The 57,671-nt window shown below is 45.2% G+C and carries 50 protein-coding genes, 5 tRNA genes and 1 rRNA gene (1 of these 56 running past the window's edge); 38 read left to right on the top strand and 18 right to left on the bottom strand.

Annotated elements, in window-relative coordinates; genetic code table 11:
- Window positions 1–792 carry the 5' portion of an SLC13 family permease gene (locus CIK98_RS16855; RefSeq protein ID WP_094386317.1) on the bottom strand. 618 nt of this gene lie to the left of the window's left edge, so only the first 792 of its 1,410 coding nucleotides appear in the window; the start codon lies at window positions 790–792; the stop codon falls past the left edge of the window.
- A 158-nt stretch (window positions 793–950) separates the two neighbouring features.
- On the opposite strand from CIK98_RS16855, the gene CIK98_RS18990 reads away from it, so the two are divergent.
- The 3 genes from CIK98_RS18990 (at window position 951) to CIK98_RS16840 (ending at window position 4,213) form a co-directional block, all read left to right on the top strand.
- Window positions 951–1,133, top strand: a complete 183-nt coding sequence (locus tag CIK98_RS18990) for a lipocalin-like domain-containing protein (RefSeq protein WP_094386315.1) — start codon at window positions 951–953, stop codon at window positions 1,131–1,133.
- A 133-nt stretch (window positions 1,134–1,266) separates the two neighbouring features.
- Window positions 1,267–1,794, top strand: coding sequence for a 30S ribosomal protein S16 (locus CIK98_RS16845; RefSeq protein ID WP_094386313.1), 528 nt, complete (start codon window positions 1,267–1,269; stop codon window positions 1,792–1,794).
- A gap of 538 nt (window positions 1,795–2,332) precedes the next feature.
- Complete coding sequence (locus tag CIK98_RS16840) at window positions 2,333–4,213, top strand: IS1634 family transposase (protein ID WP_253249773.1); 1,881 nt, start codon at window positions 2,333–2,335, stop codon at window positions 4,211–4,213.
- A 269-nt stretch (window positions 4,214–4,482) separates the two neighbouring features.
- Here CIK98_RS16840 and CIK98_RS16835 read toward each other — a convergent pair whose 3' ends face one another.
- From CIK98_RS16835 to CIK98_RS18435, 3 genes are all read right to left on the bottom strand, one after another.
- A complete protein-coding gene (locus CIK98_RS16835; RefSeq protein WP_094386309.1) occupies window positions 4,483–4,683 on the bottom strand; it encodes a hypothetical protein in 201 nt (66 codons plus the stop codon).
- A 13-nt stretch (window positions 4,684–4,696) separates the two neighbouring features.
- Window positions 4,697–5,401: a response regulator transcription factor gene (locus CIK98_RS16830; RefSeq protein WP_094386352.1), complete on the bottom strand. Its 705-nt coding sequence runs from the start codon at window positions 5,399–5,401 to the stop codon at window positions 4,697–4,699.
- Between the two features lie 92 nt (window positions 5,402–5,493).
- The gene (locus CIK98_RS18435) at window positions 5,494–6,273 is read right to left on the bottom strand and encodes a sensor histidine kinase KdpD (RefSeq protein WP_172410010.1); all 780 of its coding nucleotides are present in this window, start codon (window positions 6,271–6,273) and stop codon (window positions 5,494–5,496) included.
- 1,170 nt (window positions 6,274–7,443) lie between these two features.
- Here CIK98_RS18435 and CIK98_RS18430 point away from each other — a divergent pair.
- The 8 genes from CIK98_RS18430 to CIK98_RS18425 all read left to right on the top strand — a co-directional run bounded on the left by CIK98_RS18430 (window position 7,444) and on the right by CIK98_RS18425 (window position 14,431).
- On the top strand, window positions 7,444–7,605 hold the full coding sequence (locus CIK98_RS18430) for a hypothetical protein (RefSeq protein ID WP_172410009.1): 162 nt from the start codon (window positions 7,444–7,446) through the stop codon (window positions 7,603–7,605).
- An 88-nt stretch (window positions 7,606–7,693) separates the two neighbouring features.
- Entirely contained in the window at window positions 7,694–7,885 is a 192-nt protein-coding gene (locus tag CIK98_RS17765) for a hypothetical protein (protein WP_141210583.1), read from the top strand.
- Window positions 7,886–8,004: 119 nt separating this feature from the next.
- Window positions 8,005–8,667, top strand: coding sequence for a CPBP family intramembrane glutamic endopeptidase (locus CIK98_RS16820; RefSeq protein WP_094386306.1), 663 nt, complete (start codon window positions 8,005–8,007; stop codon window positions 8,665–8,667).
- A 29-nt stretch (window positions 8,668–8,696) separates the two neighbouring features.
- A complete protein-coding gene (locus tag CIK98_RS16815; protein WP_172410008.1) occupies window positions 8,697–10,013 on the top strand; it encodes a radical SAM/SPASM domain-containing protein in 1,317 nt (438 codons plus the stop codon).
- 88 nt (window positions 10,014–10,101) lie between these two features.
- Window positions 10,102–10,413 (top strand): hypothetical protein, encoded by a 312-nt coding sequence (locus tag CIK98_RS16810; protein ID WP_094386302.1) that lies wholly within the window; start codon window positions 10,102–10,104, stop codon window positions 10,411–10,413.
- 47 nt (window positions 10,414–10,460) lie between these two features.
- Entirely contained in the window at window positions 10,461–11,624 is a 1,164-nt protein-coding gene (locus CIK98_RS16805; protein WP_094386300.1) for an HlyD family secretion protein, read from the top strand.
- A gap of 8 nt (window positions 11,625–11,632) precedes the next feature.
- Window positions 11,633–13,798 carry a peptidase domain-containing ABC transporter gene (locus CIK98_RS16800; protein WP_094386298.1) on the top strand — a complete coding sequence of 722 codons (2,166 nt, stop codon included), beginning with the start codon at window positions 11,633–11,635 and terminating at the stop codon, window positions 13,796–13,798.
- Between the two features lie 483 nt (window positions 13,799–14,281).
- Window positions 14,282–14,431, top strand: coding sequence for a hypothetical protein (locus CIK98_RS18425; protein WP_172410007.1), 150 nt, complete (start codon window positions 14,282–14,284; stop codon window positions 14,429–14,431).
- A 53-nt stretch (window positions 14,432–14,484) separates the two neighbouring features.
- On the opposite strand, the gene CIK98_RS16795 is transcribed toward CIK98_RS18425, so the two are convergent.
- The 3 genes from CIK98_RS16795 to CIK98_RS16785 are packed head-to-tail and all read right to left on the bottom strand — an operon-like array spanning window position 14,485 to window position 15,321.
- Window positions 14,485–14,742 (bottom strand): hypothetical protein, encoded by a 258-nt coding sequence (locus tag CIK98_RS16795; protein ID WP_141210582.1) that lies wholly within the window; start codon window positions 14,740–14,742, stop codon window positions 14,485–14,487.
- Window positions 14,743–14,747: 5 nt separating this feature from the next.
- Window positions 14,748–15,095 (bottom strand): phage holin family protein, encoded by a 348-nt coding sequence (locus CIK98_RS16790; RefSeq protein WP_094386294.1) that lies wholly within the window; start codon window positions 15,093–15,095, stop codon window positions 14,748–14,750.
- Between the two features lie 13 nt (window positions 15,096–15,108).
- A complete protein-coding gene (locus CIK98_RS16785; protein WP_094386292.1) occupies window positions 15,109–15,321 on the bottom strand; it encodes a YtxH domain-containing protein in 213 nt (70 codons plus the stop codon).
- Window positions 15,322–15,566: 245 nt separating this feature from the next.
- On the opposite strand from CIK98_RS16785, the gene CIK98_RS16780 reads away from it, so the two are divergent.
- From CIK98_RS16780 to CIK98_RS16765, 4 genes are read left to right on the top strand one after another with little or no spacing between them, the layout of a single operon-like run.
- Window positions 15,567–16,052, top strand: coding sequence for an SPOR domain-containing protein (locus tag CIK98_RS16780; protein WP_094386290.1), 486 nt, complete (start codon window positions 15,567–15,569; stop codon window positions 16,050–16,052).
- Between the two features lie 6 nt (window positions 16,053–16,058).
- A complete protein-coding gene (gene ruvX / locus CIK98_RS16775) occupies window positions 16,059–16,484 on the top strand; it encodes a Holliday junction resolvase RuvX (protein ID WP_094386288.1) in 426 nt (141 codons plus the stop codon).
- Between the two features lies 1 nt (window position 16,485).
- Entirely contained in the window at window positions 16,486–17,049 is a 564-nt protein-coding gene (gene def, locus CIK98_RS16770; RefSeq protein ID WP_094386286.1) for a peptide deformylase, read from the top strand.
- 7 nt (window positions 17,050–17,056) lie between these two features.
- Entirely contained in the window at window positions 17,057–19,036 is a 1,980-nt protein-coding gene (locus CIK98_RS16765; RefSeq protein WP_172410006.1) for a tetratricopeptide repeat protein, read from the top strand.
- An 18-nt stretch (window positions 19,037–19,054) separates the two neighbouring features.
- Here CIK98_RS16765 and CIK98_RS16760 read toward each other — a convergent pair whose 3' ends face one another.
- A complete protein-coding gene (locus CIK98_RS16760) occupies window positions 19,055–20,332 on the bottom strand; it encodes a DUF3078 domain-containing protein (protein WP_094386284.1) in 1,278 nt (425 codons plus the stop codon).
- A gap of 181 nt (window positions 20,333–20,513) precedes the next feature.
- Here CIK98_RS16760 and CIK98_RS16755 point away from each other — a divergent pair, with 181 nt between their 5' ends.
- The 5 genes from CIK98_RS16755 (at window position 20,514) to CIK98_RS16735 (ending at window position 29,860) form a co-directional block, all read left to right on the top strand.
- Window positions 20,514–22,118, top strand: coding sequence for a CTP synthase (locus tag CIK98_RS16755; protein WP_094386348.1), 1,605 nt, complete (start codon window positions 20,514–20,516; stop codon window positions 22,116–22,118).
- A gap of 9 nt (window positions 22,119–22,127) precedes the next feature.
- Window positions 22,128–24,011 carry a membrane protein insertase YidC gene (gene yidC, locus CIK98_RS16750; RefSeq protein WP_094386283.1) on the top strand — a complete coding sequence of 628 codons (1,884 nt, stop codon included), beginning with the start codon at window positions 22,128–22,130 and terminating at the stop codon, window positions 24,009–24,011.
- A gap of 4 nt (window positions 24,012–24,015) precedes the next feature.
- The gene (locus tag CIK98_RS16745) at window positions 24,016–26,184 is read left to right on the top strand and encodes a S9 family peptidase (RefSeq protein ID WP_094386346.1); all 2,169 of its coding nucleotides are present in this window, start codon (window positions 24,016–24,018) and stop codon (window positions 26,182–26,184) included.
- A gap of 69 nt (window positions 26,185–26,253) precedes the next feature.
- Window positions 26,254–27,669: an MFS transporter gene (locus tag CIK98_RS16740; protein WP_172410005.1), complete on the top strand. Its 1,416-nt coding sequence runs from the start codon at window positions 26,254–26,256 to the stop codon at window positions 27,667–27,669.
- A gap of 595 nt (window positions 27,670–28,264) precedes the next feature.
- Window positions 28,265–29,860, top strand: a complete 1,596-nt coding sequence (locus tag CIK98_RS16735; RefSeq protein ID WP_094386281.1) for an ATP-binding protein — start codon at window positions 28,265–28,267, stop codon at window positions 29,858–29,860.
- A gap of 249 nt (window positions 29,861–30,109) precedes the next feature.
- Here CIK98_RS16735 and CIK98_RS18825 read toward each other — a convergent pair whose 3' ends face one another.
- Window positions 30,110–31,579 (bottom strand): MATE family efflux transporter, encoded by a 1,470-nt coding sequence (locus tag CIK98_RS18825; RefSeq protein WP_253249772.1) that lies wholly within the window; start codon window positions 31,577–31,579, stop codon window positions 30,110–30,112.
- Window positions 31,580–31,703: 124 nt separating this feature from the next.
- Window positions 31,704–32,969, bottom strand: a complete 1,266-nt coding sequence (locus CIK98_RS16725; RefSeq protein WP_094386341.1) for a DUF2264 domain-containing protein — start codon at window positions 32,967–32,969, stop codon at window positions 31,704–31,706.
- A gap of 325 nt (window positions 32,970–33,294) precedes the next feature.
- Here CIK98_RS16725 and CIK98_RS16720 point away from each other — a divergent pair, with 325 nt between their 5' ends.
- Complete coding sequence (locus CIK98_RS16720; RefSeq protein WP_094386279.1) at window positions 33,295–34,335, top strand: porin; 1,041 nt, start codon at window positions 33,295–33,297, stop codon at window positions 34,333–34,335.
- A gap of 102 nt (window positions 34,336–34,437) precedes the next feature.
- Here CIK98_RS16720 and CIK98_RS16715 read toward each other — a convergent pair.
- Both CIK98_RS16715 and hemW read right to left on the bottom strand, forming a co-directional pair.
- Window positions 34,438–34,510, bottom strand: a tRNA-Gly gene (locus CIK98_RS16715).
- Window positions 34,511–34,596: 86 nt separating this feature from the next.
- Complete coding sequence (gene hemW, locus CIK98_RS16710; RefSeq protein WP_094386277.1) at window positions 34,597–35,709, bottom strand: radical SAM family heme chaperone HemW; 1,113 nt, start codon at window positions 35,707–35,709, stop codon at window positions 34,597–34,599.
- Window positions 35,710–35,867: 158 nt separating this feature from the next.
- On the opposite strand from hemW, the gene CIK98_RS16705 reads away from it, so the two are divergent.
- From CIK98_RS16705 to CIK98_RS16665, 8 genes are all read left to right on the top strand, one after another.
- Window positions 35,868–38,024 carry a translation factor GTPase family protein gene (locus tag CIK98_RS16705; RefSeq protein WP_094386275.1) on the top strand — a complete coding sequence of 719 codons (2,157 nt, stop codon included), beginning with the start codon at window positions 35,868–35,870 and terminating at the stop codon, window positions 38,022–38,024.
- A 160-nt stretch (window positions 38,025–38,184) separates the two neighbouring features.
- A complete protein-coding gene (locus CIK98_RS16700; RefSeq protein WP_094386274.1) occupies window positions 38,185–39,648 on the top strand; it encodes a ComEC/Rec2 family competence protein in 1,464 nt (487 codons plus the stop codon).
- Window positions 39,649–39,721: 73 nt separating this feature from the next.
- Entirely contained in the window at window positions 39,722–41,287 is a 1,566-nt protein-coding gene (locus tag CIK98_RS16695; RefSeq protein WP_094386272.1) for a HAMP domain-containing sensor histidine kinase, read from the top strand.
- A gap of 61 nt (window positions 41,288–41,348) precedes the next feature.
- Window positions 41,349–42,050: a response regulator transcription factor gene (locus tag CIK98_RS16690; RefSeq protein ID WP_094386270.1), complete on the top strand. Its 702-nt coding sequence runs from the start codon at window positions 41,349–41,351 to the stop codon at window positions 42,048–42,050.
- 291 nt (window positions 42,051–42,341) lie between these two features.
- On the top strand, window positions 42,342–42,686 hold the full coding sequence (gene rpsF, locus CIK98_RS16680) for a 30S ribosomal protein S6 (RefSeq protein ID WP_094386266.1): 345 nt from the start codon (window positions 42,342–42,344) through the stop codon (window positions 42,684–42,686).
- On the top strand, window positions 42,687–42,956 hold the full coding sequence (gene rpsR / locus CIK98_RS16675; protein WP_172410014.1) for a 30S ribosomal protein S18: 270 nt from the start codon (window positions 42,687–42,689) through the stop codon (window positions 42,954–42,956).
- 20 nt (window positions 42,957–42,976) lie between these two features.
- Window positions 42,977–43,501 (top strand): 50S ribosomal protein L9, encoded by a 525-nt coding sequence (gene rplI / locus CIK98_RS16670; protein WP_094386262.1) that lies wholly within the window; start codon window positions 42,977–42,979, stop codon window positions 43,499–43,501.
- A gap of 170 nt (window positions 43,502–43,671) precedes the next feature.
- Complete coding sequence (locus CIK98_RS16665; RefSeq protein ID WP_094386260.1) at window positions 43,672–46,182, top strand: hypothetical protein; 2,511 nt, start codon at window positions 43,672–43,674, stop codon at window positions 46,180–46,182.
- A 47-nt stretch (window positions 46,183–46,229) separates the two neighbouring features.
- On the opposite strand, the gene CIK98_RS16660 is transcribed toward CIK98_RS16665, so the two are convergent.
- The 3 genes from CIK98_RS16660 to CIK98_RS16650 form a co-directional block, all read right to left on the bottom strand.
- On the bottom strand, window positions 46,230–46,784 hold the full coding sequence (locus CIK98_RS16660; RefSeq protein WP_094386258.1) for a TlpA disulfide reductase family protein: 555 nt from the start codon (window positions 46,782–46,784) through the stop codon (window positions 46,230–46,232).
- A 63-nt stretch (window positions 46,785–46,847) separates the two neighbouring features.
- Window positions 46,848–47,786, bottom strand: a complete 939-nt coding sequence (locus CIK98_RS16655; RefSeq protein WP_094386256.1) for a ribose-phosphate pyrophosphokinase — start codon at window positions 47,784–47,786, stop codon at window positions 46,848–46,850.
- 30 nt (window positions 47,787–47,816) lie between these two features.
- Window positions 47,817–48,422: a thiamine phosphate pyrophosphorylase gene (locus tag CIK98_RS16650; protein ID WP_094386254.1), complete on the bottom strand. Its 606-nt coding sequence runs from the start codon at window positions 48,420–48,422 to the stop codon at window positions 47,817–47,819.
- Between the two features lie 144 nt (window positions 48,423–48,566).
- Between CIK98_RS16650 and nspC the strand changes: the two genes are divergently transcribed.
- From nspC to gldE, 8 genes are all read left to right on the top strand, one after another.
- Entirely contained in the window at window positions 48,567–49,700 is a 1,134-nt protein-coding gene (gene nspC, locus CIK98_RS16645) for a carboxynorspermidine decarboxylase (protein ID WP_094386339.1), read from the top strand.
- Window positions 49,701–49,813: 113 nt separating this feature from the next.
- Window positions 49,814–49,886, top strand: a tRNA-Gly gene (locus tag CIK98_RS16640).
- A 51-nt stretch (window positions 49,887–49,937) separates the two neighbouring features.
- A tRNA-Leu gene (locus CIK98_RS16635) sits at window positions 49,938–50,019 on the top strand.
- Between the two features lie 17 nt (window positions 50,020–50,036).
- Window positions 50,037–50,120 (top strand) — tRNA-Leu (locus CIK98_RS16630).
- Window positions 50,121–50,149: 29 nt separating this feature from the next.
- A tRNA-Gly gene (locus tag CIK98_RS16625) sits at window positions 50,150–50,222 on the top strand.
- A gap of 41 nt (window positions 50,223–50,263) precedes the next feature.
- Window positions 50,264–50,818, top strand: coding sequence for a hypothetical protein (locus CIK98_RS16620; RefSeq protein WP_094386252.1), 555 nt, complete (start codon window positions 50,264–50,266; stop codon window positions 50,816–50,818).
- Between the two features lie 12 nt (window positions 50,819–50,830).
- Window positions 50,831–51,196, top strand: a complete 366-nt coding sequence (locus CIK98_RS16615; protein WP_094386250.1) for a single-stranded DNA-binding protein — start codon at window positions 50,831–50,833, stop codon at window positions 51,194–51,196.
- Window positions 51,197–51,236: 40 nt separating this feature from the next.
- Entirely contained in the window at window positions 51,237–52,568 is a 1,332-nt protein-coding gene (gene gldE / locus CIK98_RS16610) for a gliding motility-associated protein GldE (protein WP_094386248.1), read from the top strand.
- 80 nt (window positions 52,569–52,648) lie between these two features.
- Here the strand turns inward: gldE and glgP are convergent, their stop codons facing one another.
- Both glgP and CIK98_RS16600 read right to left on the bottom strand, forming a co-directional pair.
- Window positions 52,649–55,219 carry an alpha-glucan family phosphorylase gene (gene glgP / locus CIK98_RS16605; protein WP_094386247.1) on the bottom strand — a complete coding sequence of 857 codons (2,571 nt, stop codon included), beginning with the start codon at window positions 55,217–55,219 and terminating at the stop codon, window positions 52,649–52,651.
- A 12-nt stretch (window positions 55,220–55,231) separates the two neighbouring features.
- Window positions 55,232–56,908: a glycosyltransferase gene (locus CIK98_RS16600; protein WP_094386245.1), complete on the bottom strand. Its 1,677-nt coding sequence runs from the start codon at window positions 56,906–56,908 to the stop codon at window positions 55,232–55,234.
- A 133-nt stretch (window positions 56,909–57,041) separates the two neighbouring features.
- Between CIK98_RS16600 and CIK98_RS16595 the strand changes: the two genes are divergently transcribed.
- Window positions 57,042–57,467, top strand: a complete 426-nt coding sequence (locus tag CIK98_RS16595) for a hypothetical protein (protein ID WP_094386243.1) — start codon at window positions 57,042–57,044, stop codon at window positions 57,465–57,467.
- 121 nt (window positions 57,468–57,588) lie between these two features.
- Here CIK98_RS16595 and rrf read toward each other — a convergent pair.
- Window positions 57,589–57,671: ribosomal RNA gene (rrf, locus tag CIK98_RS16590) — 5S ribosomal RNA — on the bottom strand; the annotation flags it as partial.

Raw genomic sequence — 57,671 nt, 5'->3', positions numbered from 1 at the left:
TATAAACCACAATCCGCCAATTCCCACGAATAGCATCGACAGACGCTGCAAACGATTAAGGTTTGTGTCGTCTCCACGATATGGTATCGCGGGCCATTCCACGTCAAGCCTTGCGGGAAGGCAACGTCCGATAAGGTATGTTGGCAAAGCCCATGCCGTCAATGCCGGCAATGCGAGATATGCAGAGAAGTTGGTGGCCGTTACGGTTTCTTCTCCCCACAATATTACTCCTGCCGGATCGCCAATCACGGTCATGCATCCTCCAGTGTTTGCAGCGAGCACGATGGCCGAGCCGATGAGCATTCTCTGTCTCCTGTTCTGCACTATTCCATGCATGATGACAAGCATCATGGCAGTTGTAGTAAGGTTGTCGAGATTTGCCGAAATGATGAATGTAGCGACAGTGATGGACCATAACAGACGCTTGCTGTTTCGCGTTCTGATCCATTCTGAAATGAAGTCAAAGCACCCATTGTTGTTTAGTATCTCCACGATAGTCATTGTGGCAAGCAAGAACAACACTATTGCCGCAGCCTTTCCCACATACTTCAGGAAGATATTGTCGTAGATGAAATATTTCACAGCATCACTGTTTGGCGCCTCTCCGGCCAAGAAGTCAAAATACTCTCTTGGATGCTGACTCATAACGAAATCTGTACCATAGCATATATACAAGACCCATCCCACAGTGCCCATAAACATGGCGATTGCAGCCTTGTTTACGTTGGTAAGATGTGTAGTAGCCAAAAGCACATATCCCAAAATGAATATCAACACTATCAACAATGTCATACTTCTCAATTATTTTAAATTTCGGCACAAAGATAACAATCTTTTGCGACATACGTGTCTGTTTTCAAAAAAAAATGCTTAAGTTTAATCATTTTTTCACAACGACATAGTCTGTAAGGATGTAAAAGAGTTCAAAATGACATATTTTCATATACTAATTGCGATGTTTTGAAGATTTTGTTTGCATATTTGTAATACAGTTTGTTACCGACGCCAGCAAACTACTGTCACTTTTGAAGACACTTGGCAGCAACTCCACAAGCACCACCATCTCTACAGTCACATCGCTCATGAAGAAAGTAAACGGCATGCAATGTGGCATAGCATTGGTAAAGAAATAGTTAAATAACATTAACTTTTTAAAAAAGCGTCCTTATACATTCTTAAGATTTATATTTTCTTCGTACCTTTGCACCCGCTGTCACGAGTTGGCAGCATTAATTCAAACTTACAATTAAATATTTTAAACAAAAAATGGCAACAAAAATCAGATTACAGCGCGGCGGCCGTAAAGGCTATGCTTTCTATAGCATCGTTATCGCCGACGCACGTGCACCACGCGATGGTAGATTTACTGAGAAAATTGGTACTTACAACCCTAACACCAATCCAGCCACAGTAGATTTGAATTTCGACCGTGCCCTTTATTGGGTAGAGTGCGGAGCTCAGCCCACTGACACCGTACGCAACATCCTCGGTCATGAAGGCGTTTACCTGATGAAGCACCTCCGTGGAGGCGTTAAGAAGGGCGCATTTGACGAAGCTACAGCACAGAAGCGTTTCGACGCTTGGAAGGCTGACAAGCAGAAGGGTCTTGACGCTGTTCGCGAGAGCGAGGCTAAGGCTAAGAAGGAAGCTATCGCCAAGGAGCTTGAGGCAGAGAAGAAGATCAATGCCGAAATCGCTAAGAAAGTAGCTGAGAAGAAGGCTGCCGCTGAAGCTGCAAAGGCTGAGGCTGCCGCTGCAGAGGCTGCTACCGAGGAAGCTCCCGCAGAGGCATAATCCCCATCAGGTTTTCAGAAAACTTAAAAGTACAGACGCGAATCTTTCGCGTCTGTACTTTTTTTATGGCGGTAATTATCGAGGTTGAAAGACTATAGAGTAGTGCCATCTGTCACATGATGACAGTCGGCTATCATAACTATGCCAGACGGCTGCCATAAAGGTGGCAGTAAGAGACGTTTGTCGAAACAAAGTGTCTCGTTGCGTATTCATATATTATATGAGCAAGGTCGGCCAGCACTCTACACTCTACATTATTTTGCAAATAATAGCTGATAATCAGTATGTTGCAGAATGTAGAGTACACCTCAACTCTTCATTCACTCTTCATTCACTCTTCATAATTTACACGTGAGCTTGACGAATATTCCCATCCGCCTTTAACCCAAGTTTGATGGCTCATATTTTTTTTCGGCCTTTTTGGGGGTATTAAAAACAGTCAACCCGCTGTGTTTCATCCAAAGTGTCCACATTATTTGAATTGTAGTACACAGAAGTCTCGCGGAAAATTTGTACCTTTGCACCCGCTATGCATTTTATGTCTCAACCAAGATATAATCCGAGGACCCAGTGCGATGACTGGTACTACCGCATCAAGGAGTCTTTCCGTGACCTGTCAGGCCGCGTGCGTTGCCGTGTCATGCTAAACGTTGGATTCATCGACGAGCCTCACCGCCCCGAGGACATCCGCGACATAGGCAAGTGCCTCACATATCTTTCTAAGCACCAGGGCCAGCAGGATTTGTTCTCAAGTCCGTTGTCTCGATACAACGAGTTCGTGCGCCGCAAGGCGGAGGAGTTCTGGCGTGAGATGGTGAACAACGGCAGCATTGATGCCGTCAATGCAGCCCTTGAGGAGTCCCGCGGACAGGCGGAGCGCCTTGTTGACGTGAACACCGTCAAGCATACAGACGCGAGGGATGTCGGTGCGGAGTGGATATGCCTCCAGGCCATCCGCGAGCTTGGGATAGACAAGTTCCTGGCGAAGGAAGGCTGGAGCGAGATACGCATAAACACCGCGCTTGCCCACCTCATAACCCGTACCGTGTATTCCCCATCGGAGCTGAAGAGCTTGCGCATAATGGACGAGAACTCTGCCGTATGCGAACTCATAAGCGGCAGCACTGACTGGCGTCCTGGATTCCAGTCCATTTATAAGGTTGCTCCGTCACTGTACGAGCTGAAGGACAAGCTCGAGGATCATCTGTGCCGAAGAACTGACGACCTGTTCAACATAACCAACAGGATTGCCATCTTCGACCTCACCAATTTCTACTTCGAGGGCAGGAAGGACAGCAGCGTCAAGGCCAGGTTCGGCCGTTCCAAGGAGAAGCGGTCTGACTGCAAGCTGCTTGTGTTGGCACTGTGCATAAACAGGGAGGGTTTCATACGCTACTCGTCAATACTTGCCGGCAATACGGCCGACCCGAACTCGCTTCCGGACATGGTGGACACGCTCAACTCCAAGACACGCGTCCCGAATGACCCTAAGGACAAGGTGTTAGTCTGCCTTGATGCAGGCATAGCCACCGAGGAGAACCTCAGGAAAATCAAGGGCAAGGGATATAACTACCTGTGCGTCAGTCGCAGAAGACTTGCCGACTACGAGCTTGCGCCTGATGCCAAGACCGTCACCGTGCAGGACAGCAAGCGGCAGCCCATCAGTCTCACGCAGGTAAGGCATGAAGAAGGCGGCGACTATTATCTGGAGATAAAGTCACCCGCCAAGGAACTCAAGGAGACCTCAATGAACCGAAAGTTCAAGGAGCGCTTCGAGGAGGAACTCCAGAAGGCAAGGGAGTCACTCACGAAGAAGAACGGGACGAAAGCATACGAGAAGGTCATAGAGCGTGTGGGAAGGGCCAGACAGAAATACCCGTCCATATCGAAATACTATGTCATTGACTACATCGCTGACAATCCGAAGAATCCCAAGAACATGGCTGACATACAGTGGCGCATCGCCGTGCCGGAGAACGTGGACAAGGACAGCGGAGTGTATTTCCTCAGGACGAATGTCGCGACGTTTGACGAGAAGACCACATGGGACTATTACAACCTTACGCGTGAAATAGAATGTACCAACAGGCAGCTGAAGACCGACCTCAACCTGCGGCCGATACACCACAAGAAAGATGACCGCTCGGATGCCCACCTCTTCCTCGGACAGCTCTCATACTGGATAGTCAACACAATCAGATACAGACTCAAGCAGGCGGGTGAGAACTGCTACTGGACAGAAATAGTCAGACGGATGTCAACACAGAAGGCCGTCACGACGGAAGCTACGAACGCTCTTGGAGAGAAGGTGCATATGAGGATGTGCAGTGAACCGACAGAGGCAGCCAACAATATTTACGAACTATTGAAGTACAAGAAAATGCCATTCAGAAAAATCAAAATCCAAAAAAGTTTGTAGTACACAGCGATGCAAATTGAAATCGAAAGTCGCTGAACAGCAAAGGAAATGGCTTATAAGGCATCAAACTTGGGTTAAAGTCGTCACAGCACCGGGAGGGTCGATGTAGGGCAGATGTAGAGTGAATGAAGAGGCGAGAGGCACTCTACATTCTATAACCAGTTATAAACAAGCTACTTACCTCAATCTGATGTAGAGTGTAGAGTCGTGGCGGCATTCAGATAGTTCATGCGAAATAGAATATGCTACTTTCATTGTTTGATAATAATTCACGCATTTTCCGTTTCCTCTATCTTGCGGAGAATCTTCATAGCCTGCTCCTCCACTATCTGTAGGTATTTCGCCTTCATCTCCGGATTGTATTCGAGCTTGCCGCTCCGCAAATACTTCACTCCCATCAGTATGGCGGTGAGGTCCGATTTGAAATCAATGAGCAGACTCTTATAGTCAGTCTCTTTCTTCTCATCCATAGTGCTTCCTCCTTTAGTCTTTAGTCAGCAATGTCAGTCCCACGCCGCGTATCGTCTTCAGTTCTAATGAGGGGTCGTCCTCGATGTCGTTCCTAATCTTTTTTATAAACACATCCAAGCTGCGCGATGCGAAATAGTCCTTGTTTTCTATTCCCCAGAATCGGCTGAGCAGTGCCTCACGTCTCACCACCTCGTTCTTGTTAACGGCAAGCAATTCCAACACTTGCGCCTCCCTTTGCGTCAGCATTTTCTTTACTCTTGTGCTACGGTTGATGAGGCAGGCATGGTCGGCATCGAGTATATACTGTCCAAGCACGATGTGCCCCGACTCATTGTTGCTCCGCCTGCCTTCTTTCAGTTTAACAAGACTTTCTACATGAGCGTTAATTTCATCAGGCATAAATGGCTTTTTTATATAATTGTTGGCTCCAGCAAGATAACCTGTCTTCAGGTCTGCCGACGATGTAAGGGCAGTGGTGAAGAGAATAATCGTGTCACCGTCAATCTCACGAATACGTTTCACCATCTCCAGACCGTCCATCTCCGGCATCTTGATATCCGACACAATCACATCGGGCTTGAATTCAAAATACGCCTCCAGTCCCTCCCTTCCGTTGCAGGCTGTTCTCACCTCATAACCACCTACGATGTCCTCTAAGCTCGACTTCTCCATGTAAGCCAAGTTTGCATCGTCCTCCACAAGTAATAGCTTTATCATAACTTCTTCTATTTTATTGTTGACGGCACAAAGGTAATAAAAATAAACCATAATCCAATGCCGCAAAGCATACGTTAACCTAAAGATAACATTCAGGCGGTCTCTTCTACGTTCTCATTCGGCAGCAATATCGTGAACTCGGTGTATTGTCCCACCTCGCTGTCAACACCCACAATGCCCCCGTGAGCCTCGATAACCTGCATCACGTAGCTCAGCCCTAAGCCGAAGCCGGCAGGGCCGTTGTGCTTGAATGTGCGCCCCAATGCTGATGCACGTTCAAACTTATCGAAGATTACCTTCTGGTCCTTCTTCGATATTCCCATACCGTTGTCGCGAACCCTTATCTCCACTCCGCTTCCAGTATCTCGGCTGCTAATTTCTATCTCGATTGTCACGTCTTTACGTGAATATTTCACGGCATTGTCCACAAGGTTGCTCAGTGCCTCGCTGAGATATTCCGCATCGGCATACACCGTCTCTGCTGCAAAATTGTTTGTGAAGTGTATATCCTTTCCCGGATATGTAGAGAATTTCTCCTCTATGCTCTCCACCATTGGCGCAATATCTACATTCACCTTGTTCATTTCTAATTTTCCTTCCTCAAGTTTAGATATTGTCAGGACCTTATTCACAAGAGCAAAGAGATGCTGAGCCTCATCCTTCATTATCCTGGTGTACTTCTCCCTCATATCGGCATTGCTCGCCACTTTCTCATATCCTAAGGCGTTAGCGCCTATTGTTATCGTGCTCAATGGAGATTTCATGTCGTGTACCATAGCGTATGTAAAGTCCTTGCGTAATTGCATTGTTTTGCGCTGGATTCGGATGTTGTTCAGCTGCTTCACTATGCACGAAATTGTAATTACCAACATAATAATGTTTATAAACATTATCAATCCCATTTTTTCAAAAAATACACTATATGGATTAGCCAACTCAAGATACACTCCTTCACTTTTGTCTCGGCGTGTATAAATTGTATCTGTTGTTATAGGGAATAAAAAAGTCCTGTTAGAGGAATTCGAAATTATTTTTCCATTCTTTATATAATGTATATTATAATTAAACGTATTTCCAGTACATAAAATGGAGTCTATTATATTTAAATTTGGACGTGTTTTTGTTCTTTTATAAAGTTCATCATTAAAAACTGTTATATTAGGTGTTTCTTCATTAACATCTGAAATCGTTATAGACGTTAAAGCAGAACATGCCCGTATTTCGGCTTCTTTGAACAAAGCCACATTAAACTCTTCGTTTATTTGTATTCTCAATTCGCTTGCAGTAAATGTAAAACTCTGGAATAACCATATTCCTTGCGAAACAAAAGTAGCAAGCAATCCAAATATGGAAATAATAATGAACGTATTTTTTCCTTTTCTAAACATATTAATTAAAGCAATTTTTTGCAAAGATACCACAAATGAAACAAAAAGACGCATTATTTTGTGTTTTTTTGTTATTATTATATGTTTTATTAAATTAATAAAGTGCAATTTGTTCAACACCTAATTATAATAAGATACAGAATACGGGTGACATGAAACAATAACCTAAAGATAACCGCCTATTAACATATTGTTTCTTATAATCAATGTACCTTTGCCCCCTGAATTTAAAAAACAATATAAAAATGGAAAAAGAAGGATTCAAAACGTTATCAAATCAAGAAGCTGAAATGATTTTTGGCGGAAAACTTGTATGGGTAGTTATTTCGAAAAACCAGGGTTACTGGAAAATGGTATTTTGACTATAACTAAATAGGAAAACATTAACCTAAAGATAACCGAGCGTTAACACAGGTTGTGGAAAACAAACCTTACCTTTGCACCCAGAAATAAAACAAGACAAAAAAAACGAGAATTATGGACAAAGAGTACTTAACAACAAAATCAATGCGCCGACATCAGCAGATGCTAAAGTGTATAACGGCACATGCAAGAGACAAGCCATTGTAAGTATGTTATCATACACCTTATGGCTAAGATATAATGCAAACGTGAATCAATAATATTAACAAAGTTTAAATCAAAAAAAAAAAAATGAAAAAGTTAGAAAAGATGGGGCTTGTTCCCTTGACTAAAAAAGAAACCACAGAAGAAAATGGTGGAGGCGTAGAAAACGAGAAGCAAATACCTGATATAAAGGATATGATAAAGGTTTGCTGTATCAACATTCCGCCGATGCCGGTGTTAAATATGTAATATTGAATTGAAAAGAAGATTCGCAACCACGGCGGATGCACGTTCTTCTAAACCAAATAATGTTTAATTAAATAAATAAGTAAAAATTATGAAAAAACTTAATGTTATTGAAATGTCTGTGGAAGACATGCAGTGTGTAAATGGCGGTCATACTGGAGACGCAACAACATGCCCTGAATGCAAGAATCTCCTTCCAGGAACAGAAGCTTGTAAAAATCATGGTATATTGGCTGCTGTTCAGACTTATGCAGTGATGGCATATTGTTGGATTAACTCATAAATGGCATAAGAAATCTATCAAGAAATGAGAATTGGTGACACATAATAACAATTTTCTAAATTGTTTTTTGTTTTCACCAATTCTTTATACTCTTATCCCAATATTGTAAAGTATCAATTATGAATGAAGTAAAAGAAAAAACTTGGGTGTTGCTAAAAGTCACAGCATGTATTTATCTGCCATTGGTGTTTTTTGCATTGCTGTATTTGGTAATAGTGTTCGGTATAAAATTAGATATCAATTTTAATGGCTTAACAAGTAGTGCTTATAATGACATACTTTGGGCACCTTTTGTATACTACTATTATAAAAAACATTGTCCGAGACCGATAATTCCCGCAAAACGTTTGTCTGCAAAATACTCAATTATAGCTATTGCGATAGGAGGTGCATGGTATGGGTTAGCATTGTTGTGTTCATATATTATAACTGGTGAAATTATATTTGCGACAATCAAATGCTCGCTTTTTGAGCATATATTCCAGTTTATTGGCGTAGTGATGGTTGCTCCTATTATTGAAGAGTTATTCTTCAGACAGTGGATACCTTCATATATGTCGAAACATGGATTCTCCAATATGACAACTATAGCAGTTTCAGCATTATTATTCTATTCCATTCATTTAGATGCAGTTACAATACCTTATTGGTATAGCAACATTGATACATTCTTTATGGGTGTGGTACTGTCACTTTGCTATGCGTACACCAAAGATATTAGGTATTGCATCATTGCACATATGTTATCAAATATTGTTGCTTTGTTTATTGCTATCTTATGATGTGTTTTATAATAGTTCAAATCATGAATATGATTAAGAGGAATAATTTTAAGTTGTTCGATGTCGGCGAATCACTATATGTGTTTCTTACTGGCAGTCAGCAGGTGATGAAGGTAACAAATTCACAGATGAGCAGGTATTTCAATGCCGCGATGAAAGGCATGGATAGTGTACCCGATATGGATGAAAACATAGCTGCTGAGTTGACAAAAGAACTGATAGAGTTGCGTGACTCTGTGGTGATTAAGGATACGCCATCGTCGGAATTTGAACAAGTGATGCTCACGCTAAACACCACACACGGCTGTAATATGGCTTGCCGTTATTGTTTTGCATCTACAGACAACGACCGACGGAAAGTGATGCCGGCAAAGGTGGCAAGGAAAAGTGTGGAGAATCTACTGATGCAATATCCTGAAGCCAAGCGCTATATGATATATTTCTTTGGAGGTGAGCCGCTGTTGCACAAACTGTTTATAAAGGACACGGTGGCGATGGTGAAGGAAGTGTTCAAGGACAAACAGGATAAGAGTTTCGGGTTTCTGATTAACACCAACGGTCTGCTGATTAACAATGATGACCTGTTGGAGTTTTTCAAAAAAAACAACTTCAACGTGACCGTAAGCATTGACGGTCCGGAGGAAATAAACGACAGCAACCGTGTGTTGCTTAACGGAAGCGGTAGTTTCAAGATGATAATGAGGGGCATTGAGGCTCTGAAAAAAGCCAAGGTGAACTTCAACCTTAGGGCGACAATAAGCCCCATGGTGAAAAACCTGCTGGAAGTGTTCCGCTTTTTTGAGAGTTTGGAAGCACCATACGCATACTCCTTCACCATTATCACCGACAAAAAGAACAAAAAGGAAACAAAATTTACGGAAGAGGAATTGCGGGCACTTGGCAAACAATATGCCGAGGTAACAGACTTTCTTGCAGACAAAGTAATCAATGGCGAAAAGGTGTATTGTACCGACTTTATCGAGAGACTTTCGATATTAGAGCACAGATGGTTGAGAACCCATGGATGTGAGGCAGGCAGAAGCGCGCTGATTGTAGACGAAAACGGAGACTATTATCCCTGTCAGAACATGCTTCCGATGAACGTGTGGATTGGAAATGTGGAAATTGGAGTGGATAAGGAACTGGCGGAAGGCTACAGGTCGCAGTTTATTGATGACCTTTGGGAGTGTCGTAAATGTTGGGCACGTTATCTTTGCGGAGGCGGCTGCCAAGCTGACCGTAGGATGTATAAATGGGACTTCCCCGATGATACTCCGCAGCATTGCGTAATATCTTTGTTCGAATGGGAACAGACATTGAAAGCATTTGTGAAAATAAAACGTTAACCTAAAGATAACAGTGCGTTAACATATTGCTAAGATAAAATATAATACCTTGCACTGAATTTGAAAATAACAAATAAATTTAATAATTATGATTGAAAAAACATTTTCTGTGTTAGGAGCTTACGCCATACTCGCAACCTTTGTATTAGTATTTACAGAGGGATTTACTCCAATGCTGTTAAAAATTGGAATATATCTTTTACTTATGACAACGGTTATGTCATTGTGGAAAAGCTGCCGCAACTGGGTGACCGTGATACGAAACTATTCGTTCTTTCTCACATTTGCCATTTTCATGACTTATAGTCTTGTTACTGCTTTTCTTTATATGTTGCTTCCTGCAATGGTTGGAGCTTTATTAATTAGCAAGACATACGACTATTTGAAAAAAAATAATTGACGTTTAAATGTTCCTTGTTATATACTCTCGTTAACAAAATATAATATATGATTTTACCAGACGGATGGATTGAGAATAGCATTGAGACCTATATCTATCATTACACAACAAAGTCTCAAATAATTTACTGGGTGGTATTGGCTGTCCTCTCACTGATGTTCTTGGCTCTGCCTATGGTCTATGTTGACATATCGGTGCAAAGCAGTGGTATGGTGAGACCTGCTGCCGAGAAGTCGGAGATAAGAGCCACCATGTCGGAAATAGTGGATCAGGTATATGCCCGTGAAGGGCAGAAGGTGAAGCGTGGTGACACGATTCTGAGTTTCCGCAGTAGCACTCCTGAGATGAAAATCGATTATCAGGCAGGCAGACTCCACGATTTTAGCAGTCAGTTGAGTGATTTGGAATATCTTGCAAAAGGAAAGTGTCCGTCTGTGTTCCAGTCGGCGGTACGGCTGCAGGAGTATAATTCTTTTCGGGAAAAAAAGCGTGAGCTGGAAGTCATTCTGGAACATGTGTGTAAAGAATATGAGCGTAATAAGAAACTTTTCGACATAAACATTATCTCAGAAGAGGAGTATGAAAAATATCTATATGAATACAAGGGCAAGAAGCAGGAACTGGCATCACTCGTTGAAAGCCAAACAAGCGCATGGCAAACAGAGCTTAACACATTCAGAAATCAGTATAGAGAAATGAGTTCTGACATGCGGCAGGAAAGGACAGACATGAACGACAGATACGTGGTGCGCAGTCCAATAAACGGTACAATCGACCAGTTTGCAGGCATATATAAAGGCAGCTCGCTTCAGAGCGGACAGACCATAGCCATTGTCAGCCCTGACTCCACTGTGTATGTAGAGGCATACGTGTCGCCCAATGACATAGGATTTATCCGTGCCGGCATGAAAGTGAAGGTGCAGGTGGCGTCATTCAACTATAATGAATGGGGGACACTTGCAGGTATTGTGTCTGATGTCTCGTCTGATTATATGGCAGAAGAACAGGGGAACCCTTATTACAAGGTGAAATGTCGCTTGAACAATAATTACCTGGAAATGAAAAAGACAGGGATAAGAGGATATCTGAAGAAGGGAATGACAGTTAGCGTGCATTTTATGATTACACGCCGCTCTCTATTTGATCTTCTTGTGCACAACATCAATGAATGGATGAATCCCACACAATACAGTATGAGACATAACAAATAAAAAAAGCAATGACAAGGAAGAACTACAAGATAAAACAGCACGATATAACCGACTGTGGTGCAGCCTGTCTGGCATCAGTTTGCGCATGGTACGGATTGAGTTTCCCGGTTGCAAGAATACGCCAGTATGCCTATACCGACCAAAAAGGCACAAATATATTAGGAATGATTGAAGCCGCCGCAAAACTGGGACTGTCGGCAAAGGGAGTGCGTGCACAATTTGAGGCGTTGGATATTGTGCCAAAACCTACCATAGCGCATATTGTTGTGAAAGAAGTTTTACACCACTTTGTCGTAATCTATAAGGTCAGCAAAAGTCATGTGACATATATGGATCCTGCCGATGGGAAAATGCATAAAGTTGCTAATGAGGAATTCAAGAAAAAGTGGACTGGAATACTTGTAATGCTGGAGCCTGATGAGAAATTCCATGTAGGCAATGAGAAAACAAGTATGGCAATGAAGTTTCTCAAATTATTATTGCCACATAAAGGTATGCTGCTTCAAGCCTTGTTTGGAGCGTTTGTATATAGCATTCTTGGTCTGTCCACTTCCGTGTATGTAGGCAAGATTACCGATTATGTTCTGGTTGACGAGAATGTGAATCTCTTGAATCTTATGGGGGTGGTAATGATTATATTGCTTGTGCTCAGGACGTTTGTAGGCTCAATGAAAAGCATTCTGGCTCTGAGGACGGGGCAGCGCATAGATGCCGCCCTTATATTGGGATATTACAAACATCTGCTCACACTTCCACAGCAATTCTTTGACACGATGCGTGTAGGCGAGATTATTTCACGAGTGAATGATGCCGTAAAAATCAGGAATTTCATAAATAATGTGTCGCTTGACTTGGTGGTTAATTCCATGATTCTTGTGTTTTCGGTATGTCTTATGTTTGTATTTTCATGGCAGCTGGCAATTGTGTCACTTGTCTCTGCTCCATTGTTCTTTGCTGTGTTTTGGACATTCAACCGTTTGAACCGTAAATACCAACGACGCATAATGGAGAGCAGCGCAGACCTTGAGGCGCAACTTGTAGAGTCAGTAAACGCAATCTCTACAATCAAGCGTTTTGGAATAGAGGATTTTGCAAATATGAAAACCGAAAGCCGTTTTGTGCAGCTGCTGAAAAACACATTTAGGAGTATATACGGGTCAGTGATTGCTGGTAACGGGGTGCAGTTTATATCTACAGGTATCACGGTGGCGGTACTGTGGATTGGCAGTCTGCTGGTGATTGACAAGGAAATGACCCCAGGCACGCTTATGCTTTTCTATTCATTGGTGGGATATGTCGTGTCGCCTGTAGGTACACTGATCACCTCAAACCAGACAATACAGGACGCACTCATTGCCGCCGACCGCCTGTTCCAAATTATGGACTTGGAGTGTGAGCAGGATGATACGGAAAAAGTTACGCTTACTTCTGAAATGATAGGAGACATAACTTTCCATGATGTGGCCTTCCGCTATGGGTCAAGGAAACAGGTGTTTGAGTCGCTCAACCTTACTATACCAAAGGGAAAGACTACTGCTGTGATAGGCGAGAGTGGTTCTGGTAAGACGACACTCATATCTTTGCTGCAGCATATATATAATGTACAGGAGGGCGAGATTCGTATTGGTGGCTATGATATTGCGCAGATAAGCAATGAAAGTCTGCGCCGACGCGTTGGAACAGTACCCCAACAGATAGAATTGTTTGCCGGAACCGTGATAGAAAATATTGCCCTTGGTGATTTTAATCCGGACATGAAACGAATCGTGGACATAATAGACAGACTTGGATTGAAAGCTTTCATCGACGGGCTGCCAAATGGATATACAACCCATATCGGTGAACATGGAGCCTCTCTCTCCGGCGGTGAGCGCCAGAGACTGGCTATAGCAAGGGCATTATATAGACAGCCTGATATTCTTATTCTTGATGAGGCAACATCGTCTCTTGACTCCATATCGGAAAAATATGTAAAAGCAACGCTTTCTTTTTTTGCCTCGCAGGGGAAAACTGTCATTGTCATAGCCCATAGGCTCTGTACAGTGAAAAACGCAGACAGCATAATCGTTATAGACAAAGGTAAGGTGGCTGAGATAGGGGACCATAGTTCGCTTGTTGCTTCTGATGGCATATACAGCCGTCTGTGGAAAGAGCAGTTTAATGAAATTGACTGATTTGGAGAATCAACTAAAAACAAGGCACAGTTGCATAAGTCCGTGGCTTAAATTTGTAGTATAGGTATATATTAGAACAGCAGAAATTCCGTAGAGGAGTACATGCATCGTCAATGCATTACATAAAAGTGATGAAGTCAGTAAATATGTGTTTATCGTTCAGCCAAGGCTGAACGGTCGTTGAAGGCACTGTACTTGTCTCATGAAGATAACTTCAAGCACCGTTCAGCCTTGGCTGAACGATAAATCAAGCTAAACAACATGGTCTTTGGATAACAAGATGATATTGCCACGGACTTATGTAACTGTGCCAATAAGCCCCATGGTGAAAAGCCTGTGAAAGTATGTGTTGCAACAAGTTGGAAAATATTTGCGTAACTAGTTGAGCTATGAGTTTAAATACGACAGTGATAAGTCCTAACACTGCTGAACGACAAAAAACACACTGGGGATTTTACGCCTGCAGAACGATATTCGTACACAATGCTGGACACTCATGTGATGGCTGTTGACTTGCAACGATGGGACAGCAATAAGTATGATATGATAAGTTTTGACAAAGCACTGTGGATTGGCAACATTGACAAAATAACAAAAGACATTGCGCTCCAGGATAGTTATTATTGGCAATAATCTGGGCATACAATAAATATAAAGGTACGCGCGTAAGTTCAAGAAAATTTCCCTTATCTCCTTTTCTTACGCTTAAACAACGAGCCGTACCTCCGGTAGAGTTTGGTAATCATCAAAACAACGTCAAAAGCCATTACCCCCTTGCTCAGAAGCCCCGACAACATCTCACCCCGGTCGTTGGTCTGCTTCACCGTGACGAGGTCGTGCCAAAGGGCCGCCACCTTCTCCCCTTGTTTCCCGATGGTCTCATGCAACTGCGCTTTTCTGGCCTGGATGTCCTCCAGATTGTGTATAATATTGGTATTGTCCATAGCTTTCAACTTAATAGAATATTTGCGAAACATCTCACCAACGGACGCTCGATGAGAGGTTTACGGAAAAATATAATAATGAAGAGCAGCAACAGATATACGCCGCCCATAATGGCAAATGCCTTGGCCGTACCCATAAACGGAGCCATCCAGTATACAGCGGCAAACGATGCATACAGCATAATGGCAAGAGCAAAGAGAAAACTTACAACAAACAGCGAGGCAGCCGTCAAAAGGCGTACGGCCTTGTCGACCACATCGAGCTTCAGATAGTCTTTCTCAAGCTCGATGTAGTCTTTCAGAGCCTCTACCAGTTGGGCAATAGTCTCGATGTTCTTATCGTTTGAAAACATTGCCATAAGCTACTTACTCAGCTGGCGTTACTTCTTGAATGTCGTCTACCAAGTCGTCAACTTCCTTGCGCGAGAGCTTTACATTGTGCTTACGGAGGAAGTCGTCGACAGTGTCAGAAATCTTTGAACGGGTATCCTTACCCTTCTCCGGTGCCACGAGCAGTCCGATAACGGCTCCGGCAATTGCGCCTCCGAGGAAAGCGCCTACATAACCTAAACTTTTCATGATAAATAACCTTTAAATTGTTTGATACTATTTTTTACCTCTAAAGTTGTGGCAAATATAGGCATTTTTATCGAAACAGCAATAGTTTTTCGCGTGATTTTTTGTTAAATCCATTTGTTTTTCCTGATTTAACAAACTTTATGCAGCAATTATGCCAGTATTTCAAGAAAACTTTGTAATTTCGCAAGGTCATACGACAAATCCACAGAAATATAAGTAATAATTCAATAACAATAAACAGAAATATGAAAAAGTATTTTGTAATATGCGCGGCTTTTTGCGCAGCATTGGCAATGACTGGTTGCAAATCAAGCGAGAGCGCTTACAAGAAAGCTTACGAGAAAGCTAAGGCACAGGAAACAACACAACCCGTGGAAACACAACAGGCTCCAGTGAACGTAGTGGCACCGGTGGAGACAAAAACGGTATCTGAGACACGAGTGGTTGACAACTTGGACAACGTGCAGGTTCGTCAAGAAAACTATTCGCTCGTCAGTGGTTCAGGACTTAAGAATTTCAGCGTAGTGGTTGGTTCTTTCTCTGTCTTGGCCAACGCTGAAGGACTACAGGCCCAGTTGAAAGACAAAGGCTATGACGCACAAATTGTAAAGAACGAGAGCAGAAACATGTATCGTGTTGTTGCAGCTACATTCGACAGCAAGTCTGAGGCAACTGCAAGTCGCAACGATTTCAGGGCAAAATATCCTGACGCTTGGTTGCTCGCTAAATAACGCATAATGGCAAGAATACTTTCTGTCGACTACGGAAAGAAAAGATGTGGACTGGCGGTCACCGATCCCCTGAAAATCATACCTGGGGGATTGGCGACTGTCCCTACGTCTGAACTCATCAATTTCCTCAAGGACTACACATCGCGAGAAGAGGTCGAACTGTTTGTGGTAGGCGAGCCTATACAACCCAATGGCAAACCAAGCGAAAACCTGCCACGCGTGAAGGCGTTTGTAGAAAAGCTGAAAATTGCGCTGCCACACATCCCCGTGGAATTCTACGACGAGAGATTCACGTCTGTGCTGGCACACAAGGCCATGCTCGATGGTGGATTGAAAAAGAAAGCAAGACAGGACAAGGCTCTTGTCGATGAAATAAGCGCCACCATAATCCTTCAGGACTATATGAACTCAAAAATCAAATTTCAACATTAAAATGATTTTACCAATTTACACTTATGGCCAGCCTGTGCTTAGAAAAGAGGCACAAGACATCACAGCCGACTATCCAGATCTCAAACAACTCATTGCCGACATGTTTGAAACGCTTACACAGGCTGACGGCGTAGGACTCGCAGCACCGCAAATAGGCAAGGATATAAGACTCGTGGTCATTGACCTTGACGTTCTGAAAGAAGACATGCCGGAATACGACGGATTTAAAAAAGTTTACATCAATCCATACATTATTGAATACGACGATACTGAAACAGACTCACAGGAAGAAGGATGCCTCTCACTGCCAGCTATACACGAGAAAGTGACACGGCCAAAACGCATCCGGGTAGAGTATCTCGACAGCGACTTCCAACTGCATGACGAGTGGGTGGATGGATTCCTCGCAAGATGCATGCAACACGAGTTTGACCACCTTGACGGAAAAATGTTCGTTGACCGTATTTCACCACTGCGCAAACAACTGATAAAGAACAAGCTCAAGGCACTACTGCAAGGACGTTTCCGTTGCGGCTACAAAACAAAACTTTTACCAAGAAAATAATTCTGAAATGTTGTACAGAAAGATAGTATTCATCATATCGGCTTTGTTATGCTCACTAGCATCGGTTGCACAATATAATATCGACCGACTACTCATCATTGGCCGCAACGCCTTATATTTTGAGGACTATGTTCTTTCTATACAATATTTCAACCAGGCCATCACCGCAAAACCTTATCTTTACGAGCCGTGGTTCTATAGAGCCGTGGCTAAATATAACCTCGACGACTTCACTGGCGCCGAGGCCGACTGCTCACAGGCCATTTCCATCAACCCGTTCATCACCAACATCTACGAACTGCGTGGACTTGCACGCATTCAGCAAGAGAAGTACACGGAAGCCATCACCGACTATGACCGTGCACTGAAATACGACCCCGAAAACCAGTCGCTATGGCACAACCGTACACTATGCCGCATCCAAAACAAAGACTACGACCATGCGCTCAACGACCTCGACACCATACTCACACGCTGGAAACAATATGCGCGGGGATATGCCATGCAGGCTGAAGTGTATATACACAAGAAAGACACTACAAAAGCCATGGAATCACTAAACAAAAGTGTGGACATCGACCCTTATGAGAGCGGAACCTGGCAAGCGCTGGCTTCCATCAACCTCTCACGGAAAAAATGGAAAGAAGCGGAAAAACAACTCGACAAGGCCATTCACCTGCAACCCAAAAACGTGGCTTGCTACCTTAACAGGGCATTGGCACGAGTAAACCAAAACAACCTCAGGGGAACCATGGCTGACTATGACATGGCTCTCGACATAGACCCCAACAACTTCCTCGGACACTACAACAGAGGACTATTGCGCGCACAGGTAGGCGACGACAACCGCGCCATCACCGACTTCGACTTCGTTCTCCGCCTCGAACCCGACAACCTCATGGCCCTCTACAACCGCGCCCTGCTTCTCGACAAGACCGGCAACCTGCGCGGTGCCATCCGCGACTACTCAAAGGTGATAGAAGAGTTTCCAAACTTCTGGACAGGACTGCAAAGCCGCGCCAGCTGCTATCGCCGACTCGGCATGACAAAACAGGCGGAGGCCGACGAATTCCGTGTATACAAGGCTCAATTATACAAGTCGCTCTACGGCATACAACCTCGTCTGAACAAAAAACAGCTAAGAAAACGCAGCGACCAGGACTTGGAGAAATATAACCAGCTCGTGGTGGAAGACGAACAAGAAATGAAACACGAGTACAAGAACGAATATCGTGGACGAGTACAAAACCGACAAACAGACCTTGAGGAAATGCCTATGTACGAAATGTCGTATGAAAGAAAGAAAACCGAGGTTGAGAGCTACTTGCCCTACGACAGGTTCGTAGACGCTTTCAACAGCTCTACACCTGAAGGCAAGCCATTGTGTCTCAGTTGTTCAACCCCTATTCTCGACGAGCGTTCCACACGCACCTATTTTGACCTCATAGCCTCTCTGTCAGCCCAGCTCACCTTGTCTACCGACGAGCGCAAGGCAGCTCCCATACTCCTTAGAAGGGCTGTGGCATATTCCGTTGTGCAAAACTTCCAGGATGCCATCGAAGACCTTACTTCTTACCTTGCTGTCGATAGTGTCTCTCCCCTGCCCTATTGGCAGCGGGCTGCATGCCGCATGAAGCAGATAAGCATCATGATGCTCGCCAGAGAGAACAAGAGCGAGGCAGTGGATATGAAACTCGTAACCGTAGTCGACGACCTCGACAAGGCAATAAGCCTGAATCCTGACTGCGCATTCACCTACTATAACCGTGGCATTGCACATTCCCTCCGAGCCGACTACGACAAGGCTATCCTCGATTACGACAAGGCTCTTGACCTCGACCCGAATCTCGCCGAGGCATACTACAACCGCGGCCTCGCACTAATACACAAGAAGGTGATGAACAAAGCCATTGCCGACCTTAGCAAGGCCGGAGAACTCGGTCTGTATAAGGCGTATAGCATAATAAAGAAGTATACTAAGAAGTAGAATCAGAAGTTAATGTATTTAGAAATTATACGAGAATCCGAGTGAACAATACTCCTTAAACTGCCAGTATCCCATATCCTCATCGCGCGCTGTGGAATCGTCGAAACGCGGATACACAAAGATATTCGTGCTAATGTACTTGCTCACTTGCAGCGTCAGCGTGTTTTCCCATTCCACCTCCGAACGTTTGTATGTCGTATAAGCGTAAAGTCTTGTCTTCCAAGACACTATATCCGAGAATTTCCATGTCAGCACCGAAGTGAGCTGCGAACCGAAGTCTTCTTTCGTGTGATGCCCTTCGCTTATACCATTGTTTGCAGTCAAGGCATCACGACCCACATAGCGGAAATTAAACGACAAGGGCGAGAGGTTGACATTACCAGTCAGCCGCTTGTTAAACGCCTCCACTGTATAGTCCATACCAAGACCGAGGTTGACGTTCAGCGGCGACAAAAAGTCAGAATATACTTTGTGGTCGTTGCTCTTAAGACCTTTTGTAAACTGCGTGTAGGCAAGCAGCTGAAGTGTGTAATACCAACGCTTCGTGGCCTGTATACCAAATTTTCCTGTATATCGGATAAGGTCGTTGTTGGTCTTGAACTTATGCAATGTGTCAGCCTTTGATGTCTGGAACCCTAATTTTAGTTCAAGCATATTGTCAAACTTTATGCCGCTTTTGTTGTTGTAGTTTGCCTTCAGTGTCAACGCACCCACCATAGAGTAGTTGCTCTCGCCTCCCTTATACCAGTTGCCCGACACGTAATTCTGCAGGAACTGCAAGAAGCCGTCGCCGTCGAAAGTCCAGAAGTTTGGTTTCCTTACCACCACGTCCACTGGAATGTCGTCCACATGGTCGGGCTTCGGAGCCACATGTGCCGAAAGGTCCACCTTCGGCTTCACTGGTTTGTCAAGGTCTTCCCTTATGCTTCCCGCTTTCTTCAGTTCATGCTCGGTGAACACCACAAGGTCAGGGCGGTTAAGATATGTCGTCATCAATGCCTCGTCTATCGCGGCGTCAAGCTTGTCGGTACTATTATTATCACCAAAAATCGACAGTTGGTTCATGGCAGTGCCGTAATAGAATGTCAAAGGCGAGAACAGACGAAAATATTTCTCATTCACGTCATCCTTATTACCTGTCGAGACAGAGTCCAGCCTCGCCTTGGCTGAAACGAGCGAGTCAATATAAGCCTTTACCACTGGATTCACCTCCTGCGGTTTGTTCTTAAAACGCTGGGCACTCGACAATGTCGCCACCATCATTAATGCAAGAATAAAAATAAGTCTTAAAACCATCTGCTATTTATTGAGTTTTGGGTGCAAAGTTATAAAAAATATCCCATAAAAAGCCTTTTTATCGAATTTTTAACAAGTATTGAGATATTATTCTCTTTACCTTATTATAATAAAAAAAAAATGTGTAACTTTGCGCCTTGATAACAATACAAGAAAAAAAACCAATAAAAAAATAAACACAATGACAGACACTAAGTACATCTTCGTTACAGGCGGTGTGGTATCATCGCTCGGCAAAGGAATCATCTCTTCCTCTATAGGAAAACTGCTACAGGCAAGGGGTTACAACATCACCATCCAAAAGTTTGACCCTTACATCAATATCGACCCCGGAACACTCAATCCCTACGAACACGGAGAGTGTTATGTCACAGTCGACGGAATGGAGACAGACCTCGACCTCGGACACTACGAACGATTCACCGGTATACAAACCACACGCGCCAACTCGCTCACCACAGGAAGAATATACAAGGCTGTCATTGACAAGGAACGACGAGGCGACTATCTCGGCAAGACAATACAAGTGGTGCCTCACATCACAAACGAGATAAAGCGCAACGTAAAACTACTCGGCGAGAAAAACCACTATGACTTTGTCATAACTGAGATTGGAGGCACTATTGGCGACATCGAGAGCGCACCGTTCCTCGAGGCCATCAGACAGATGAAATGGGAACTCGGGAAAAATGCCGTCAGCATCCACCTCACATATATCCCATACCTCAAGGCTGCCGGAGAACTCAAGACCAAGCCTACACAACACTCCGTGAAGGAGCTGCAGAGCCAAGGCATTCAGCCCGACATCCTCGTGCTGAGAACAGAAAAACACCTCGACGAAAGCATTCTGAAAAAGGTGGCTTCTTTCTGTAATGTCGATATCGATTGCGTGGTACAGAGCGAAGACTTGCCTTCGATATACGAAGTGCCTGTCAACATGCAAAATCAGGGTCTCGACACTGCCATACTCAAAAAACTTAACATGCCCATCGGCGAGACTCCAAGTCTCGGACCATGGAAAAGCTTCCTCGAAAGAAGAAACAACGCCAAAGAGGAAGTGGTCATCGGACTCGTGGGAAAGTACGACCTGCAGGACGCTTACAAGAGCATTCGCGAAAGCCTCTCACAGGCTGGCACATACAACGACCACAAGACAGTGCTGAAGTTCATTAACTCTGAGACACTCACCGACGACAACGTGGCTGAAAGCCTGAAAGGCCTCAACGGAGTGGTCATCTGCCCGGGATTCGGACAGCGTGGCATTGAGGGGAAGATTACGGCCATCAAATATACCAGGACCCACGACATACCCACCTTCGGCATCTGTCTCGGTATGCAGATGATGGTCATCGAGTTCGCGCGCAATGTGCTCGGATATGCCGACGCCAACAGCCGAGAGATGGACGAGAAGACCACAAACAACGTCATCGACATCATGGAGGAACAAAAAGACATCACCATGATGGGAGGAACTATGCGACTTGGAGCCTTCGACTGCATACTGCGCCAAGGCTCAAGAGTAATAGACATTTATAAACAAGACCACATAATGGAACGCCACCGCCACCGCTATGAGTTCAACAACCGGTTCATCACCGAGTATGAACGTCACGGTATGCAGTGCGTGGGACGTAACCCAGAAAGCGACCTTGTCGAGATAGTGGAAATACCAGGACTGAAATGGTTCATCGGCACTCAGTTCCATCCTGAGTACCAAAGCACAGTACTGAAACCGCATCCACTGTTCCTCGACTTCGTCAAGACAGCGATAGCAAATAAACAATAATTTACAATAATGAACAAAAACACTATTATCGGATTCATCCTTATGGCAGCCATTCTCTTTGGCTTCTCATGGTATAACCAGCCTTCGGAAGAACAGATAAACGCTCAGAGAAAACAAGACTCGATTGAGAATGTACTTAAACAGAAGGCTGACCAACAGCAGAAAGCTGCGGCATCTGCCAAGAAGGCAAAGGTAAAGGCTGCATTGGCAGACACCACCGCCCTCTTCCACTCTGCCCTCAGCGGAAAAAGCCAGAAATTCACGCTGAAGAACAAGAAGCTGCGCCTTACCGTCGACACCAAAGGCGGATACGTGGCTTCTGTCACCCTCTTCGGATTCAAGGACCGTAGCGGTGCCGATGACCTCACCCTCTTCTCCGACAACGAGCAAAGCCTTAACTTCATGCTCGCAGGAAAAGAGATGAACATCATCACACAAGACCTCTATTTCGAACCGTCAAACGCTACCGACTCCACTCTCACACTCACGGCTAAGGCAGGCAACGGCGGTGAACTGACACTCAACTACCGTCTCGGCAGCAACTACCTCGTAAACCTCTCGCTGCAGGCAAAGGGACTCGACGGCATCTTCGCGCCTAACTATAAGCAGATGGACATCGAGTGGAACGGTAAATGCCGACAGCAGGAAAAGGGATACACCTTCGAGGGACGCTATGCCACTCTCACATACAAGGAAAAGGACGACGACTCCGACTACATCAACGAGACAGAGAAAATCATCGACGAACCAATGGAGTTTGCCATCGACTGGCTCGCCTTCAAAGACCAGTTCTTCAGCACAGTGCTCATCCCGAAGGGAGACATCGCAAAGAACTCACTTCTGTCAAGCATCCCGATGGAAAAGGGCTCTGGCTATCTCAAACAGTATCAGGCTAAGTTTAAAACCGACTTCGACCCTACTGGCAACAATCCCTCTGAATTCGAACTCTATTTCGGTCCTAATGACTTCCAGGCCCTGAAAGCCGTTGACGACGAATGCTCATTCGACAAGAATCTCGACATGCAGCAGCTCGTTTACCTTGGATGGCCTATCGTGCGACTCATCAACCGCTGGTTCACCATCTACGTCTTCGACTGGCTCACCTCTTGGGGTTTCAACATGGGCATAGTCCTCATTCTCATCACCATGCTTCTTAAGGCCATCACCTATCCGCTGGTGAAGAAAAGCTATATGAGCTCAGCCAAGATGAGAGTGCTCAAACCAAAACTCGACGAGGCCACAAAGCAATACAACAAACCCGAAGACCAAATGATGAAGCAGCAGGCCATGATGCAGCTCTACTCCCAATATGGAGTAAGCCCGCTCGGAGGATGTCTGCCGATGCTCATCCAGTTGCCTATCTGGGTAGCCATGTTCAACTTCGTGCCCAACGCCATTCAACTGCGCGGACAGAGCTTCCTGTGGATTGACGACCTCTCCACCTACGACCCGATCATCGAATGGGGCACAAACATCTGGCTCATTGGCGACCACCTGAGCCTCACCTGTATTCTCTTCTGTGTGGCAAACATCCTATACTCTGTCATGAGCATGCGCCAGCAGAAAGACCAAATGGTGGGACAGCAGGCTGAACAGATGAAGATGATGCAGTGGATGATGTATCTCATGCCGCTCATGTTCTTCTTCATGTTCAACGACTATGCAGCAGGACTCAACTTCTACTATTTCATCTCACTGTTCTTCTCGGCAGCCATCATGTGGGTGCTCAGAAAAACCACCAACGACGCTAAGCTTCTCGCCATCCTTGAGGAAAAATACAAGGAAAACAAGGCAAACCCAAAGAAGCAGAGCGGACTGGCCGCAAGACTAGAGGCCATGCAAAAACAGGCGGAGGAACTGCGTAAACTGCGTGAACAGCAACAAAAAAAATAAGATTATGAACATTTTAAGAACCTTAGCAATAGCCGCAGCCATCGCCGCGGCTATTGCACCTACTAATGCACAGGAGAACGTGAACATCGGGAAAAACAACATCAAACTGCAAAGCGACCTTATGACGCCCGAAGCCTTGTGGGCGATGGGGCGCATCGCATCAGCAGAAGCCGCACCTGACGGGAAAAACATCGTCTATCAGGTGGGGTACTACAGCGTAAAGGCAAACAAGGGACATCAGGTCATATGCATAGTAGATGCAAACGGCAACAACCGCCGACAACTGACCAAAAGTGCCAAAAACGAAACAGACCCTACATGGATTGAGGGAGGACAACGCATCGCCTTCCTTACCGGAGGACAAATATGGTCGATGAATCCCGATGGCACCGACCGCCGACAACTCACACACGACAAGACCGGAATAGACGCCTTCCGCTTCTCACCCGACGGACAAAAGGTAATACTTGTCAAAACCTCACCCTTCAACGATATAATAAAGAAAAACCCCGACGACCTGCCGCTAGCCACAGGACGCCGCGTCACCGACCTCATGTATCGACACTGGGACCACTATGTTGAAACCCAGCAGCACCCATACATCGCCGAGGTCACTGCCGATGGCATCACCGAAGGCTACGACATCATGAAGGGAGAACCCTACGAGTGCCCTATGGAACCGTTCGGCGGCATCGAACAGCTGGCATGGAGCCCCGACTCTAAATCTATAGCATACACATGCCGAAAGAAGACAGGACTCGACTATGCCATCTCCACCGACTCCGACATATATTTATATAATATAGGTACGCGCGAGACACGCAACCTCTGCAAGCCAGCCGACTACAAGGCTCCAAAAGTGGTTGCTGCACACACACTGAAAGACCAGGCGGTGAACGCTCCAGAAAACCTCAAAAACAATCCTGGCTACGACCAGAACCCACAGTTCTCGCCCGACGGACGCTATGTGGCATGGCAGTCTATGGCTCGCGACGGCTACGAGGCAGACCTCAACCGCCTTTGCGTCTACGACCTCACCACAGGCGAGAAAAACTATGTCAGCACCTCGTTCGACTCCAACGTCGACGCATTCTGCTGGAATGCCGACTCCAAGACCCTCTCGTTCATCGGCGTATGGCACGGATGCATCAATATGTATCAGGTAGACCTGAAAGGCACCGTTCGTCAGATTACCGACGACGAGGCAGACTACGGCAGCGTATCCCTCGCCAACGACGGCAAGAAGCTGCTCGCCACACGCCAGAGCTTCTCCGCGCCCACCGACATCTACATCGTCACCCCTGGCAAGGATGTGAAGAAAACCGTGATAACACAGGTTACCCGCGAAAACGACCACATCCTCTCCCAACTTTCGTTCGGCAAGGTAGAGAAGCGTTGGGTGAAGACCACCGACGGCAAGGACATGCTCACATGGATTATCCTGCCTTCAAATTTCGACCCAAACAAGAAATACCCCACCCTGCTCTTCTGCGAAGGCGGCCCGCAAAGCCCTGTAAGCCAGTTCTGGAGCTACCGCTGGAACTTCCAGATCATGGCAGCCCACGGCTACGTAATCGTGGCACCTAACCGCCGCGGTCTACCCGGCTTCGGCCATGAGTGGAACGAGGCAGTCAGCAGCGACTGGACAGGACAGTGCATGCGCGACTATCTCGCAGCCATCGACGATGCAGCCGACAATCTTCCCTATGTCGACCGCGACCGTCTTGGAGCCGTAGGAGCCAGCTTCGGCGGCTTCTCAGTATACTATCTCGCCGGTCATCACGACAAGCGTTTCAAGTGCTTCATATCCCACGACGGAGCCTTCAACCTCGAGTCGATGTATACCGATACCGAAGAAGCATGGTTCAGCAACTGGGAGTACGACGACGCCTACTGGAACAAGAGTCAGACCGACTCCGCCCGTCGCACCTACGAGAACTCACCACATAAGTTCATCGACAAATGGGACACCCCAATACTCTGTATCCACGGCGAGCTCGACTATCGCATCAACTACAACCAAGGCATGGGAGCCTTCAATGCAGCACGCATGCACGGCATCCCCGCCGAGCTCCTCATCTTCCCCGACGAGAACCACTGGGTACTGAAGCCCCAGAACGGAGTCCTCTGGCAGCGCACCTTCTTCAACTGGCTTGACCGATGGCTGAAGTAATGCGACTTCCTTAACTTCTTTAACTTCTTAAGGTTAAGCCCATTCAGAACTTAAATAAATAAAAGAAATATGACAGAAATAATCCAGAAAAAACTAAGCGACAGCGCAGCCGCACGATGGACTGCCCTGGTCCTCGTAGCCTCGATGATGTTCTTCGGCTACATGTTTGTCGACGTGATGTCACCGCTTCAGTCACTCATCGAACAAGAGCGCGGCTGGAGTCCCGACGTCTTCGGCACCTACGCCGCCGGCGAGTACATTCTCAACGTCTTCGGCTTCCTCATCGTGGCAGGCATCATCCTCGACAAGTGCGGCATCCGCTTCACAGGCGAGCTCTCAGCCTCCATGATGTTCATCGGCGCCTGCATCAAATATTACGCCATCAGCGACTCTTTCGCAGGCACAGGCCTCGCCCAGTGGCTCGACTCTTGGTGGACAACCATGCCCGCAAGCGCCAAGCTCGCCTCTTTCGGCTTCATGATCTTCGGTTGCGGCTGCGAGATGGCGGGAACAACAGTGTCAAAGGCCATTGCCAAGTGGTTCAAGGGCAAGGAGATGGCCTTGGCCATGGGTCTTGAGATGGCAATAGCCCGCGTAGGCGTGTTTGCCATTTTCTCCATTTCCCCCATCATTGCCGACAAGATGGGCACTGTGTCAGCGCCCGTAGGCTTCTGCACAGCCCTGCTGTTCATTGGTCTCATCACATTCACCGTCTTCTGCATCATGGACCGCAAGCTTGACCGTCAGCTCGGCATCTCAGGCAAGGGTGGCGACGGCGAAGAGGAGTTCAAGGCTTCCGACCTGAAAAACATCCTCACCAGTCGCATCTTCTGGGTAGTGGCACTCCTCTGCGTGCTCTACTATTCAGCCATCTTCCCCTTCCAGCGCTACGGAGCCAACATGTTGCAGTGCAACCTCGACGGCATCTCGCCCACCGACGCCTCCAACATCTTCCGTTGGTTCCCTATCGGAGCCGCTGTCATCACCCCGTTCCTCGGTTCATATCTCGACCATAAGGGCAAGGGAGCCACTATGCTCATGTGGGGAGCCATACTTCTCATAGCCTGTCACCTCATCTTCGCCTTCGTGCTTCCTTCCACCCACAGCTACCTCATAGCCTACTCCACCATCGTGCTGCTCGGCATCTCCTTTGCCCTCGTTCCCGCAGCCCTTTGGCCCAGTGTTCCGAAGATTATCGACGAGAAGGTGCTTGGCAGTGCCTACTGTCTCATCTTCTGGGTTCAGAACTTCGGTCTCTGCTTCGTGCCAATGCTCATCGGTAGCGTTCTAGCAAGTTCAAACGCCGACAATCCCGCAGTCATTGCCGCGAAGGAATCTGGTGCCGAGTTCATACCATACAACTACACCGTGCCTCTCGTCATCTTCGCCTGCTTCGGAGTGGCGGCCCTGCTTCTGGCTGGCTATCTGAAACTCATTGACAAGAAGCACAACTACGGTCTTGAACTCCCCAACATCAAGAAATAACATCCACACATAAAAATCAATTGTGAAGTTTCATAGCCTTCCGCCATGTGTCATATAACAACACAGGCGGAAGGCTTTTTGTACGGGACAGGGCAGTGTCCTGCCTCCTGAAAATTTTATAACATTTGAGATTATATTTTTGAATAATTTAAACCAAAGAGATAAAGAGGAAAAGAGTTTTTTGGTTGATGGAGTAGGTCGCAAGCGACAGAGGAAAAGAGGTTTTGCGCAGCTCTCTATAAGCTCTAAATGCCTTGGCATTCAACCTCTATCACTATACAAATACTCTTAAACTCTTAAACTCTTTGGTAAAAAACTATCAAGGGTATTATTTAAACCAAAGAGATAAAGAGGGAAAGAGGTTTAACCTCTATCACTAAATACAGGACAGGGGACAGGTCAGTGTCCTACAGCAATGAGGGGCTTCGCTATGGCCGCAGGCGAGACGCCCACGCTCCCAGAGGCTGCGCGATGGGAGCGGAGCTGACTGGGCGAGTGGTGGGTATAGGGGTTTTAGATAAAAAACTGTGGTTTTCTTTGGAGAAATGAAATTAATAATGTATCTTTGCGGCAAAAATAAAAAAAATGCTTGATTATGAAGTACCCTATAGGAATACAAAGCTTTGAGCAAATACGTGAGGATGGTTATGTCTATGTTGACAAGACGGCATTGGTTTATGAGCTTGTCAGCAAGGGGAAGATATTCTTCCTAAGCCGCCCCCGCCGCTTCGGCAAGAGCCTGCTCGTCTCCACACTCGAAAACTATTTCCTCGGACACAAGGAACTGTTCCGCGGTCTTGCCATCGACGCGCTGGAGAAGGAGTGGAAGGAATATCCTGTGTTCCATATTGACTTCAACGGAAAGAACTTCACCTCGCCTATGGAGCTAAAGGAAACCATTGAGACCTTCATCGCAAAATGTGAGGAAAAATATGGTAAGGATGAGCTTGCCAACACCTATGGCGACCGATTGGCTTACGTTTTCGAAAAAGCCCACGAGAAGACGGGCAGACGTGTTGTCGTTCTTATCGACGAATACGACAAGCCGCTGCTCGACGTGATGAACACTGGCATACCCTCACCTGTTGTCGGAGGAGATATAAAGACTCTTGAGGACTATAACCGTGAGATACTTAAAGGCTTTTATAGCATTTTCAAACTCACGGACAAGCATCTGCAGTTTGTGCTGCTGACGGGAGTGACCAAGTTCTCGCAGGTCAGCGTGTTCAGCGGATTCAACCAGCCTAATGACATCAGTTGTGACTCCCGTTTCGATGCGCTTTGCGGCATCTCCAAAGAAGAACTGTTGTCTGTATTCAAGGATCAGATAAAGGAACTTGGTGAGATGAACGGCATGACAGAGGAAGAGACAATAGAAAAGCTGAAACGGAAATATGACGGTTACCATTTCAGTGATGGAATGATTGATGTGTTCAATCCGTTCAGTTTATTGAACTGTTTCCAAAAACGAAAATTTATGGACTATTGGTTCTCCACCGGCACCCCGACATACCTCATGCGCCTCTTGGTTAACAACAACGAGAACATCAACGAACTGGCAGGCAAGGAATACCCTGCCGCAGAGTTTGTTGACTACAAGGCAACGAGACAAAGGCCGCTGCCAATGATCTACCAAAGCGGATATTTTACCATAAAGGGCTACAACCGCCGACGCGACACCTATCTGCTCGACTTCCCCAACGAGGAAGTGCGCAGCGGAATGGTGGCAGCATTGTCGTCCGACTACTTTGGCGACACAAGCAGTCCTTCCACGTGGCTCAACGACGTAAGCGACTCGTTGGAAGCGGGTGACCTCGAGAAATTCAAACTCCAGCTGACCGGTTTCCTCTCCAACATCTCCTACCGCTTCCAGCGCAAGCAGGACGCAAGGGAATGTGAGCGCCATTTCCAGTACACCTTCTATCTCATCCTCCAGTTGCTCGGCAAATACAACACCTACATTGAAAAGGAGACGAGCCAAGGTCGCATCGACTGCGTGTTGGAGTGTCCCGACTATGTCTATATCTTCGAGTTCAAGCTCAACTCCACTGCCGAAATCGCCCTGAAACAGATAGACGAAAAGGGCTACGCCCTGCCATACGCCGCCGACAAGCGCAAGATATACAATGTAGGCATCAGTTTCTCTTCCGAAACAGGTACCGTAAATGACTTTGCCTATAAGCCACGCTAATAACTACCCCGTGTTAGCAGTAAGTTCATACCCACTCACTACTTATTTACCAACTATGACCCTTCCAAATCAGCTCGATTTTGGGGCTAAAACTGGAGTTTTTGGAGCATTTACGAGGCAAAATTGACGCATGGTGTCGCCGTGGATTTATTTAAACCAAAGAGATAAAGAGGAAAAGAGGTTTAACCTCTATCATTATACAAATACTCTTTATCTCTTTGGTTTAAAAATTAAGGTTTGCCCCTTATCCTACACGAAGGCCTTGCCTCGCCATTTCAGCGAATGCCAACGACGCATGAGGATGATGCCACGGAGATTTTCGTCGAGACAGAATGCAAACCAAATGCCGAGCAAACCAAAACCACACGGAATGCCAAGAAGCCAGGCTACGCCTACCGCTACCGACCACTGACAGATGACTCCTACACACACAGGATAGATGGCATCGCCTGTGGCTCGAAGGGTACCGCAGGCAAAGATGTTTTTCACACGGCCATAGCTCAGGAAAAAGTCAATGAGGAATATCCAAGTGCCAGTGGTGATGATATAGGCATTGTCGGTGAGTAATGAAAGGAGGGTATGACCGCAGGCTGCAAGTATGGCTGCTACAATGAGCGTGAGAATGGTGCCCATGCGATAGACATAGTTGCCAAGGATGTAGGCGGCACGATAGCGCAGCTGACCTATATAATGACCAACAAGGATGTCGCCTCCCTGCACAATGCTCGTGCTGAAAAGGATGACGAAGGTGATGGTGGTAGTACAATATACCTTAGTGGTGAGGGCTTCGGTGCTTATCTGGTTTATGAAATAGGTAATGACTATCTGCGACAGTGAATATGACATCTCCTCACTCATGGCGGGGATGCCTATGTGGGAGAGGGTTTTTATCTCTTGCCAAGGGAAGGGGCTGAAATAGCGGCGATAGGACGACAACATGCTGCGGGCGGCTGACGCCGAACGAAACACTACCTTAAATGGTAGACTGATGACGAAATAGGAGGCACGGAGGGTGTGGAAAACAATGCCGCGGGGAGTGAGGTTGAGTGTCTTCTTCTCCTTCACCGACGTGCGCCATACGCTTGTCATGAAACAGGCGAGGATGACTGCCGAAGCGAGGCGGCTGCCTGCCGTTGCCCATGCCGCACCTTCCACTCCCATGGCGGGGAAGCCCCAGTGGCCGAAGATAAGGGCGTAGTTGCCGAGGATATTCAGTATGTTTACCGCCACAGTGGACATCATGGGCTTTATGGTCTTGCCAGTAGAACGCAGTGAGGCACTGAACGTGAGCGAGATGGCCTGCAAGAACGACAACGAACCGGCTATCTCAAGATAGCGTACTCCGTCGGCCATGAGGTCTTCCCTAAGACCAAAGGCTGTGAGTATGGGTTCTGCCCAAAGCCATAGGGCACAGCTTACCGATAAGCCGAGCAATGTGTTGACAACCACTGCTATGCCTACTATCTGCATGAAGCGAGTGCGATAGCCTGCGCCATAGTATTGGGCGCAGAGTATGGCGGCTCCCATCGACACAAACTGGTAGATGAGGAAGACGAACGAGATGAGCTGGTTGTCGAGTCCTACTGCCGCTACCGCATTGTCGCTGTAGCGCGAGAGCATGACCGTGTCGACTGCTCCGAGAAGCATCACGAGGGCGATGTCGATGAAGATGGGCAGCGTGAGCCGATAGAGGTTTTTCTTTACTGAAACGTTATCCATGGGGCATTGTGTTTTCTTTTTGGGGTGCAAAGGTACAAAAAAAAACCATAATACCTAAGTATCATGGTTTTAGATGTGTAATAAATACACTATTACTTGATTAATGATAATTTTCTTTTTTCACTTACCACTTGTCTTTTGTCTGTATGTCGTCAGCCCAGCGGTGGTCTTTCGGGAAGGCTTGTCCGCCCCATGCCTTTACTTGTGTCCATGGCTCGGCAGGACAAGTCCAGAAGTCGTGGTCGGCAGGAAGACCGAGAGGCATAAACGCCAGTGAGGTCATGTAGAGCGAACCGTTGTTGGTATACCAGTCGGCGGTCTCTGGCTGAGATCCGCAGAAGCCGATGGTGAGATAGCCACCTTCGTTGTAGTTCTGCTGGATGTCGAACATGCGGTGCATGACCTTTGTCAAGGCAGCTCTCACCTGTCCGTTGCCCAGATCCTTGGGTAGCTTCTGATACCAAGCCATCAGTGCCAAGGGCTGCATGGCGGCAAGGCGGTATGGCGTTGATCGTCCGATAACAGGGAAGGTGCCTTCGGGCGAGATGAAACGCTCGAGAATGATTGAGAACTTCTGTGCTCGCTTCAGGGCGCGGTCGTGGTATTTCTTGTAGTCAATGCGGGTGTTTGCCTTGGCATCCACCATAGCCTGCAGTGTCTCAAGATACATGGCATGGAACACGTAGCTTGTGTAGTAGTCGAAGGCAAAGACAGGGCCGTCGGCATACCATCCGTCGCCGATATACCATTCCTCAACCTTTCGGCAGGCAGTGTTTACGCGGAACTCGTCGTACTGTGCCCCAGCCTTTGCCAGGAAGCTCTCGATGGTGGACGAGAAGAGGAACCAGTTGGTATATGGTGGGTCGATGGAACGGAGTTTCTGGAATTCCTTAATGTAGCGTTGCTTTGTCACCTCGTCGAGTGGCACCCACAGTTGGTCGTAGGCGCGGAGGAAGCTCTCGGCAATGTAGGCGGCATCTACAAGGTTCTGTCCTGCCACTCCCCAGCAGAGGTAGTCGCCCGACTGCGGGTCAACGCTGTTCTTATAGCTTGCCAAAGCCCACTCGCGCAGCTGTCGGCGCTGTTGTCCCTCGGCAGTGTCGTCGTCGGGCAGTGTGAGCCAAGGTGCAATGCCAGCCATCAGTCGTCCGAAGGTCTCCATGTAGACCACTCTTTTGTCGCGGGAGTCGAACGAGGGGCTGAACTCTGTCTGCATGTTCTTCTGCAGTTCGCCCTTTGCCATGTTTTCGAGCACAGGCTGCGCCATTTTATATGCCTGTCGGCACCAGTACTGTCGGTCGGTCTCAACCGCCTTTTTCGCTTTCTTTGCTCCGAGAGCCGGAGCGAGCAGCACGAGCAGAGCTGCTACAATTGTTGTCAGTCTTTTCATAGTTATATTGTAATAATGTGCAAAGATACCCCATTTCCGGATAATAACCAAGAAAAACAGAGGAAAAATGAAAGTCCCCATCCAGTTACCCACCTCACGGTTGTGGCGCAGGTCTTGCCAATCGGTCTCGCCGTCGTAGCTCCAGATGGTCTTGTTATAGTGATAAGAAGTACGGTTCAAGGCGATACCACGTCCGGCAGCGCGCACCCAGTCGAGAGTCTCATCGTAGTTGGTTTTGTAACAGGATTGTAACATCTGTTTAGTAAAGATGTAATAAACATATTGTAACTTTGCAGCCGAAAATATTATTCGAAACCTCAAAATTATGAAAACAAAATTTACATTGGCTGCTATTACAATGGCGATATTCTCGTCGTCAGAATCCATGGCTCAGACAAACCAAAGCGAAAAGGAACAAAAGTTTATGCCTGAGATACATGGTACCATTCGTGGTAAATATGAATACCAAACAGAAGAGGGCGAAGGAAGATTCGAAGTAAGAAATGCCAGAATAAGCATCACGGGAAAAGTGGTGCCAATGGTAAGCTACAAGGCTGAGATAGACCTCTCTGACGAGGGAAAAATCAAAATGCTCGACGCTTACACCAGGATTACCCCTGTTGACAGACTCAACTTCACAATTGGTCAGTTTCGTGTGCCATTCACCATCGACGCCCACCGCTCCCCGCATCAGCAATACTTTGCCAACCGCTCGTTCATAGCTAAGCAGGTGGGAAACGTACGAGATGTGGGTGCCACATTAGGATATAAGTTTCAAGGGGAATGTCCTGTCGTGCTTGAGGCTGGACTGTTCAACGGGTCGGGACTTACAGACCAAAAAGACTATTGGACAAAGTCTGTAAACTTCTCTGCCAAGGCGCAGCTGTTCCTACCTAAGGGATTTAATGTGACATTGAGCACACAAAAAATTAAACCCTCCGACCATGCGGTGATGATGTACGACGGTGGAGTGTATTGGCATGCAAAAGGATGGCACGTGGAAGCTGAATACCTCTTCAAACACTACGGAGGAAATGCCTTCAACGACGTTCACTCATTCGACTCTTTCATCAACTACGACATAGCTGTGAAAAACAAGAAAAGCATGGTGAAGAAGGTGTCGCCACTAATAAGATATGACATGATGACTGACCACAGCGACGGCAGCAGCTACGATGACAACGGAAAACTGACAATCACCGACTACAAGCGCCACCGCTTGACTGGCGGAATGACCATCAGTCTTGCAACTCCATTCGTTTCGGACATACGAATAAACTACGAGAAATATTTTTATCGAGACGGTGCCATTGCAAAACCTTCAGAGAAAGACAAGTTCGTAATAGAATTTATGACCAGGTTTTGAAAAAAATAGCCGCAGGCGATTCTACATCGGCTGCGGCTTAATACTTTGAGATATGAAAATTAGTTTTGATAAGGTTGTCAAGATTAGGGGTGTCTTTATACGAGCGGTAAACGGGACTCGAACCCGCGACCCTCGGCTTGGGAAGCCAATGCTCTACCAACTGAGCTATTACCGCATTGCGAGTGCAAAGGTAATACTTTTTGTTTGATTAAACAAGAAATAAATGTTAAAATATCATACTATTTTAGCATACCTCTTCTTTTATACCTTCATAAGGTCTGACATAACCATATCGCTCACATAAAGCCCGGAACGTGTGAGACGCATGCGACCTGATTCCACTACTAGCAAGCCTGACTCTACATAACTACGGGAGGCTGAAAGACAATAATTCAACAACGACTCACCAAACCGACTTCCTACTGCCGAAAGGTCCAGTCCCTCACGAGTGCGAAGCGACAGCATCACCATGTCGTTATAACGCTCGTAAAGAGTAAGATGTTCGGGAGTAGACGGTAGAATGCCTTTTTCCACCTTATTTATATATATAGAGAGATCGTCTACGTTCCACTTCCTGACATTCCCGTCGAAGGAATGGGCGGCTGCACCTAAACCTACATATGGCACACCAGTCCAGTAGCTGCTGTTGTGGAGCGAGCGACGGCCTGGACGGGCAAAGTTGCTCACCTCATAGTGTTCGTAACCGGCAGCCTCAAGATGGTCTTTCATCATGTAGTACATGGCGCGGGTGACTTCCTCGTCAAGCTCTGTCACCTCTCCTCTCTCCAGCATGGAATACAATGGCGTGCCCTCCTCATACATGAGTGAATAGGCTGAAATATGGTCAACACCAAGCGCAATGGCACTGCGGATGTCTGAATGCCAGTCGGCAAGTGTCTCATCAGGGAAACCGAACATCAGGTCGACGCTGATATTGCTGATACCGGCATGCCTGAGACAGTCAACAGCCCTTGCCACATCGTCAGACTTATGCCGGCGGCGGAGGAAGCGTAACCTTGCATCGTTGAACGTCTGGGCACCCATACTCACCCTGTTTACCGGCAATGAAGACAGGAATGCAGCAAATCCACTGTCTACATCGTCAGGATTGCACTCGATGGTTACTTCCTCTGCCGACGAACAGTCGATAACCGAAAACAAACGGTCGAGAAGCCGTGGACCAAGAGTGCTCGGGGTGCCTCCACCAATATATACAGTGTGCCACTTTCCGTCAGTTTCAGACTCCCTAAGCCTCAGTTCTGACATGAGTGCATCGACATATCTCTCACTCATCGAAGCAAGTGTTGTAGAATAGAAGCCACAATACACACAACGTGACTTACAAAATGGAATATGTACGTAAAGACCTGCCATTTTTCTTGAATTTTAATGCAAAAGTACTAATTTTGCTTAATAAATACAAGAAAACAGGGTGTTTTTTTTGGTGGTTTCAGAAATTATGTCTAACTTAGACCCCCGATAGCTAAAATCAATAGAACCTAATAATATTCACTTTAAAAAAAACAATCGATATGAAAGTATATCAGACAAGTGAAATCAAAAACATTGCACTGCTTGGCAGTGCGGGTAGCGGCAAGACTACTCTTGCCGAGTCAATGCTTTATGAAGCTGGAATTATCAAGCGCCGTGGCTCCATTGAAGCAAAAAACACAGTGAGTGACTATTTCCCCGTTGAGCAGGAATATGGCTACTCGGTTTTCTCTACAGTTTTCCATGTGGAATGGAACAACAAGAAGCTTAACATCATCGACTGCCCTGGATCTGACGACTTTGTGGGCGGTGCCATTACTGCACTTAACGTGACCGACCAGGCCGTGATACTTATCAACGGACAATACGGACCGGAAGTAGGCACGCAAAACAACTTCAGATATACCGAGAAGCTGAAAAAGCCGGTGATCTTCCTTGTTAACCAACTCGACAGCGACAAATGCGACTTCGACAGCATCATTTCAACCATGCAGGACATCTATGGTCCAAAGTGTGTACAGATACAATACCCAATATCCACCGGACCTGGCTTCAACTCTCTCATCGACGTGTTACTGATGAAGAAATACTCATGGAAACCAGAAGGAGGCGCTCCAATCATTGAAGATATTCCTGCAGAGGAAATGGACAAGGCTATGGAACTCCACAAGGCTCTCGTAGAGGCTGCGGCAGAAAACGACGAAAGCCTCATGGAAAAATTCTTCGAAGAGGAGGCTCTAACGGAAGACGAACTTCGTGAGGGTATCAGAAAAGGTCTCGTTACACGGAGCATCTTCCCGGTATTCTGTGTTTGCGCTGGTAAGGACATGGGCGTTCGCCGACTCATGGAATTCCTCGGTAACGTGGTGCCTTTTGTTAGCGAAATGCCTAAGGTGCACAACACAAGAGGTGAGGAAGTGCCTGCTGAAAGCGACGGACCTACATCTCTATACTTCTTCAAGACTGGAGTTGAGCCACACATCGGTGAAGTGTCTTACTTCAAGGTGATGAGCGGTAAGATAAAGGCTGGTGCTGACCTCGCTAATGCCGACAGAGGCTCAAAGGAAAGAATGGCGCAGATTTTCGCCTGTGCGGGAGCTAACCGCATTCCTGTTGACGAGCTTTGCGCTGGTGACATCGGATGTACGGTGAAGCTGAAAGACGTGAAAACAGGAAACGCTCTTAACGGAAAGGAATGCGACTACCGCTATGACTTCATAAAATATCCTAACTCCAAATACTCACGCGCAATAAAGGCTGTGAACGAACAAGAAATGGAGAAACTGATGGTGGCTCTCACCAAGATGCGCCAGGAAGACCCGACATGGGTTGTGGAGCAGTCGAAGGAACTGAGACAGACCATCGTTCACGGACAGGGTGAGTTCCACCTCCGCACACTGAAGTGGCGTCTGGAGAACAATGAGAAAATTCAGATTAAGTTTGAGGAACCGAAGATTCCTTATCGCGAGACCATCACAAAGGAGGCAAGGGCTGACTATCGACACAAGAAACAATCAGGTGGTGCTGGACAATTTGGCGAAGTACACCTTATTGTTGAACCTTACGCTGAAGGCATGCCTGACCCGACAGTGTTCAAGATTGGCGGACAGGAGTTCCGCATGAACATCAAGGGACGCGAGGAGATTGACCTGGAATGGGGCGGAAAGCTCGTGTTCATCAACTCTGTTGTGGGCGGAGCCATAGACACACGATTCATGCCTGCAATACTAAAGGGTATCATGGAGAGAATGGAACGCGGACCTCTCACAGGAAGCTATGCCCGTGACGTGAGAGTGATCGTTTACGACGGAAAAATGCACCCGGTAGACTCCAACGAACTCTCGTTCATGCTCGCTGCCCGCAATGCCTTTGCCGCTGCCTTCAAGGATGCAGGTCCAAAGATTCTCGAACCTATCTACGACCTTGAGGTATACGTTCCGGCAGACTTCATGGGCGACGTAATGAGCGACCTCCAGGGACGCCGTGCACTCATCATGGGTATGGACAGCGAGGCTGGATACCAGAAGCTACAAGCAAAGATTCCTCTGAAGGAACTTGCCAACTATAGCATCTCGCTCAGCTCCATCACTGGTGGCCGCGCTTCGTTCACCACCAAGTTCGCAAGCTACGAACTCGTTCCGAACGACATACAGCTGCAGCTCATCAAAGAACATGAAGCTGAAGACAAAGAAGATTAGAAAATGAAGAATGAAGAATGAAGAATGAAGAATAAGATAAACGCAGACATCATGCGCAGCCATTCTTCATTCTTCATTCTTCATTTAAAATATTCTTCATTCTTCACTCTTCATTTAAAAACATTCTTCACTCTTCATTCTTCATTCTTCATTTAATATTATGTTCCCAATAGTCTTTGCCTTGGGCATCTTCACAGCCTACAAGTGGATTCCCGCTGACATGTTTTGGCATATATTGGGAATAAACATAATCTCAATTGCCGTTGTGGCACTCGTGACACGAAAGATAAAATATACCACACAATACCTCAACCATACCACACTAATACCAGTCTTTCTCACTGCTACCAGCCTGACACTCGCCCAAAAAATCATTCACCAAAAAGAAATACCTGACTTTGCTGACACTTACGACATGGTTATTGCCTCAGAACCAAGCAACGGAAAAAACGGCACACACTATAACGCCATCATAACAGAAGGCAAGATGCAGAAAACCATGGTGCGACTCACCCTTTCACATAGTCTGAACGGAGCAGAAAACCTAAAGCCAGGCGACGGAATAAGGGTAATATCAAGACTTAAAACACAAGGCATCAACTTCATGGCATACGCAGGAAAAGGCAAGGCAGAAGGTATAAAACCAAACATAGAAAACATATCAACAATACAACAAATACATCTCGGAGCACTCGTAATACGCCACAAATTGCTAAACAGACTAAAACGCACAAACACAACAAACAACAGCCTCGCCATACTCTCTGCCATGACACTCGGAGAAAAAAGCGGAATCACCAACGACATTAGAGATATCTACTCCATATCAGGCACATCGCACATGCTTGCGCTCTCCGGAACACATCTGGCACTCATTTTCTACTTGCTCAGCATCTTCTCAAAAGGGAAAAACAAACGCTGGTATCACGTAAGCCTTGAGCTTTCTGTTCTATGGCTCTATATTATTATTGTAGGAATGCCGGCATCCGCCGTCAGAGCCGGCACCATGCTAAGCTTATACAGCATCACACACATAGCAGGACGAACTCATCTTCCACTTCACACGCTCGGTGTGGCAGCAACCATAATGATGACTTTTAATCCCTTCATACTTTTCGACATCGGTTTCCAGTTGTCGGTACTGGCAGTACTTGCCATCATCCTTTCAACAAACGTGCCTATAAAAAAAATAACAGTCAATACAATTAACCACTCGCGGATAATTGTATTTCTTGCAAGCCTTAAACAGCCATTGCTACGGTATCTGTATATCAACTTGTTCATATTCATGATTACATCACCATTGGTGGCATACTACTTCGGCCGAATGCCAGTCTACTTTCTCATTGCAAACGCCATAACCACACCCGCTGTGGCTGCCATAGTATATCTCGGACTTGCAACAATAATCTTGTCGCCATTACCCCTAATAGGAACCTTTGTCACTATGGCAACCAACCTTACAATAGACATACTCAATGAATTTCTATCATATCTTTCCTCACTGCCCTACTCTACCATAGAGGTCAGACACATGTCCATAATAGCCCTAATTCTAATTTACATAATAATAGCATCAATTCTTGGTTACATATTTTCAACTAAATCAAACAAATTGTGTTAATATACATAAATTTAACACATTAAATTAACAATATCTATTGTTCTGTTTAATAAAATGCATTACCTTTGCCAACATGAAAAAGTCAACGATTTGGACAATAGCAATCATAATGGGACTTTCGTTCGTAGTCCTTCTCTACCTTCAGCTGTCTTACATTGAAGAGATGGCGAAAATGAAGAAAGAGCAGTTCGACGAATCTGTAAACAGAAGTCTCTATCGAGCCTCGAGAAACCTCGAAGTCAATGAGACATTGCGCTATCTCGAGAAAGACGTAAACGAAACTGAAAGAAGAGCATTCCGGCACGACTCAGTGATGACCAGGTCTGGCAAGCTCAACGACGTGGTTCAACATACACACCAATATGCCGTTACCGGCAAGGACGGCACAGTATATTCCTCGTTTCAGCTAAAGACCATCACTACCAAGCCGTCTACCATACCCAAGGGTATCATACTGCGCTCCGACAAGAGCACACTGAGCGAAGCATCGAAGTCGCTGCAGGAAATAGTACGCAACAGGTATGTATACCAAAAGGCGCTGCTCGACGAAGTGGTCTACAGCATACTCTACCAAGCCAGCGAACGCCCGCTTAAGGAACGTATCAACTTCAAGCTTCTCGACCAGGACATAAGGGCGGAACTGCTCAACAACGGTATCAACATTCCCTACCACGTCACAGTGTCAACCGCCGACGGACGGGAAGTATACCGCTGCCCCGACTACACTGAGGAAGGCCTTGCCTACACATACTCACAAGTACTGTTCCGCAATGACCCTTCTTCAAAAATGGGAGTGGTGAGAATACACTTCCCCGACATCAACAGCTACATATTCTCAAGCATCAGGTTCATGATACCTTCCGTGGTGTTCACCATCGTACTGCTCATAACGTTCATCTTCACCATCGTAATCATATTCCGACAGAAACGATACACTGAGATAAAGAACGACTTCATCAACAATATGACCCACGAGCTGAAGACACCAATAGCAAGCATATCGCTGGCAGCGCAAATGCTTAACGACAAAAGCATAAACAAAAGCGAAGCCATGATGCAACATCTGGGAGGAGTGATTAACGACGAGTCAAAACGACTGAGATTCCTCGTTGAGAAAGTGCTACAGATGTCGATGTTCGATAGAAAGAAGGCCGTGTTCAAGAAAAAACGACTCGACCTGAATGAGATGGTAGAAAATGCCGCACACTCCTTCAGCCTGAGAGTAGAACACACCGGAGGAAAAATTTACACGGAGATAGAAGCCGTCGACTCTACAATTTACGTCGACGAGACACACTTCCAAAACGTGGTGTTCAATCTAATGGACAACGCGGTGAAATACCGCAAGCAGGAATCACCGCTTGACATCTATATCAAGACATGGAACGAAGGCAACAAACTCTTCTTGTCCATACGAGACACTGGCATGGGCATAAAGAAAGAAAACCTGAAGAAGATATTCGAGAAATTCTATCGTGTACACACAGGAAACCTACATGATGCCAAAGGCTTCGGCCTCGGACTGGCATACGTCAAGAAAATAGTAGACTTGCACAAAGGAGAAATACACGTAGAAAGCGAATACGGAAAAGGCACAAAGTTCACCATTTCGCTTCCTGCCATACAAAACGAAGAATAAGAAATAACATTCTCTCAAACCATTAAAGAAATAAAATATAAACTTTTAAAATATTATAATTATGGAAAACGAAAATTTGAAGATCCTTCTTTGCGAAGACGACGAAAACCTCGGAATGCTGCTCCGCGAATACCTTGCAGCCAAAGGCTTTAATGCAGAATTGTGTCCCGACGGAGAGGCTGGATATAAAGCGTTTCTGAAAACAAAGTTCGACATCTGCGTGCTCGACGTCATGATGCCAAAAAAAGATGGCTTCACTCTTGCACAGGAAATACGCGCCGCCAATGCGGACATACCCATCATCTTCCTCACAGCCAAAACACTCAAGGAAGACATCCTCGAAGGCTTCAAGATTGGTGCCGATGACTACATCACAAAACCATTCTCAATGGAAGAACTCGTATTCCGTATTGAAGCTATTCTAAGAAGAGTGAGAGGAAAGAAAAACAAGGAAAGCTCGGTCTACAGACTCGGACGCTTCGTGTTCGACACACAAAAGCAACTTCTCACCATCGGAGACAAGCAAACAAAGCTCACAACAAAGGAAAACGAGCTTCTCGCGCTTCTCTGCAGTCATGCCAACGACATCCTGCAGCGCGATTTCGCCCTGAAGACCATCTGGATAGATGACAACTATTTCAACGCACGCTCAATGGACGTTTACATCACAAAACTGCGCAAACATCTGAAAGACGACGACCAGATAGAGATTATCAACATCCATGGCAAGGGATACAAGCTCATAACCCCTGAAGAAGACTAATACTTGCTCTCCTTCTTATAACCATATACATGCGCAAACGCACCCCCAACAACAAGCACGAGGCCAACGAGTCTCGTGCTGTTGTTATCAGCCTTTTCAACCATAAGACTCAAAAAAAAGAGAAAAACTCCTATGGCAATCAAGCCAAACCCAATCTTTTTCATGCCAAATCTCATATTATAAGTTAATTTTGCCGCAAAAGTAACAAAAAAATTTGGTATGTTCAAAAAAAAGCAGTACCTTTGCACCCGCATTTTGCAAAATAACAATTAATTAACATTTTAAAGTAGTATGAATCAATACGAAACCGTTTTCATTTTAACTCCCGTTTTGTCTGATGAACAGATGAAGGAAACGGTCGCCAAATTCAAGAAACTGCTTACCGACAATGGAGCAGAAATACTGAACGAGGAGGCCTGGGGACTCAAGAAGATGGCTTACGCTATTCAGAAGAAATCTACAGGCTTCTACTGCCTGTTGGAGTTCAAAGCTGAGCCAACACTCGTTAATAAACTCGAAGTGAACTATCGTCGCGACGAGAAAGTAATCCGTTTCTTGACAGTCAAGCTCGACAAGTATGCCGCAGCTTACGCTATCAAGAGAAAGAACAAGTACGCTAACAAACAGGAGGCATAAATCATGGCACAAGAATCAGAAATCAGATATTTGACTCCACCTACCGTGGATACAAAGAAGAAGAAGTACTGCCGTTTCAAGAAAAGTGGCATAAAGTATATCGACTACAAGGATCCTGAATTCCTCAAGAAGTTCCTCAACGAGCAGGGAAAAATTCTTCCACGCCGTATCACTGGCACATCACTGAAGTACCAGCGCCGTGTGGCTCAGGCTATCAAGCGCGCTCGCCAGATTGCACTTCTTCCATACGTAACTGACTTGATGAAATAATAAAAAAGGAGGACAAACATATGGAAATCATACTGAAAGAAGATATTATCGGTCTGGGATTTAAAAACGATATCGTTAACGTAAAGTCTGGTTACGGACGCAACTACCTCATCCCACAGGGAAAGGGTGTAATAGCTTCTGAATCTGCAAAGAAAGTTCTCGCTGAGAACCTCCGCCAGCAGGCTCACAAGCTCGCTGCCATCAAAGATGCAGCACAGCAGAAGGCTGACGCTCTCGCTGGTGTTGCACTCACCATCTCTGCTAAGGTAAGCGCTACTGGAGTAACCTATGGTTCTGTAACCGCAGCTCACGTGGCTGAGGAGCTCAAGAAGCTCGGTCACGACATCGACCGCAAGATTATCATTATGCGCGACATTAAGAAGGTGGGCGATTATGTTGCCACCATTCAGTTCCACAAGGAAGTAACTGCTGAAATTCCTGTTACTGTGGTAGCTGAAAACGCTCCTGTAGTTGCCGCTCCTGTGGTTGAGGAGGAAGCTCCTGCCGCTGCTGTAGAAGAGCAGACAGAAGAGACCGCTGAATAATTTTGAAAATAGTCTATACAACTTTATTCATAATAAGAAATCCCAATAAAGAATTGGGATTTCTTATTTTTTTCACCCAAAACTCATCTTATATATATTTTTTTTGAAAAAAAGTTGGAGTTTATTATTTTTATTTCTAACTTTGTACTATATTTAAAAAAACAAATAATATGAAGACACTTAACTTATCAAAATTATTTCTTGCAAGTCAGATAGCACTTATCATGGCTTGCTCTGAGAACAACTCATCTGAACCTGTTAAAAATAATGGCAATGCCATTACCTTTGGTACACCTTATGTCAATAACAAAACTAAAAGCGCTACTGGAGACATAACTAATGTTGACGAACTTAAAAAACATTCCATAAAAGTATGGGGAGAAAAATACTCATCAACGCAATACGATGCCAATACTGCACAAAACATTTTTGAACAAAACAATTACACCTCCCTTACATGGAATGCCGATTACAATATCTGGAACTACAACAATTTGGTACTATGGGAAGATGATATGAATTATGACTTTGTGGGAATAGCTCCTGAAGAGGAAACTTTAAACGCCTCATACCAAGAAGGAAAAGTGACATTAACTGACATTCCTGTAGTACAAGAAATTGACAATGGTGACACCAAAAGCGGTATTGACTATCTGTTGTCTGAAACATTCAATTCAATGGCAAACAACAGCGGAATTCGTGGAAACGTAAACCTAAAAATGTATCACCTGTTGAGCAGACTGTCACTATATGTATGGAAAAAAAACGAAACCGAAAATAATGTAACACTGAAAAGCCTGAAAATCTATCTTCCAAAACAAACAGCAAAGGCTACATACGAAGAAGCGGACCATAGCGGACCAAACATGAACAACGACAAGTGGACATGGACTGGATTTGAAAATATCACAAACGCCACTAATGCTGAAATGCTGGCTGCCTCGTATGATGAATATGAGACTTGCAACACTGAAAAAAACATACCCACATGCTCATCTGAAGAATCTGCACAAACAAACGCAATGATTCTTGACAAGGAATTCTTCATTTCACCAAGTCCAAAAGACGAATCTTTTTATACATATATCAGCACTACATACGAAATAGAGGCGAATGGAGTAAAAAAGGAAATTACAAAATTCTCAAGACTCGTTGGCTTCGATAAAACCACACAAGGCTATAGACATAACATACTTATATGCCTCGACGACAATAATGTCACCTTTTCCATCGACACCATTGAGGGATGGCAAACAGGTAATGACAACAACGACAATGGAATAACAAACATGGCGGGACACAACTTCGGCTTTATGGCTAAACAAGAAGGATTTGACATCGCCGGTGTGCTGCAGCTGAACAGTACTGCCGATATGAATAATGCGACATTCAGCAACGCTACAATAAAAAATGCGGAAGGAACACAAACTACACACGCTGAAATATCTATTGAAGGATGGTATAGTTCTGCAGAATGCATAGGACAATCATACGGACTGCCTTCAGCCACTGCACGATTTGGAAAATTCACAGTCACTCCAGACCCGTCGTTCATGACCTCTAACGGTTTATATACACTCTCAATAACCGACCAAGACAACGACACCAATACCTCTAACCTAAATGTTGAGTATAGCGACATGGCATTCACTATAGAAACCACCGAAACAAATTCAACATTCACACTACCCTTCCCCACAGGCACGATATCAACCCCTATCGCCATAGTATGGGGAGACAATACCTCAAGCACAATATTAGACAATATTATTACAGCCACTGAACTACAACACACATATAGCTCTACAGGAGACTTTCAGATAAGAATAATATCTCTCGAAACTGATGCCTCAAAACAACAGATTCCGGAACTCAACTTCGGCAAATACCCTACCTTAACAGCTAATATAGAAGAGATTTCCTTTGATGAAAACGAAAACGGAAAGATGGTGAAAAGCATAGACACACCGCTACTGAACAATGGAAGCAACGACCTGTCGTCAGTATTCTACGGAACAAGCATTACAACTATACCAGCTGACGTTTTCAAACACTATGCCAACGCTACAAACCTTGACGCTACTTTTGCTAACTGCAACCAACTCACGACAGTGCCTTCCAGCTTATTTGAAGGCATGGGAAAGGTAGAATCATTATTTTCTACCTTCAGGCTTTGCACAAGCCTCACTGCCATTCCAAGCGGAATATTCGACGAGATGACAAAAGTAAAAAACATGCAGGCGATATTCAGAGATTGCTCAAGCCTTTCTTCACTTCCAGATGGCATATTCTCACGACAAAGTCTATGCACAAATTACATACAGCTTCTCACAAACTGCAAAAAAATGAAAGTCTCCAAAGACATCTTTATCGACGAAAGTGCTGGAATAACCAAAAGCAACAGGTTTTCACAAGCCGACAATGTTGTAAGATTTGACAATGTCTTTTGGTCGATAGGATCGGAACTAACTGAAGACTATGGCACCATGCCCGACTTATGGAACTACACCTTCCCATACAAATATGGCTATTACAGAAGCGCCACCGGTAGTCCGACAAGATACTTTATATCACCCAAAAATATTTTGAATTGGACAAACTATAGCGAAATACCATCGATATGGTACAAATATGAAGAAAGCGAGCTGCCTGAAAACTTTAAGATTGTGTCGACGGAGTAAAAAGAATAAAATGCTGTCAACGGTTTTTTAAGCCGTTGACAGCATTTTTATAAAAGCTCTTCAATTTTCCTTTCAAGCTCCTCACCCCTTAGACCTACTGCCAAGACGCGTGCATTGGAGTCTACTACAATCGTAAAAGGAATGGAACGTATGCCAAGAGACGATGAAATCTCATTGTTCCAACCATTCAGGTCTGATAACTGCAACCATTTCATGTCCATCGCCTGGACAGCTGTCATCCAGCTGTCGGCATCCTCATCGAGCGATATTCCAATGATTCCAAAACCTTTGTCCTTGTACCTTTCATATATTCTTGCCACATTTGGCATTTCGGCACGGCAAGGACCACACCAGCTGGCCCAGAAATCAATGAGCGTAACCTTGTTGTCGGATATAGCCTTATGAAGATTGACAGGCTGGCCACTGATATCGTTCTGCGTGAAATTCGGAAGAGTCACACTATTGGAATTGCGCTCTTCACGTTGCTCCACTATGTCTGACTGTGATATTACGTTGCGTTTATCCCTTTTAGAAGAATTAGACCCGCAGGCAATGACCATAATGGCCACTGCTGCGAGTCCAATAATATTCCTTGTTTTCAAATCTTTAATTATTTTTTATTCTCAAATGTAAAGAACACTCTATGGTATAAAAAGCCGGCAGAGCTAAACGAGATATTGACTGCTTATACTCTCATTGTTGATCACTCGCTTTATGGTCTCGGCAAACATATCTGCCACCGACAGTTGCTTTACCTTAGCACAACGGTTGGAATAAGGGATAGAGTCGGTGAACACAATCTCTTCCAACGCAGAGTTCTGCACTCGCTCGCTTGCAGGACCACTCATAACACAATGAGATGCACATGCCCTCACTGTCTTCGCGCCAGCTGCCTTCATAATGTCAGCCGCCTTCGTGATTGTTCCTGCAGTGTCGACCATATCGTCTACAATAACAACATTCTTTCCCACTACGTCGCCAATAATCTGCATGCTGTCCACCACATTGGCACGCGACCTTGTCTTGTTGCATAAAACAAGAGGGCAACCTAAGTATTTGGCATAGGTATTGGCACGTTTTGAACCACCGACATCAGGCGAGGCAATCACAAGTTCTTCAAGTTTCAGACTCTGAAGATATGGAAGAATTACTCCTGAAGCATATAAATGGTCTACAGGAACATCAAAGAATCCCTGAATCTGATCGGCGTGTAAATCCATGGTTATTAGACGGTCGATGCCAGCAACGCTCAACAGGTCTGCCACAAGCTTTGCACCAATGCTTACCCTTGGCTTATCCTTCCTGTCTTGTCTTGCCCAGCCAAAATAGGGGATGACTGCATTAATGGTTCTGGCCGACGCTCTCTTGGCAGCATCTATCATCAGAAGCAACTCCATGAGATTGTCGGAGTTGGGGAAGGTGCTCTGAACTAAAAAGACGTCACGCCCCCTTATCGACTCCTCGTAAGACACTGCAAACTCGCCGTCGGAAAATTTTGTGATTTGAAGCTGCCCTAAAGGACAACCAAGACTGTGGCAGATTTTTTCTGCCAGGTATCTCGTATTGGTACCCGAGAATACCATGTAAGAGTTTTGTTCGCTCATCTTTATGTTTTGATAGTTTATATTGTCTGTCTATGCCTTCACTGCTTTTGCCAGTCTTTCGTAATGGGATATCAGCTCCTTGTAGTCTATTTGGTGATGGATGTCAAACTTGTCCCATAGGTCGTCGTCGACCACCACGCCGCCAAATCCCAGTTCTCTGGCCAACTTGATATTCTCAAGATTTACGCCACCAAAAGCGTATGTCTTCTTGTCAATCATTCCATTGTCTGAAGCCTGCTGAAGCCTGTCGGTAATGAAAGACCCTCCATCGGGAGTAAGTGCTGAGAATGTGTCTTTCAAGAAGATATAATCGCAGCGCTTCTTCACTTCCTTGGTTATGTCTTCCAGTCCAAGTGTCCGACTTATCTTTCCCTTGAATTTTTCAGGCACTGGTTGCGAGACATCATCGAGATGTATACCCCGAAGACCATATTCCTCCTTCAGGTAAAAATGCTCATGCACCATGACTTTCTCATAACAGTCGTCCGGCAACAACGTGAGCAGCCTCTCCGAATACATCGGAAGGGCTCTTGGCTTGTAAAGATGAAGGATGTCCATGCCCACATCAAACAATGCCGATATTATCTTGTCTTCCTCCACAAAAAATGTGGATTTTGTCATTATTATCAGTTTCATCGTGCCAATATCTGGATTTCATCGTGCAAATGTAGTAATTTTATGTGAAAAGAACAATCTTAAATGGAAAAAGTTTGCCATAACATAGAAAAAATTGTAATTTTGTAGCCAAAAATGGAAAAATAAACAATAAAAACAATGCAAATGGAAACACCTATATATATAATAGAGGAGAAACTGTTCCGAAAGAATCTCTCACTGATAGCCAGCGTCGCGAAAAGGGCCGACGTGGAGATTATTATGGCTTTTAAGGCATTTGCTCTTTGGAAAACGTTCCCCATAGTGCGCGAATACATCAACTCGACCACAGCCAGTTCACTTAACGAAGCCCGACTGGCGTTTGAGGAATTTAAATCTCCATCACACACATATTCTCCCGCATACAAGAGAGACGAAATTTCCGACATAGCGCGCATGTCGAGCCATCTGACATTTAACTCTCTAACACAGTATCGCGATATGGCGCCACTGGCATTGGAAGCGAACCCTGACATTTCTTTGGGATTGCGCATCAACCCCGAATACTCGGAAGTGGGCACAGCCCTTTACAACCCTTGCGCTCCCGGAACAAGATTTGGAATCACACATGACAAACTTCCAGAAAAACTACCTTCACATATTGAGGGGTTCCACTGTCACTGCCACTGCGAAAGCGGTGCAGACGTGTTTGAACGCTCGCTCGAACATATAGAAAAACTGTTCTCTCCTTGGTTCGGACAAATAAAATGGATAAACTTTGGCGGCGGACACCTAATGACCAGAAAGGACTACGACGTGGAACTGCTCATACGACTCATGCAAGACTTCCATGCCAAATACCCACACCTGAAGGTTATACTGGAACCTGGCAGTGCCTTCGCTTGGCAAACAGGAACGCTCGTAGCCTCTGTTATTGATATTGTGACCGACCACGACATAAAGACAGCCATACTCGACGTTAGCTTTACTTGCCACATGCCCGACTGCCTCGAAATGCCATATCATCCAGAGGTAAGAGGAGCTGAAATAGTGGAATTGCAACGTGCCAACGAGCCTTGCTGCTACAGATTAGGAGGCAACAGTTGCCTTTCGGGCGACTTTATGGGCAGTTGGAAGTTTAAAAAAGAGTTAAAAGCAGGGGATATCGTGATTTTTGAGGATATGATTCACTATACGACCGTAAAAACCACAATGTTTAACGGAATCACTCATCCATCAATCGGAATACTGAAAAATGACGGAAAATTGGAAATTTTACGCCGTTTTTCATATGAAAACTACAAAAATCGCATGAATTAGCACTTTTTTCTAAAAAAAATGCTGAAAAATTTTGGTGGTTAAAAAAAAAGTCGTACCTTTGCACCCGCAATCAAGAGAGATGCACCTTGAAACAAATAACAAGGTTACAAAAAGCGGAAATAGCTCAGTTGGTAGAGCACAACCTTGCCAAGGTTGGGGTCGCGGGTCCGAGTCCCGTTTTCCGCTCGATATTACTGAACAAAATGATGATTAAGAGTGGTCTTAATTATTATTTTTGCCCAGGTGGCGGAATTGGTAGACGCGCACGTTTCAGGTGCGTGTGCCGAGAGGCGTGCAGGTTCGAGTCCTGTTCTGGGCACGATTTTTTTCTATGTCGGAGAGGTGGCGGAATTGGTAGACGCGCTACTTTGAGGGGGTAGTGTCAATTGCGACGTGGGAGTTCGAGTCTCCTCCTCTTCACATAGTATTGTTGGTGTAGAAATACACATGCGGAAATAGCTCAGTTGGTAGAGCACAACCTTGCCAAGGTTGGGGTCGCGGGTCCGAGTCCCGTTTTCCGCTCTTTTTCCCTCATTATTATTTTTTCGGAAAATTAATTATCAATGAACTTATATTTACGATATTTTGATAGAGAAATTCTCGTCAAGTCTGTCGACGAGGCTATAGCTTTCTTAGCCAGTATTGATGATATTGGCATGCACCCACAGTTGGAACGAGACATCCGCGAATATGCAAAGAGTGACATCTTCTATCCTAAGAGATATAAAATACGACCAAGGGTCTATTTCATTGTCATAAAGACTGAAGCTGCCACAATGCAGGACTTCAAGGACAAAAAAGCCGTTCATAGCACTCCTGCCAACCATCGCGAAAGAGGTGCAGCTCCTCTTGTTGCACAACTTAACGTGACAAGACCTGGATGGTATGAAGGGGTTCTGAACTTCAAAAGGGTTGCCCTCATTCCTGGTACAGGCAAGTTTAGATATTGCGATACAAAATTTGTGGCGCAATGTAAGGCTAATTCCGGTATCGACTGCTATAACAGAATTATCGACCACCTGAGCCATAGGGTCGACAGCCGCAGCCAATTCCCTTCTGCAAAAGGAAAGAACTTCAATTTCAGATTCCTTGGAAAATGGGCTGATATCGTACAGTAATATCCAGTTTCAATGAACAAGGTTATGCTCATAGGTAATGTAGGCCAAGAGCCAGAGATACGCTACGTCGACAATGATGTCGCCGTAGCGCGTATTTCTATTGCAACTACCGAAAAGGGGTATACTTTACAAAATGGGACACAGGTGCCTGACAGAACAGACTGGCATACAGTGATTCTATGGCGACGTTTGGCCAAAATTGTTGAGGAATATGTACATAAAGGTGACAAACTATATATTGAAGGCCGACTTAGGTATGTCACCTTTAACGACAAACAAGGCATAAAACGTACAGCTACCGAGATATGGGCAGAGAACATGGAAATGCTTACTCCAAGACGACAACAAGCCCATGATACCAATACCCCACAATTATGAGCGGTCATATTCTCTATTTTTTATTTGTTTAGCCTAACAGATGTACACCCCACTTTTGATAACATCGTTTCAGCAAGCCCTTGACCAGGTTCAATTCATAACTCCCACAGCAGGAGTGTGTATTGCGGCGGCATTGGCTTGTATTTTGCTTGTTCTCTCCGGATTCGCATCCGGATCTGAAATTGCCTTTTTCTCACTTTCTCCTTCAGACATCAACGAGCTTGAGGACTCAAGACAGGAACCCGACCACAGGATTCTCTCACTTAGGGAGGATTCAGAACGCACGCTTGCCACGATACTCATAACCAACAATCTGGTAAACGTAACCATCATCATGCTGTGCAATTATGTGTTTGCCCATCTTGTAGATTTCGGACAAGCCTACTGGTTGCAGTTTGCATGTATCACCGTCTTGCTGACATTCATTCTGCTTCTTTTTGGCGAGATAATGCCAAAAGTGTATTCCGGACAACAACCATTATCTTTCTGCAGAAAAGCTGTGAATGGTATATACCTGTGCCGACGACTGTTTTATCCCTTTGCATCAATACTGCTCAGATCTGGCATACTGGCATCGAAAGTAGTGCAGAAAGAAAGTAAAATGCTTACTGCCGACGACCTTGAACAGGCATTGGAACTTACTGACAATGAAGAGATACGCGAAGAAAAAAATATCCTTGAAGGTATAGTGCGTTTTGGAGATGAGACTGCCAAAGAAATTATGACCAGCAGACAAGATATTGTTCATCTTGACATGACGGCCTCTTATCCTGAAGTGCTGAAATGTATTGTCGACAACAACTACTCCCGCATACCAGTATACCAAGGCAATATCGACAACATACGAGGCATATTGTATATCAAGGATTTACTGCCTCACCTTGGCAAGCAATCTACATTCAGATGGCAGTCGCTAATACGTCCACCTTACTTTGTGCCGGAAACAAAGAAAATCGATGACCTGTTGAGGGAATTCCAAGACAACAAGGTTCATATTGCAATTGTAGTCGACGAATTTGGCGGCACAAGCGGAATAGTTACACTTGAAGACATTCTGGAAGAAATCGTGGGTGAGATAAACGATGAATATGACGACGAAGAACGAAGTTTTCAGCGTATTAATGCTACCACATTCATATTTGAAGGCAAAACACTATTAAGCGACTTCCATAAGGTGATGCACGACTCCGACGATCTCTTTGCCGACGTTGAAGGCGATGCAGACACCATTGCAGGCCTCCTTCTCGAGCTGAAAGGCGATTTTCCTCATGTCGGCGAAACCATTAGCTTTCCTCCCTATACCTTTACCGTAATGGAAATGGAAGAACGAAGGATATCAAAAGTAAAGGTTGTTGTTACAAGCAATAATTAATCATTTATCAATAACTCAAAAAAGCCCGGCACTCTCACAATGGAGAAGCCGGGCTTTTCTAATTATGCTTATCAAAGAGATTATGCATTTGGAAGTGCAAGCCACTTGACATAGCAGAAGTCCTGACGGTGAGGCAGGCTGCTGTTCTTTGGATACATACGCACAGCACTCTTTACAAAACCTGCAACATCTGGAGTCACCTTACCCTCGAAGATGTAGTTGTTGCCTTCCTGGCCTACAACCTCCAAAGGACGAATATTGAAGATGCGCTCCTCACCATTCTTGTCTACGCGAACGCTCACTACCTCAAGGCCAACAGCATCGGAGAGACCCTGCTCGTTAATGACATAGCGTATGGTATAGGTTTCGCCAGTCTGTGCGCCTGTAGCAGGAACATCCCATGACGACGATACCACACTGATAGCATCCCAACGCTCTGCCACAGTCTCCTTCCAGTGGGCTATTTCCTTGGCAAGTTTGTTGTTGTCAGCTGAAAGCTCCTTGTAACGTGCTGCCTCCTTGTTGTAGAACTTGTCATAGTAGTCGTCAAGCTGACGCTTCATTGTATAGTGAGGTGCAATCTGAGCGATAGAGTTCTTAATTACCTTTATCCAACCTTTGCTATAGCCTTCCTTGTTGGTGTCGTAGTAGAGTGGCACAATCTCGTTTTCAAGCAAACCATAGATTGTAGCTGCATCGAGCTGATCCTGATAGCCCTGGTTCTGGTAAGTACGCTTCTCAGTAAGAGCCCAACCAGCACCCTCACGATATCCCTCAAGCCACCAGCCATCGAGCACAGAGAGGTTTACAACACCATTCATCTCTGCCTTCTCTCCAGAAGTACCAGAAGCCTCAAGCGGACGGGTTGGAGTGTTCATCCATATATCAACACCAGACACAAGACGGCGAGCAAGCATAAAGTCATAGTCTTCAAGGAAGATTATCTTTCCAAGGAACTCAGGACGCTGGCTTATCTCATATATTTTCTTTATCAAACCCTGACCTGCACCATCAGCTGGATGAGCCTTACCGGCAAAGAGGAACTTTACAGGATGCTCAGGATTGTTCACAATCTTTGAAAGGCGATCAAGGTCGGTAAACAAAAGGTGAGCACGCTTGTATGTAGCAAAACGACGGCAGAAACCGATAAACAATGCGTCAGGAGTGATGCTCTCAAGAAGAGAAACAACACGTGAAGGATCTCCTTGATTCTTAAGCCAAGTCTCACGGAACTGCTCACGTATATAGTCTACAAGCTTCTTCTTCAAAGTCATGCGTGTCTCCCATATCTCGCTATCCTCAACATTGTAGATAGCCTCCCATATCTTCTGGTTGCTCTGGTCAGACATAAACTTCTTGTCGAAGTGCTTTCCATACACATTCTTCCACTCAGTAGCAGCCCATGTTGGGAAGTGAACACCATTGGTAACATATCCTACATGATTTTCCTCAGGGAAATATCCGTTCCAAATAGAAGAGAACATCTTCTGGCTCACCCAGCCATGCAGCTTACTAACGCCGTTTACTTCCTGACATGTATTGCATGCGAATGTAGACATACAGAATTTCTCGGAATGATCATTAGGATTTGTACGGCCCATACCAATGAACTCATCCCAAGAAATACCAAGCTTTGCAGGATATCCACCCATATACTTACCGAACAAGCCTTCATCAAAATAGTCATGACCTGCTGGCACCGGAGTATGTACAGTATAGAGAGAAGATGCACGAACAAGCTCCATGGCCTCGTTGAATGAAAGGCCGCTCTCGATAAAGTCGCAAAGACGCTGCAGGTTGCAAAGAGCAGCGTGACCTTCATTACAGTGGTACACATCTTTCTTTATGCCGAGCTTCTTGAGAAGAAGCATACCGCCGATACCGAGAAGTATTTCCTGCTTCAGACGATTCTCCCAGTCACCACCATAAAGAGAGTGAGTGATAGGTTTGTCAAATTCTGAGTTCATTTCATTGTCGGTATCAAGTAGATAAAGCTTGACACGACCTACATTTGCCACCCATACAGAAGCATGTACCTGATAGTTTGTGTAAGGCACATCAACTACCATTGGATTACCATTATTGTCATACACACGCTCTACAGGAATAGAGTTGAAATTCTGTGCCTCATACTTAGCAATCTGCTGACCTTCCATGCTAAGAGTCTGAGTAAAATATCCGAAACGATAAAGGAAACCTACAGCACACATGTCGACATTACTGTCTGAAGCCTCTTTTACATAGTCGCCCGCAAGCATACCAAGACCTCCCGAATAAATCTTCAATGCCGAGTGGATACCATATTCCATACAAAAATAAGCCACCGACGGACGGGTAGAATCAGGCTTTACATCCATGTATGCACGGAACTGCTCGTAAAGCGCCTTGATACGCTTCATAAGAGCCTTGTCTTTCACGATTTCTTCCTTACGCTCATAGCTGAGACGCTCCAAAAGCAATACGGGATTGTGCTTTACCTCTGAATACAGTTTAGAATCAAGGTCACGGAACAAGTCTCTTGCCTCGAAATTCCATACCCACCACAAGTTGTGAGCAAGCTCATCCAGGCACTTCAGCTCTTCTGGAAGACTAGACTTCACGACCAGTTGTCTCCACTGTGGTTCGTTTACATAATCTGCTTTAATTTTCATAATCTCTCAAAATTATTTTAACTTAAGTTGTTGTTTTCTTTCATTTGCCTTACGCAAGGCTATATCATAAGCTTCATGATAGTATTTTATAAACTCGTTCCACAAAGCCTTCTTTGCCAATTGACCTGCCTTTTTGCGGCATTCTTCTATCTGTTTCTTAGTGTATGCAGAGTATTGGGCTACTGTATCTTTAATTACGTCAGCCACCTCTGAATAGTTATAGTCTGTTCGGTGAATTACCTTTACTCCATCGGTAATTTCACCATATCGGCCCACTTCACTGTTCACCCACTGTCCAAAACCAGCCAAGTCTGTGGTTATACATGGCACATTGAATGCTATGGCCTCAAGCGGAGTGTAACCCCATGGCTCATAATATGACGGATAGATACACAAGTCGTTGCCGAGCACTATATCATAGTATGTCATGTTTAGTATTCCATCTTTTCCGTCAAGATAGCAAGGCAGGAATATCACTTTCACCATCTCATCCTTCCTGTTGTGCATATCATAGTACTTCATCATACCAAGCACATTGTCATGACTCATCTCATGTAGCCAATGAGTGACCTGAGGTACCTCAAGAGGTGTGTCGAATGTCTTTCCACTTTCAAGGCGCTCTTTCAAGTCTTGACGCGGCTCGCCTACCCATCCTGGCACTTCTATGAATGCCAACACCTTTTTCTTCAGGTCCTTGTCTCTGAGTAGTCGATTCATCGACTCTATATATACGTCTACTCCTTTATTACGGAACTCATATCTTCCACTGGTCGAGACAATCAGAGTATCGTCGTCAAGTGTTTCTCCAAGCAATGCGTTGGCCACCTGAAGCAGTTTTTTTCTCGCCAGCTTTCTTTTTCTGGTGAATGCAGCTGCCGAGCCAGGAACAAATCCATCCTCAAAGCCATTTGGCAAAACACAGTCTACTGGTTTGTCAAGAAGCTCTACACACTCTTTTGCTGTTATCTCACTCACGGTTGTGAAACAATCTACGTGCAAAGCAGTTTGTTTCTCTATCGAATGCTTGCTTTGCATATTCAATTCCATTGCCATTTGATCGCCGTTGTATGCAAACAAGTAGTCATACAATGGTTTCATATTTCCGGCAATGCTTCTGCCAATGCTTGTTGCATGTGTTGTAAATATGGTGGCAATCTGCGGAAGCCTATTATTAATATACAATGCGCCCAGACCGGTCATCCACTCATTAGCATGATACACAACGTTATCATCGACAGAGAGATAAAAATTATAATAGCTTTCAACAACCAACCCGGCAGCGTATGAAAACATCGACGCTTCATCATAATCGCCGTAAGCATGCAAACTATCAACCTGATAGTTTTCCCACAGCCACCCGTAAATATCATTTTTCTTTTCAAAATAAGGCAAAAAGTCTACCAAGACAGCAATTGGGCTACCTGGAACATCCCATCGCCCCACCCTGATATTGAGTTTTTCAGCCTTAGCTACCTTTACCCAATCTGCAAACAAGGCCTTGTCCTCAACGAAATAGGGACATTTATTATCTCGCCACACATCTGGACCAATAAATATAATATGGTCTTTCATTTCTGACTGAAGCGTGTTGGCTCTTGTAGACAAAACAGTGTATATTCCACCAACCTTATTACATACTTCCCAACTCGATTCAAAAATATAGTCGGGATTTATCATATCTTTTTTCATATTATAAGTCCTTAACGGCACAAAGGTAGTTAAAAAAAATAATATTTCAAATTATTTAGCATATAATTTTCAAAAAATCTGTATTTTAATGACATAAAATTGGTATCTTTGCTCAAAAAAAGACGCACAAGACATGAAAAAGCTTTTTTCTTTGATTTGTATTTGTACTTTGTTTTCATTAGTTGCGAAGTCGCAAGAGAATAATTACATGTTTAAAGGCTATTTTTTCAATAGCGAATATAACGTTTATCTGAAAATTGACCTTCATGGTGATGGCATAATTGTTCCTGACCATGATCTGTTTGGCCCGTTACCTGGATATTTAGGCAAAATGAACAATAGCTTCTTTTGGCTTATTACGTCGAAAAACATAAAAAACAAGAAATTTGCCAATATTGAACTCATTAACGACTATGGCAGTGAAGACCTTTCCGCGTCTTTGTCGTTAAAAAACGACAGTACCTTGGTGTTGAAACAACTTAAAGGTAGTGAAATCAAGGTGCCGAACAAAGGTAAATGGCAAAAACTTCCTGCCGAACTAGTTTTCAAAAGAAAATAATCTTTCTTTTCCATTGGTTGCTGACACATGACTGTTCATGGTATATCTTTAAGTCAATAAGCAAGTATTATAGAATAAAAAAGTCCCGGGAATATTGCTATCCTCGGGACTGTTGTTAAAAAGAAGGCGGCCTCCTACTCTCCCACATTGCATTGCAGTACCATCGGCGCAAGCGGGCTTAACTTCTCTGTTCGGAAGGGGAAG

The sequence above is a fragment of the Prevotella sp. P2-180 genome, from assembly GCF_002251435.1.
Classification (GTDB): domain Bacteria; phylum Bacteroidota; class Bacteroidia; order Bacteroidales; family Bacteroidaceae; genus Prevotella.
This window is presented reverse-complemented; position numbering and strand designations above follow the sequence as displayed.

Excerpts from the sequence above, each read along its gene's own strand:
- CIK98_RS18435 (WP_172410010.1), bottom strand. The coding sequence starts at position 6,273 with ATGTTGGTAATTACAATTTCGTGCATAGTGAAGCAGCTGAACAACATC.
- CIK98_RS16735 (WP_094386281.1), top strand. The coding sequence starts at position 28,265 with ATGAAGTACCCTATAGGAATACAAAGCTTTGAGCAAATACGTGAGGAT.
- def (WP_094386286.1), top strand. The coding sequence starts at position 16,486 with ATGATTTTACCAATTTACACTTATGGCCAGCCTGTGCTTAGAAAAGAG.
- CIK98_RS16815 (WP_172410008.1), top strand. The coding sequence starts at position 8,697 with ATGATTAAGAGGAATAATTTTAAGTTGTTCGATGTCGGCGAATCACTA.
- CIK98_RS16600 (WP_094386245.1), bottom strand. The coding sequence starts at position 56,908 with ATGAAAAAAGATATGATAAATCCCGACTATATTTTTGAATCGAGTTGG.
- CIK98_RS16800 (WP_094386298.1), top strand. The coding sequence starts at position 11,633 with ATGACAAGGAAGAACTACAAGATAAAACAGCACGATATAACCGACTGT.
- CIK98_RS16655 (WP_094386256.1), bottom strand. The coding sequence starts at position 47,786 with ATGAGCGAACAAAACTCTTACATGGTATTCTCGGGTACCAATACGAGA.
- CIK98_RS16820 (WP_094386306.1), top strand. The coding sequence starts at position 8,005 with ATGAATGAAGTAAAAGAAAAAACTTGGGTGTTGCTAAAAGTCACAGCA.
- CIK98_RS16650 (WP_094386254.1), bottom strand. The coding sequence starts at position 48,422 with ATGAAACTGATAATAATGACAAAATCCACATTTTTTGTGGAGGAAGAC.
- CIK98_RS17765 (WP_141210583.1), top strand. The coding sequence starts at position 7,694 with ATGAAAAAACTTAATGTTATTGAAATGTCTGTGGAAGACATGCAGTGT.
- CIK98_RS16615 (WP_094386250.1), top strand. The coding sequence starts at position 50,831 with ATGAACAAGGTTATGCTCATAGGTAATGTAGGCCAAGAGCCAGAGATA.
- CIK98_RS16620 (WP_094386252.1), top strand. The coding sequence starts at position 50,264 with ATGAACTTATATTTACGATATTTTGATAGAGAAATTCTCGTCAAGTCT.
- CIK98_RS18430 (WP_172410009.1), top strand. The coding sequence starts at position 7,444 with ATGAAAAAGTTAGAAAAGATGGGGCTTGTTCCCTTGACTAAAAAAGAA.
- CIK98_RS16810 (WP_094386302.1), top strand. The coding sequence starts at position 10,102 with ATGATTGAAAAAACATTTTCTGTGTTAGGAGCTTACGCCATACTCGCA.
- CIK98_RS16695 (WP_094386272.1), top strand. The coding sequence starts at position 39,722 with ATGAAAAAGTCAACGATTTGGACAATAGCAATCATAATGGGACTTTCG.
- CIK98_RS16805 (WP_094386300.1), top strand. The coding sequence starts at position 10,461 with ATGATTTTACCAGACGGATGGATTGAGAATAGCATTGAGACCTATATC.
- CIK98_RS16785 (WP_094386292.1), bottom strand. The coding sequence starts at position 15,321 with ATGAAAAGTTTAGGTTATGTAGGCGCTTTCCTCGGAGGCGCAATTGCC.
- CIK98_RS18425 (WP_172410007.1), top strand. The coding sequence starts at position 14,282 with ATGCTGGACACTCATGTGATGGCTGTTGACTTGCAACGATGGGACAGC.
- rplI (WP_094386262.1), top strand. The coding sequence starts at position 42,977 with ATGGAAATCATACTGAAAGAAGATATTATCGGTCTGGGATTTAAAAAC.
- CIK98_RS16665 (WP_094386260.1), top strand. The coding sequence starts at position 43,672 with ATGAAGACACTTAACTTATCAAAATTATTTCTTGCAAGTCAGATAGCA.
- gldE (WP_094386248.1), top strand. The coding sequence starts at position 51,237 with ATGTACACCCCACTTTTGATAACATCGTTTCAGCAAGCCCTTGACCAG.
- CIK98_RS16840 (WP_253249773.1), top strand. The coding sequence starts at position 2,333 with ATGTCTCAACCAAGATATAATCCGAGGACCCAGTGCGATGACTGGTAC.
- CIK98_RS16780 (WP_094386290.1), top strand. The coding sequence starts at position 15,567 with ATGAAAAAGTATTTTGTAATATGCGCGGCTTTTTGCGCAGCATTGGCA.
- CIK98_RS16845 (WP_094386313.1), top strand. The coding sequence starts at position 1,267 with ATGGCAACAAAAATCAGATTACAGCGCGGCGGCCGTAAAGGCTATGCT.
- CIK98_RS16720 (WP_094386279.1), top strand. The coding sequence starts at position 33,295 with ATGAAAACAAAATTTACATTGGCTGCTATTACAATGGCGATATTCTCG.
- nspC (WP_094386339.1), top strand. The coding sequence starts at position 48,567 with ATGGAAACACCTATATATATAATAGAGGAGAAACTGTTCCGAAAGAAT.
- glgP (WP_094386247.1), bottom strand. The coding sequence starts at position 55,219 with ATGAAAATTAAAGCAGATTATGTAAACGAACCACAGTGGAGACAACTG.
- rpsF (WP_094386266.1), top strand. The coding sequence starts at position 42,342 with ATGAATCAATACGAAACCGTTTTCATTTTAACTCCCGTTTTGTCTGAT.
- CIK98_RS16765 (WP_172410006.1), top strand. The coding sequence starts at position 17,057 with ATGTTGTACAGAAAGATAGTATTCATCATATCGGCTTTGTTATGCTCA.
- hemW (WP_094386277.1), bottom strand. The coding sequence starts at position 35,709 with ATGGCAGGTCTTTACGTACATATTCCATTTTGTAAGTCACGTTGTGTG.
- CIK98_RS16690 (WP_094386270.1), top strand. The coding sequence starts at position 41,349 with ATGGAAAACGAAAATTTGAAGATCCTTCTTTGCGAAGACGACGAAAAC.
- CIK98_RS16595 (WP_094386243.1), top strand. The coding sequence starts at position 57,042 with ATGAAAAAGCTTTTTTCTTTGATTTGTATTTGTACTTTGTTTTCATTA.
- CIK98_RS16835 (WP_094386309.1), bottom strand. The coding sequence starts at position 4,683 with ATGGATGAGAAGAAAGAGACTGACTATAAGAGTCTGCTCATTGATTTC.
- CIK98_RS18825 (WP_253249772.1), bottom strand. The coding sequence starts at position 31,579 with ATGGATAACGTTTCAGTAAAGAAAAACCTCTATCGGCTCACGCTGCCC.
- CIK98_RS16705 (WP_094386275.1), top strand. The coding sequence starts at position 35,868 with ATGAAAGTATATCAGACAAGTGAAATCAAAAACATTGCACTGCTTGGC.
- CIK98_RS16760 (WP_094386284.1), bottom strand. The coding sequence starts at position 20,332 with ATGGTTTTAAGACTTATTTTTATTCTTGCATTAATGATGGTGGCGACA.
- CIK98_RS16795 (WP_141210582.1), bottom strand. The coding sequence starts at position 14,742 with ATGGACAATACCAATATTATACACAATCTGGAGGACATCCAGGCCAGA.
- CIK98_RS16725 (WP_094386341.1), bottom strand. The coding sequence starts at position 32,969 with ATGAAAAGACTGACAACAATTGTAGCAGCTCTGCTCGTGCTGCTCGCT.
- CIK98_RS16745 (WP_094386346.1), top strand. The coding sequence starts at position 24,016 with ATGAACATTTTAAGAACCTTAGCAATAGCCGCAGCCATCGCCGCGGCT.
- CIK98_RS16830 (WP_094386352.1), bottom strand. The coding sequence starts at position 5,401 with ATGATAAAGCTATTACTTGTGGAGGACGATGCAAACTTGGCTTACATG.
- yidC (WP_094386283.1), top strand. The coding sequence starts at position 22,128 with ATGAACAAAAACACTATTATCGGATTCATCCTTATGGCAGCCATTCTC.
- ruvX (WP_094386288.1), top strand. The coding sequence starts at position 16,059 with ATGGCAAGAATACTTTCTGTCGACTACGGAAAGAAAAGATGTGGACTG.
- CIK98_RS16700 (WP_094386274.1), top strand. The coding sequence starts at position 38,185 with ATGTTCCCAATAGTCTTTGCCTTGGGCATCTTCACAGCCTACAAGTGG.
- CIK98_RS16755 (WP_094386348.1), top strand. The coding sequence starts at position 20,514 with ATGACAGACACTAAGTACATCTTCGTTACAGGCGGTGTGGTATCATCG.
- CIK98_RS16740 (WP_172410005.1), top strand. The coding sequence starts at position 26,254 with ATGACAGAAATAATCCAGAAAAAACTAAGCGACAGCGCAGCCGCACGA.
- CIK98_RS16790 (WP_094386294.1), bottom strand. The coding sequence starts at position 15,095 with ATGTTTTCAAACGATAAGAACATCGAGACTATTGCCCAACTGGTAGAG.